This is a genomic window from uncultured Cellulomonas sp. (genome assembly GCF_963527515.1).
In the GTDB taxonomy this organism is placed as follows: Bacteria; Actinomycetota; Actinomycetes; order Actinomycetales; family Cellulomonadaceae; genus Cellulomonas.
The window spans coordinates 1-54,816 of the sequence record NZ_CAURTV010000014.1; the positions used below are offsets into that span (position 1 = coordinate 1).

Below are 54,816 nucleotides of genomic sequence, written 5' to 3' on the forward strand. Positions count from 1 at the left end.
GACCCCAACGCCCCCCGCAGCACCACGGTGGGGTCGCACGTCCTCGGCGTCCTGGTCGGCCTGGTCCTGGGACCGATCGGCGTGGCCGTGCTGCTGCTCGGCCAGTCCCGCATCCTGCAGGCCCAGGTGGGCGGCTGGGACGCGTCGACCGAGGTGCTCGGCATCACGCTGGTCTCGCTCGGGCTGCTCCTGCTCGGCTGCGTGCTGCTCCTCGCGCTCTGGACCCCCGCGGTGCCCCTCACGGCTGGCACGCTGCTCACCCTGGCCGGGATCCTGTACCTGTTCGTCCCGTCGGTCGTCCGCGAGCAGACGCTCAACGTGCTGTCGTCGTCGGGCTGGCGGCTCACCGTCACGCAGGTGACCGTCGCGGGCACCTCCGGCACCGTGCTCTCCGTCGGCTTCCTGATCCTGCTCGCCGGCGTGGTGGCCGCCATGGCCCGCCGCCGCGGCGTGCACCTGGGCGAGTTCCGCGAGCGGCACCGCGCCTGAACCGCGGCACGAGGGGGTGGATGTCCGGATAGAGTGCCTTTCCGGACCCCGGTCCACCTGCATCGACGCCGCTGCACAGGAGGTCGTCCCTCGTGACCGATACCACCCCCGGGACGCCCGGGCTCGAGAACCTGCTCACCGAGGACCGCCGGTTCCCGCCGAGTGCCGAGTTCGCCGCCCAGGCCAACGCCCAGCGGGACCTGTACGCGTGGGCGAACGCCGACCGGCCCACGTTCTGGGCGGAGCAGGCGCGGGAGCTGCTCAGCTGGGAGAAGCCGTTCGAGGAGGTCCTCGACTGGTCGAAGGCCCCGTTCGCGCGCTGGTTCGCCGACGGCACCCTGAACGCCGCCTACAACGCGGTGGACCGGCACGTAGAGGCGGGCAACGGCGACCGCGTGGCGCTGCACTTCGAGGGCGAGGCCGGCGACAGCCGCACGGTCACGTACGCCGACCTGCAGCGGGAGGTGTCGAAGGCCGCGAACGCGTTCACCGCGCTGGGCGTCGGCACGGGCGACCGCGTCGCCATCTACCTGCCGCTGATCCCCGAGGCCGTCGTCACCATGCTGGCGTGCGCCCGGATCGGCGCCCCGCACTCCGTGGTGTTCGGGGGGTTCTCGGCCGAGGCGCTGAGCACCCGCATCAACGACGCCGAGGCCAAGCTCGTGGTCACCGCCGACGGCGGCTACCGGCGCGGCTCGGCCAGCGCGCTCAAGCCGGCCGTCGACGACGCCATCGCCAAGGGCACCCCGTCGGTCGAGCACGTGCTCGTCGTGAAGCGGACCGGTCAGGACGTGGCGTGGGACGACGGCCGGGACGTCTGGTGGTCCGACGTCGTCGACACCGCGTCCGACCAGCACACCCCGGTCGCCGTGGAGGCCGAGCACCCGCTGTTCATCCTCTACACGTCGGGCACCACCGGGAAGCCGAAGGGCATCTTCCACACCACCGGCGGGTACCTGACCCAGTGCGCGTTCACGCACCGCAACGTGTTCGACCTCAAGCCGGAGACGGACGTCTACTGGTGCACCGCCGACATCGGCTGGATCACCGGGCACTCCTACGTCGTGTACGGCCCGCTCATCAACGGCGCCACGCAGGTCATCTACGAGGGCACGCCGGACACCCCGCACCGGGGCCGCTGGTGGGAGATCATCGAGAAGTACAAGGTGACCATCCTCTACACGGCCCCGACGGCCATCCGGACCTGCATGAAGTGGGGCGAGGAGATCCCCGGCACGTTCGACCTGTCGAGCCTGCGCGTGCTGGGGTCGGTGGGCGAGCCCATCAACCCCGAGGCCTGGATGTGGTACCGCCGGGTCATCGGTGGCGACTCCGCGCCGATCGTCGACACGTGGTGGCAGACCGAGACCGGCGCCATCATGATCAGCCCGCTGCCGGGCGTCACGACGACGAAGCCGGGGTCCGCGCAGGTGGCGCTGCCGGGCATCGCGGCCGACGTGGTGGACGACGACGCGCAGTCGGTGCCGAACGGCTCCGGCGGCTACCTGGTGCTCACCGAGCCGTGGCCCTCGATGCTGCGCGGGATCTGGGGCGACCCCGACCGGTACGTCGACACCTACTGGTCCCGGTTCCGGAACCTGTACTTCGCGGGCGACGGCGCCAAGAAGGACGACGACGGCGACATCTGGCTGCTCGGCCGCGTCGACGACGTGATGAACGTGTCCGGCCACCGGCTGTCCACCACGGAGATCGAGTCGGCGCTGGTGTCCCACCCGTGGGTCGCCGAGGCCGCGGTCGTCGGTGCCGCCGACGAGACCACCGGGCAGGCGGTCGTCGCGTTCGTCATCCTGCGGGGCGACGCCGGCGGCCAGGACCAGGAGGCCGACGCGGTGCAGACCGAGCTGCGCAACCACGTGGCCAAGGAGATCGGGCCGATCGCCAAGCCGCGGCAGATCCTCGTGGTCGCCGAGCTGCCCAAGACGCGGTCCGGCAAGATCATGCGCCGCCTGCTGCGGGACGTCGCCGAGCACCGCCAGGTGGGCGACGCGACGACGCTCGCGGACTCCTCGGTGATGGCGCTGATCGCGCAGGGCCTGTCCGCGCCAGGCGCGAAGCAAGAGGACTGAGCCGGAGCGCAAGCGTCAGCAGGAGCCGGTCCCGTCCGCGGGGCCGGCTCCTGTTGTGTCCGCGAGTCGTGAGGTCAGCGCGACTGTGAAGCGTTTCGGCGCGTGGAGAGCGCCTCCCCCACCTGGTTGTGTGACCACGCACCCGCCCGTCGGCCGGCCGGCGGAACGGCGGGTGGGTGCATCCACGCTCGACGGCCGCCGGTGCGCGGCGCCGTCCTCATGCCCACGGAACGAGGAAGTCCCATGAGGTCTCGCAGATCCCTGCTGTCCGGCGCCGTCCTGGCAGCCGCCGTCGTCGCGCTCGGTGCGACGTCGCTGATCTCCACGGCGGCCCAGGCCGCGACGCCCCCCGGCCTGCACGTCTCCGGCACCCAGCTGGTGGAGAAGGACGGCACGCCGTTCATCGCCCGCGGCGTCAGCCACGCGCACACCTGGTACGTCTCGCAGACGCCGACCGCGATCCCGGCCATCCGCGCGGCAGGCGCCAACGCGCTGCGCGTGGTCCTGTCCGGCGGCGACCGCTGGACCAAGAACGACGCCGCCGACGTCGCGAGCGTCATCAGCCAGTGCAAGGCCAACAAGCTCATCTGCATGCTCGAGAACCACGACACCACCGGCTACGGCGAGCAGAGCGGCGCGGTCACGCTCGACACGGCGGCCAGCTACTGGATCAGCATCGCCTCCGCGCTGCAGGGCCAGGAGGACTACATCCAGATCAACATCGGCAACGAGCCCTTCGGCAACAACGCGACCACCAACGCCACCTGGGCGTCCGCCAGCTCCGCCGCCATCGCCAAGCTGCGCGCCGCCGGTCTGCACCACAACATCGTGATCGACGCCCCCTCGTGGGGCCAGGACTGGGCCGGGATCATGCGCGACAACGCCGCCACGGTGGCCGCGTCCGACCCCGACAAGAACGTGCTGTTCTCGGTGCACATGTACGGCGTCTACAACAACGCGTCGACCATCACCGCCTACCTCGACGCGTTCAAGGCCAAGGGCCTCCCGCTGGTCATCGGCGAGTTCGGCAACGACCACTCCGACGGCAACCCCGACGAGGACACGATCATGTCCGAGGCCGTCAAGCGCGGGATCGGCTACTACGGCTGGTCCTGGTCCGGCAACGGCGGCGGGGTGGAGTACCTCGACATGGTGACCGGCTTCAACCCCGCGCAGCTGTCCACGTGGGGCACGCGGATCTTCAACGGCGCCAACGGCATCAAGTCCACCGCCGTGACGGCCAAGGTCTACGGCGGCGTCCAGCCGACGACGCCCGCACCGACCACCCCTGCACCCACGACGCCGGCACCCACGACGCCTGCTCCGACCACCCCGGCACCGACCACCCCCGCGCCCACGACCCCGGCACCGACCGGTGCGTGCTCCGCGACCCTCGTGGTCAGCAACACCTGGCCCGGCGGCTACCAGGCGGCCGTGACCGTCAAGGCCGGCGGTGCCATGATCAGCGGCTGGAAGACCGTGTTCACCCTGCCCGCCGGCGGCTCCGTGCAGAGCGGCTGGTCGGGCACGTACTCGCAGTCCGGCACCGCGGTGACCGTGTCGAACGCTCCCTGGAACGGGCTGCTCGGCTCCGGGGCCAGCACCACCTACGGCTTCGTGGGGGCCGGCACCGCGCCGAGCTCCTCGACCGCGGTGAGCTGCTCGGTCAGCTGAGTACCCCGCACTGACGGAAGGGCCGGGTCGCCACCTGCGACCCGGCCCTCACGTCTGCCACAACCGCTGCAGGTTCTTCGCTGCCTCGCGGCCGGCGCGGTTGGCGCCGACCGTCGAGGCGCTCGGCCCGTAGCCGACCAGCTGGATCCGGGGGTCGGCCACCACCTGGGTGCCGTCCATGACGATCCCACCGCCGGCCGCGCGCAGGCCGAGCGGAGACAGGTGGTCGAGCGAGGGCCGGAAGCCGGTGCACCACAGCAGCGTGCGCGCCTCGACATGACCCGGACCGCCCACCCAGCCGTCGCCCGGCTGGTCGGGGGCGTCCCACTCGACGCCGTCGGGGGTGATCCGGTCGAACATCGGCCGGGCCCGCAGCACACCGGCGGCGATGCCCACCCGGTAGGCGGGAGTCAGCGGCAGACCGGTCACGCTCACGACGCTCTGCGGCGGCAGGCCGGCGCGGGTCCGCTGGTCCACCTGGGCGACGGCGTCGCGCCCGAGCTCCGGGGTGAACGCCTCGTCGCGCCACTGCGGCGGTCGGCGCGTGACCCAGGTCGTGGACGTGACGCGGGCGATCGCGAGGGTGAGCTGGACGGCGGACGTGCCCCCCCCGACGACCACGACGTGCCCGTCGGCCAGGTCCTCCGCGAGCCGGAAGTCGCGCGAGTGCAGCTGCCGACCACGGAACCCGCCGCGCCCGGGGTAAGCCGGCCAGAACGGCTTCTGCCAGGTGCCCGACGCGTTGATCAGGCCGCGGGCCCGCCAGTCGATCGTCTCGCTGGGCCGCTCGACGCTGCGGGACCGGACCAGGAGGAGGTCGCCGGACGGCTCGACGCGCTCGACCCGCACCGGCCGCTGCACGTGGAGCTCGAACGCCTCCTCGTACTGCGCGAAGTAGTACGGGACGGCGAACGCCGCCGGCTCGGAGAGGTCGGACACCGCCAGCGGCATGCCGGGCAGGTCGTGCACGCCGTGGGCGTCGGCCATGGTCAGGCCGGGCCACCGGTGCTGCCACGCGCCGCCGGCCTGCGGGGCGTCGTCCAGCACGACGAAGGTCGCCGCGGCGTCCTCCCAGCCCCGCTCCCCCACGGCGACCAGGCCGGCGCGGCGCAGGTGGTACGCGGCCGAGAGGCCGGCCTGGCCCGCGCCGATCACCACGACGGTCACGTCGACCGGGCTCGCACCGGCCGACGACCGGCTCCTTCGCCGCGACCGGCGGGTGTCCGGGGTCCCGTCGGAGACCGTCGAGGTCGTCCCAGAGGCATCCATCGCCCGCCAACGTACCCGCTCACCCGCCGGTCACCACCGTCGCCGGGGGTCCCCGTGGTGGGATGGGCCCATGTCCGACGACGCGTCCGCGCAGGTCATCCTCACTGCCACGGCCGGTCCGCTCTCCGCACCTGCGGCCGACGCGGTCCGTGCCCTGGCCGACCGCGCCGCGGCGGCCGACGGCGTGGCGCCGCTGTCCGAGCAGCCGCTGCTCTGGCTCAGCGAGCCGGAGGCCTCGGTCATCCACCTGCAGGCCCACGGACCCAGCGATCTGCTCGGCTACGCCCAGCTCGACGTCGGCACGCAGTCGAGCGCCCGGGCCGAGCTGGTGGTCGACCCGGAGCACCGCCGCGCCGGCATCGGCCGGGCGCTGCTGGCCCGGGCGGTGGCGGAGACCGCCGTCGTCCCCGGCCGCGAGCTGCGGATCTGGGCGCACGGTGACCTGCCGGCCGCCCGGGCGTTCGCCGACGAGACCGGTATGCCGGTGGTGCGCGAGCTGCTGCAGATGCGCGTGGACCTGACCGCCCGCGCGGCCGGGACCGCGAGCCTCCCGGCGGGGGTCACCGTGCGGGCGTTCGAGCCGGGGCGCGACGAGGACGCGTGGCGCCGCGTCAACTCGCGCGCGTTCGCCCACCATCCCGAGCAGGGGCGGATGACGTCGGCGGACCTGCGGGCCCGTGAGCAGGAGCCGTGGTTCGACCCGGCGGGCTTCCTGCTGGCGGAGCGCGACGGGATCCTGCTCGGCTCGGTGTGGACCAAGGTGCACCCCGCGGGCGAGCACGGCCCCGACCCGGTGGGCGAGATCTACGTCGTCGGCGTCGACCCGGACGCACAGGGGCTGGGCCTCGGGCGGGCGCTGACGGCGCTCGGGCTCGACCACCTCGCGGCACGCGGGCTGGGCGCCGCGATCCTCTACACGGACGCCGACAACACGGTCGCGGTGCACACGTACGAGCGCGCGGGCTTCGTGCGGTCCGCGGTCGACGTCATGTTCGGTTCCGATACCCCGAGCTCGCCTCCGGATGTCACGATGGGCGCATGACCGACGCCCCTCCTATCGACCCGGCCCTGGCTGCCCACATCGCCGAGCACGTGCACCCCGCCGTCGAGCGCGAGCTCGACGAGGCCGCCGTCGGGCTCGAGCCTCTGCCCACCGGCCGGTTCCTGGACCGGGAGCTGTCCTGGCTCGCGTTCAACCAGCGGGTGCTGGAGCTGGCGGAGGACCAGGACATCCCGCTGCTCGAGCGCGTGCGGTTCCTGGCGATCTTCGCGTCGAACCTGGACGAGTTCTTCATGGTCCGCGTGGCCGGGCTCAAGCGCCGCATCGCCACCGGGATCGCGGTCACCGCGGCGTCCGGGGCGTCGCCGCGGCAGGTCCTGGAGGCCATCAGCGAGGAGGCGCACCGCCTCATGGCCCGCCACGCGGCGGTGTTCGCGGACCAGGTGCAGCCGGCGCTCGCCCACGAGGGGATCACCCTGGTCCGCTGGGACGAGCTGGGCGAGAGCGAGCAGGACCGGCTCCGCAAGTTCTTCCGACGCCAGATCTTCCCGGTGCTCACCCCGCTGGCGGTGGACCCGGCCCACCCGTTCCCGTACATCTCCGGGCTGTCGCTCAACCTCGCCGTCGTGGTGACCAACCCCACGACCGGCAAGGAGCACTTCGCCCGAGTCAAGGTGCCGCCGCTGCTGCCGCGGTTCATCGCGGTCGACGCCTCCGGCCGGCCCAGCGCCCCCGACGTGCAGGCGGCCTCCCCGGAGAAGGGCCCGATGTCCTTCGTCCCGGTCGAGGACGTCATCTCGGAGCACCTCGAGCAGCTGTTCCCCGGCATGGTCGTCCAGGAGCACCACACGTTCCGGGTCACCCGCAACGAGGACGTCGAGGTCGAGGAGGACGACGCGGAGAACCTGCTCCAGGCCATGGAGAAGGAGCTGCTGCGCCGCCGCTTCGGGCCGCCGGTGCGCCTGGAGATCGCGGACGGCATCAGCCCGCGCATCCGCAACCTGCTGATCCGCGAGCTGGACGTGGTGGAGGAGGAGGTCTACCAGCTGCCCGCCCCGCTGGACGCCACCGGCCTCAACCTCATCGCGGACCTGGACCGGGCCGCCCTCCAGTTCCCCCGGTTCATCGCGTCCACCCCGCGGCAGCTGGCCGAGGTGGAGAGCGCGACGCCGGCGGACATGTTCGCCAAGATCCGCGAGCGCGACATCCTCCTGCACCACCCGTACGACTCGTTCTCCACCTCGGTGCAGACGTTCCTGCAGCAGGCGGCGGCCGACCCGCAGGTGCTCGCCATCAAGCAGACCCTCTACCGGACGTCGGGCGACTCCCCCATCGTCGACGCCCTCATCGACGCCGCCGAGGCCGGCAAGCAGGTGCTGGCCCTCGTCGAGATCAAGGCGCGGTTCGACGAGCAGAACAACATCTCCTGGGCCCGCAAGCTCGAGCAGGCCGGGGTGCACGTGGTCTACGGCATCGTCGGCCTGAAGACGCACTGCAAGCTGTCGCTGGTGGTGCGCCAGGAGTCGGACGGGCTGCGCCGCTACTGCCACATCGGCACGGGCAACTACAACCCGAAGACGGCGCGGCTGTACACGGACCACGGACTGCTCACCAGCGACCCGGAGGTCGGCCAGGACCTCACGCGCCTGTTCAACCAGCTGTCGGGCTACGCCCCGAAGTCGCGGTTCCACCGGCTGCTCGTCGCCCCCCGCTCGGTGCGCGCGGGCCTGGTCGAGCGGATCGACCGGGAGGCCGCCGCGGCACGCGCGGGCCAGCCGGCGTGGATCAAGATCAAGGTCAACTCGATGGTCGACGAGGCGACGATCGACGCCCTGTACCGGGCGTCGCAGGCCGGCGTCCCGGTCGACATGGTGGTCCGTGGCATCTGTGCGCTGCGGCCCGGCGTGCCGGGCCTCTCCGAGACGATCCGGGTGCGCTCGATCCTCGGCCGGTTCCTGGAGCACTCGCGCATCTTCGCGTTCGCGCACTCGACGCCGCAGGACGACGGCACGTTCGAGGGCCCCGAGGTCTACATCGGCTCCGCCGACCTCATGCACCGCAACCTGGACCGGCGCGTCGAGGCGCTCGTCCGCATCGCCGACCCCGACCAGGTCAACGAGCTCATCGAGCTCCTCGACGACTCGACGGACGACGGCACCTCGTCGTGGCACCTGGACGCCGACGGGACGTGGGCCCGGCACCACCTCGGTCCCGACGGGCCGCTGGTCGACCTGCAGGCCGCCCTCATCCACCGGCAGCGCCGCCGGCCGGGCAACGGCCGGTGAGCCCCACCCGAGCGCCGGTCGTCGTCGAGGCGGCCGGGGCGCTCGTGTGGCGCGTGCGCCTGAGCCGGCTCCAGGTCGCCCTCGTGCACCGTCCCCGCTACGACGACTGGTCCTGGCCGAAGGGCAAGGTGGACCCCGGGGAGACGATCCTCGCCGCGGCGACCCGCGAGGTGGCCGAGGAGACCGGGCACGACGTGGTGCTCGGCATCCCCCTGCCCGGCCTCGAGTACCCGCTCTCCGACGGCCGCCGCAAGCGCGTGCACTACTGGGCCGCGCAGGTGGCGGGCCGTCCGGACGCCGCCGCGCTGCGCGCCCGCCCGCCGGTGCCGCCGGCGTCGACCAAGGAGATCGACCAGCTCCGCTGGTTCGACGTGGGGACCGCCGCCAGGCGGCTCACCCGCGACGACGACCGCGCACCGCTGGACGACCTGGTGGAGGCCCACGAGAAGGGCCGGCTCGACACGCGCGCGCTCGTCGTCGCCCGGCACGGCAGCGCCCGGCGCCGCGCGGACTGGGACGGCACGGAGCTGGACCGCCCCCTCACCACCGACGGCCACCGCCAGGCCCGCGCGCTGATCCCGGTGCTGTCCACCTTCGGCGTCGGTCGGGTGGTCACCTCCGCATGGGTGCGCTGCGTGAGCACGATCGCGCCCTATGCCGCTGCCGCCCAGGTCACGCCGGAGGTCTCAGCGATCCTCACGGAGGCCCAGCACTCCACCTCACCGGCGCGCGTCGCCGCGGAGGTGCGTGCCCTCCTGGAGTCGGGCGGCGACGCGGTCCTGTGCACGCACCGGCCCGTCCTGCCCACCGTGGTGGACGTCCTGGCCCAGCACGCCCGGCGCCCGGTTGCGGACGCCCTGCCGGCCAGCGACCCGTTCCTGCACCCGGCTCAGGTGCTCGTCGCGCACGTCGCCCAGACGCCCAAGGGCCCCCGCGTCGTGGCCACGGAGACGCACCGCCCCGGCGAGGCCTGACGGGGTCAGGTGAGGATCGGGTTGAGGACCCAGTAGACGCAGGCCGCCACCAGGGCGGCCATGGGGATGGTCAGCACCCACGCGAGGCCGATGTTCTTGGCGACGCCCCAGCGGACCGCGGAGAGGCGCTTGGTGGCGCCGACGCCCATGATCGCCGACGTGATGGTGTGGGTGGTCGAGATGGGCGCGTGCAGCCAGTAGGCGCTGGCGTACAGGACGGTCGCGGCCACCGACTCGGCGACGAAGCCGCGTGCGGGGTCGAGCTCGATGATCTTGCGGCCGAGCGTGCGCATGATGCGCCAGCCGCCCGAGTAGGTGCCCGCCGAGATCGCGGCCGCCGCGGAGAGCTTGACCCACAGCGGGATGCCGTCGCCTGCCGTGTAGAAGCCGCCGGCCACCAGGGCCAGCATGATGACGCCCATGGTCTTCTGCGCGTCCTGGAGGCCGTGCCCGAGGGCCATGGCGGCCGCGGACGCCGTCTGCGCCAGCCGGAAGCGGCGCATGGTCCGAGCGGGCGCGGAGTTCCGCACCAGCCACAGGACGCCGACCATGATCATGAACGCCACGGAGAACCCGACCAGCGGCGAGAAGATCATCGGGATGACGACCTTGTCCACGATGGCGTCCCAGTGCACCGTGACCCCGGACGCGATGCCGACGCCGGTCAGCCCGCCGATCAGCGCGTGCGTGGAGGACGACGGCAGGCCGAGCCACCAGGTGATGAGGTTCCAGGTGATCGCGCCGACCAGACCGGAGAGCACGATGATCAGCGCCTCGTGCGAGCCGGCGCCGTTGATGCTGATGATGTCCTCGGCGATGGTGGTGGCCACCTGGGTGCCCAGCAGGGCGCCGACGAGGTTGAACACGGCCGCCATGATGAGCGCGGCGCGGGGGGTCAGTGCACGGGTGGACACCGAGGTCGCGATGGCGTTGGCCGCGTCGTGGAACCCGTTGGTGTAGTCGAAGCCGAGCGCGAACGCGACGACGATGATGACGAGCGCGACCTCCACCTGCTCAGGACTCCTTGAGCGCGATGGTCTCGACGGTGTTCGCCACCTTCTCGAAGGCGTCGGCGGCGTCCTCGAGCTTCTCGACGATCTCCTTGACCTTCATCAGCTGGATCGGGTCGGTGACCTCGTCGAACAGCTGGGCGAGCAGCTTGCGGTGGATCTTGTCGGCCTGGTTCTCGAGGCGGTTGACCTCGACCCAGTACTCGGACAGCGACTCCATGGAGCGCAGCCGCGGCATGGCCTCGGCGGTGAGCTCGGCGGCGCGCTGGAGCACCTGGACCTGGTCGGACACCCGCGGCGGCAGCGCATCGACCTTGTACAGGACGATGAGGTCCGCGGCCTCCTCCATGAAGTCCATGCAGTCGTCGAGGCTCGAGGCCAGCGTGTAGATGTCGTCGCGGTCGAACGGCGTGACGAACGTCTGGTTGAGCCGCCGCATGATCGAGTGCGTCGCGTCGTCCGCCTCGTGCTCGGCGTCGGCGATGCGCTTGCCGATCTCCTTGCGCGTCGGGCGGTCGGCCCCGAGCATCTCGCCGAGCAGGTTCGCTCCGGTGACGAGATGGACCGCCTGTGCGGCGAAGAGGTCGAAGAACGTGGTGTCGCGCGGGGTGAGGCGCAGGCGCACAGCGGGCTCCGGAAGGCAGGGTGGGAGGGGGGAAAGCCAGTGAGGAGGGGCGGGATCAGGCTAGGACACGGGGGATCGATTGCCTAACGCACGCCGTCGTGCGCCTGAACACATGGTGACAGCCCGGGGGCGCCCGTGGTGACAGTCCGGAGCTGAGCGACGCCGGACCGCGGAGCGCCTCTCGGCGCGGGGCCGCTCGAAGCGGCTTGAGATGGAGCCCGGGGCTACCGCGGCCCGACGTCGCCGCTCATCGTACGCCCGCAGCGGGGTGGTGACACGGGACCTGCGGCGGCGCGGGCGGGCGTCCGGTGTGCCACCTGCGGGTTCACCTTGACGCGAACCAGGGGCGTGGTCGACGTCACTCCAGCCGGCCCGCCCGCCACAGCGACGCGGCGTGCTCGAGCTCCTCCGCCGTGCGGACCAGGGACGCGGCCCCGCGGGTGAGCCGGACGGCCCCGGTGGGGTCGACGTCGTCGAGGTGGTCGGCGTCGAAGGCCGCCCCGGTGGCGAGCACCCGGCAGAACGCGGCGGCCCGCTCGAGCGCGACGTCGAGCTCGCCCGTGTAGACCCCCGACAGCACCGCGTCGGCCACGACCCGGACGTCGGCGGGCCCGGGGGCGTCCGCGACACCGGCCACCACGTCGTGCACGGGCGCGGCGGCGACGCCGAGCCGGTAGCGGTCGGCCACCGTCGCGGGATCGCGCCGGACCCACTCGCGCAGCACGTACAGCCGCCACAGGGCCCCGGGGAGGCTGTCGGCCTGGCTCTCCGACCAGAGCGCGGCCACCACGTCCAGGCCCTCGCGCTCCACCAGTGACACCAGCCGGGCGACCACCTCGGGGTCCGTGTTGGCTCGACCCTGGTGCACCAGGGCGGCCGCGGTGGTGTGCGCGGCCTCGTTGCGCAGCGCCGGGTCGTAGCCGCCGGGGAGCTCGTCGGCCTGCGCAGGGTCGAGCATCGCGGGTCGACGAGGTCGCGCCCTGCCCCCTCCGGTGCCGTCCATCGGACGATCTTGCACCGGTCGCCCGACGTGCGCACCCCTGCTCGCGGGGCCAAGGTGGGGAGAGATCTCCCGAGAGCGGCTCGGGGGCCACGGGAGGTGCGCACATGTCCCACGCGTCAGAGTCGCCGCAGGGGGCGACCGGAGGGCCGGCGGTACCGCCGCACCCGTACAAGAACAAGGCCATCGGTCTCGCGGTCGCTGCGGCCGTGGGCGGGTTCCTCTTCGGTTTCGACAGCTCGGTCATCAACGGAGCGGTCGAGGGCTTCTCCGAGGACTTCCAGATCCTCGACATGTCGGCCGGGTCCTTCATCAAGGCCTTCGTAGTCGCGGTCGCCCTGCTCGGCTGCGCCCTAGGCGCCTGGGTGGGCGGCAAGCTCGCCGACCTGTGGGGTCGCACCCGAGTCATGTTCCTCGGCGCGGTCCTCTTCTTCCTCTCGTCGATCCTGTCGGCAATCGCGTTCGGCGTCTGGGACCTGGCGTTGTGGCGCTTCATGGCTGGCATTGGCATCGGCGTCGCGTCGGTCATCGCGCCCGCATACATCGCGGAGATCGCCCCCGCCGCCATCCGCGGCCGCCTGGGCTCACTGCAGCAGCTCGCCATCGTCCTCGGCATCTTCGCGGCCCTGCTCTCGGACCAGCTGCTGGCCATAGCGACCGGCGTGGAGGAGAACCCCTCATCTGCCGAGCTGTGGTTCGGCCTCGAGGCCTGGCGCTGGATGTTCCTCGTCGCCGTCATCCCTGCCGTGGTCTACGGCATCCTCGCGCTCCGGATCCCGGAGTCGCCCCGCTACCTGGTCTCGATCCGGAAGGAGGACGAGGCACGCAAGGTGCTGGCCGACGTGCTGCCCCCCGACGAGGACCCGCAGGAGCGCATCGATCAGATCAAGAAGACGATCGCCGAGGACAAGGAGCATGCCCAGCACGCGTCCTTGCGCGGCCCCGGCGGGAAGCTGCTCCCCGTCGTCTGGGTCGGGATCCTGCTGTCGGTGTTCCAGCAGTTCGTCGGGATCAATGTGATCTTCTACTACTCGAACACGCTGTGGCAGGCCGTCGGCTTCGACGCGAGCGACTCGTTCACCTACTCGACGATCACCTCGGTAACCAACGTCGTCGTGACGTTCATCGCGATCGCACTCATCGACAAGGTCGGCCGACGCCCGCTGCTGCTCGTCGGCTCGGTCGGCATGGCCCTGACTCTCGGCATCATGGCCCTCGCGTTCACGCAGTCGTTCGAGGTCCCCGACCCGGCGAACGCGGGCGAGATGCTCACCCAGCTCCCCGACACCTGGGGCGTCGCCGCGCTGGTCTCGGCCAACCTGTTCGTCGTGTTCTTCGGGGCGACGTGGGGTCCGCTCGTGTGGGTGCTGCTGGGCGAGATCTTCCCCAACCGCATCCGTGCCGCAGCGCTCGGCCTGGCCGCCGCCGCGCAGTGGATCGCAAACTTCGTCATCACGATCACGTTCCCGCCGCTGCTCGACACGTTCGGCGCGACCATCCCGTACCTGCTGTACGCGATCTTCGCCGCACTGTCCTTCTTCTTCGTGCTCTGGAAGGTCCCGGAGACGAAGGGGATCCAGCTCGAGGACATGGAGGGCGTCAAGGTCGAGCGCGGCCGGCGCGGAACCCCCACCACCACCGCCTGACCCTTCCCGCAGCGGCCGGGGCCTGCCTACCCCGGCCGCTGCGGGAATAAGTCGGTTGATCAGTTGCTTGAAGCAATCATCAGCCGTATGGTTGCGTTGAGCAACAAAAGGAGTCGCATGCCGTCCACCGTCCCGGACACCCCGCCGCAGGCCCTGCTGCGCGCGATCGAGGTCTTCAGCCGCACCCTGCGCGAGTCGTCCTTCGGGGTGGCCCGTGACCTCGGCTGCTCGAAGGGCACCCTGTCGATCGTCCGCATCCTGCAACGCCGAGGCGCCCTGCAGGTCAACGACATCGCCCACGCGCTGCGCGTCGACATCTCCGTGGCCAGCCGCCAGGTCAGCCAGCTCGTCGAGGACGGGCTGGTCGAGCGCGCGGTCGACGACGACGACCGCCGGGCCCGCACCATCCGCCTCTCGCCGGCCGGCCGGTCGCTGGCCGTCGAGATCGGCGCCGCGCTAGACGTGCGCGTCCACGAGCTGTTCGCCGACTGGTCGGTCCACGACCTGTCGGCCGCGACCGCGACCCTGAGCCGCCTGTCCGACGCCGTCACCCGGGCCACCGCCCCGGCGCTCGCGTCCGCCTCCGCCTGACCCTCACCACCCCCGACCTGCCGCCGACGCCGGGTCTCCCTGCCAGCACCACGAGAGCGAGACCATGTCCTCACCCACCCCTGTGCCCACCAGCACCGCCGAGCCGGCACCGAAGATGACCCACCGCGAGGTCCTCGAGGCCCTCTCGGGCATCCTGCTCGGGATGTTCGTCTCGATCCTCGCGACGAGCGTCGTCTCCTCCTCGCTGCCCCGGATCATCTCCGACCTGGACGGCACGCAGTCCGCGTTCACCTGGGTGGTCACCGCCACCCTGCTCACCACCACGATCTCCACGCCGATCTGGGGCAAGCTCGCCGACCTGGTCGACCGCAAGCTGCTCATCCAGCTGGCGCTGACGATCTCGGTGCTCTCCTCGGCGCTGGCCGGGTTCTCCCACGACACCGGCATGCTCATCGGCATGCGCGCCCTGCAGGGCATCGGCGCCGGCGGTCTGACCGCCCTGGGCACCGTCCTGATCGCCGACATCATCAGCCCCCGCGAGCGTGGCCGGTACATGGGCCTCATGGGCGCCGTGATGGGCATCGGCATGGTCGGCGGCCCGCTGCTCGGCGGCGTCATCACCGACGGCCCGGGCTGGCGCTGGAACTTCTTCATCGGCCTCCCGTTCGCGGTCGCCGCGATCATCGTGCTCCAGCGCACGCTCCGCCTGCCGGTGCGCAAGACCCGCACGGTGAAGATCGACTACGCCGGCGCCACGCTCCTGTCGATCGGCATCTCGCTGCTGCTCCTGTGGATCACGTTCGCGGGCACCTCGTTCGACTGGGCCTCGTGGCAGACCGCCGCCATGGTCGGCGGCTCGCTGCTGGCTCTCGCCCTCGCCGTGTGGGTCGAGTCCCGCGCGAGCGAGCCGATCATCCCGCTGCACCTGTTCAGGAACCGCACCTTGGTCCTCGCGGTGGTCGCGAGCATCGCGGTCGGTGTCGCCATGTTCGGCACCACCGTGTTCCTCAGCCAGTACATGCAGCTGGCCCGCGGCAAGACGCCGACCGAGTCGGGGCTGCTCACCATCCCGATGATCGTCGGCCTGCTGGTCTCCTCGACCGTCTCCGGCCAGATCATCAGCCGCACCGGCCGGTACAAGAAGTTCATGATCGCCGGCGCCGTCCTGCTCACGGTCGGCACCGGGCTCATGGGCACCATCCACTTCGATACGAGCTTCACGCTGGTCAGCCTCTACCTGGTGATCATCGGCGCAGGCGTCGGCATGCTCATGCAGAACCTCGTGCTCGCCGTGCAGAACACCCTGGACGTCCGGGAGGTCGGCTCCGGCACCTCGACGGTCGCGTTCTTCCGCACCCTCGGCGGCGCGCTCGGCGTCTCAGCGCTCGGCGTGGTGCTCACCCACCGGGTCACCGACCTCATGGCCCGGGGACTCGTCGCGATCGGCATCGACCCCGCCGCGATGGGCGCGAGCGGCTCCATCCCGGACCTGTCGACCCTGCCGGAGAACGTGCGGATGGTCGTCGAGCAGTCGTTCGGCAACGCGGTCGCGGACCTGTTCCTCGTGGCCACGCCGGTCGCCCTGATCTCGTTGGTCGCCGTCCTGTTCCTCCAGGAGGTGCCGCTGGGCAACCGCTCGGGCATCGAGCAGCTGCTCGACCAGGAGGCGTCGGACGGCTCCGAGGCAGCCGAGCTCGAGCAGCTGACCGCCGAGCAGCGGGTCAGCGCCCGCGACTGAGCGCACCGCAGACGCGCCGCCCCGCACCCGCAGGGTGGCGCGTCCGGCGTCTCAGTGCGGGCGGCGCGCCGCTGCGAGGTCGGCGTTCAGCCGCTCGAGCCGCGTGGCCAGCCCCACGACGTCGTCCTCGCTCCACGCGGTCATCGCCTGCCGCAGGAACGCGCGGCGCGCCTGCTGGGCGACCTCGAACCGGCGGCTGCCCTCGTCGGTGAGCTCCAGCAGCTGGCCCCGGTAGTCGTCGGGGTCCGGCCTGCGGGACACCAGCCCGAGGGTGCCGAGCCGGGCCAGCTGGCGGGACATCGTGCCGCGGCCGACGCCGATGGTCATCGCCAGGTCGCTGGCGCGGACGCCGGGGGTGGCCGCGATGAGGGCCAGCAGCGCGTAGGCGGCTGGTTCCAGGTCGGGGTGGACGTCCCGCGCGATGGACGCCGAGGCGGCCTGCGCGCGACGCAGGAAGAGGCCGAGCTCTCGCTCGAGCTGCCGGAACTGTTCGTCGACCACGGTGACATCCTGACGGGACCGGCACGGAAAACGCGGCATCGCCACCCGAGCTGGGGGGAGCGTTGCAGCAGATCACCGCAGCAACAGGGGTGTCAACACCCCGCCGCAGGTCCGAGGGGTCAGTGCGACCAGGTGCTGCTCTGCCGCGCCACGTGCGCGATGGCCGCGATGCGCGCCGGGTCGAGCCGGACAGGCAGGGCGCGGAAGACCGTCTGCAGGTCCTGGCGGGAGATGGCGAAGGCGTCGTGCCCCGGTTGCACGGTGCGCATCTCGAGCTCGCCCTGCACCACGACGACGCCGCGGACGTTGACCGCCGCGCACGCCGCAGCGAGCAGCGCGTCCCGCACCCGGGCCGCCTCGAGCCGCGCGTCGCGCAGGTAGGACGTCGAGCACCCGTCGACCCGCAGGGTGCGCCCCTCGACCACCACGTGCTGGCCGGCGTGCCGGCGCTCGGCCACGGTGAAGATGCCGCCCGGCCCGACCACGAGGTGCTCGACCAGGCTCCCCTGCCGCCCGAGCGGGACGTCGTGGACCACCTGCCAGCCCTCGTCGGCCATCCGCTCGAGACGCGTGCGCACGGAGCTGCCGCGCTCCCCCCGGATGGCCGCGAGGTCGATCGTGTCCCAGTCGTCCCCGCCGAGCCAGGCCTGCAGCGCGGACTCGTCGACGGGGTCGAGGGCGCCGACGCCCGGCGCGGGCACGGTCATGGCCAGCTCGGTGACGTCGGCACGCAGGTAGGCCTGGGCTGCCCGCCGCAGCCGGCCCTCCAGGAGCGGGTCGTCGACCACGACCTCGCCCGACTGCAGGTCGACCGACCCGACCCGCGCCCCGGTCCCCCGGGTCACGTAGAGACGGTCGGCGCCGTAGCGCCTCCATCTCCGCACGGTCAGGACGTCTTCCACGCGTGCATTATCGGCAGTCGGAGCCACAGACTTCACCTGTGTCGACCATCTGGACGTCACCCGTCCGGGGTGTCGTGCCCCGGCGCGCCGGGAGCCACCCGGACGGGTGCGGATCAGGCGCCCGCGCGGGGGTCCGGCTCGAAGGTCAGGCTCACCGAGTTCATGCAGAACCGGTCCCCGGTCGGGGTCTGCGGGGCGTCGTCGAACACGTGCCCGAGGTGTGAGCCGCACCGGGCGCAGCGCACCTCCGTGCGGACCATGCCGAGGCTGCGGTCGGTGATCAGCTCCACCCGGTCGCCGGCCAGCGGGGAGAAGAAGCTGGGCCAGCCGCAGTGCGAGTCGAACTTGGTGTCGGACCGGAACAGCTCGTTCGAGCACGCGCGGCAGCGGTAGACGCCCTGGCGCGACTCGTCGAGCAGCTCCCCGGTCCAGGGCCGCTCGGTGCCCGCGCGGCGCAGCACGGCGAACTCCTGGGGCTCGAGCTCCAGGGCCCACTGCTCGTCGGTCTTGGTCACCTCGTACGTCATCGGATCCTCCTGGGATGAGTTGGCGTCCGGTGCAACCCTGCCGGACGCGGGGACGTTCCCGACGCGCCCGGGCGGTCGTGTGACCTGGGATGTCGCAGGTGACCGGGTGCACCGCATACTCTCGGCTCAGCGCGGACCCCTTCCGACCCGCGCTCGCCCAGCTCGTGAGGTCTGCACGTGCCCAGAGCCACCCGCCGTCGCTGGCCGCTGACGCGATCGTTCGCCGTCATCAGCAGTGCCGCCATGGTCGTGGTCGGGTGCGCGCTCGTCCTGGGCACCTGGCGGGTGATGACGCAGCAGTCCGTGCGCGACGGCATCGCGACGGCGTCGACGGTCACGGCGTACGCGACGGCGCAGGTGCCGACGAGCTCCTTCGTGGGGCCGGACGTGCTCACCGCGCCGCAGCGGGACGCGGTGGCGGGCGCGATCGGCGGGTTCACGGACCGCGTGGTGGAGCTGCGGCTCTGGGCGCTCGACGGCTCGCTCATCTACAGCTCGGCCGAGCGCACCTCGACCGGCTTCCCCGACGGCAGCCGGCTCGACCGCGTGACGACCGGCGGGGAGCCCAGCGCGCGGGTGATCACCGACGTGCGCGGTGCCGACCTCGGCGGCGAGGGCGGCACGGAGACGAGCGTCCTCGACGTCTACGTGCCGGTGCTGGCCGGCGACACCGCCGACCCGGACCCCGAGCGCGGGGACGGCGAGATCATCGGCGCGGCCGAGGTGATGCTCGAGAACACCGCCGCGAGCGCCGCTCTGGCCGACGCCGGCCGGACCGTCTCGCTGGTGGTGGCGGCCGGCCTGGTGACCCTGTGGCTGGTCCTGTTCCGCACCGTCTGGACCGCGTCCCGCCGGCTGCACGCCACCGCGCTGGAGAACGCGCGGCTCGCGCTGCTCGACTCGCTCACCGGCCTGCCCAACCGGCGCATGCTCGCGGAGCGGATGCGCCGCACGATCCTCGAGGCGCAGGAGACCGGCTCCCGCGTCGGCCTCATGCTCCTGGACATCGACCGGTTCAAGGACATCAACGACTCGCTCGGCCACGACCGCGGGGACGAGCTGCTCGAGCAGGTCGCGGAGCGTCTGCGCGGCGCCCTGCGCGACGACGACGTGGTCGCGCGGCTGGGCGGCGACGAGTTCGCGATCCTGCTGCCGGACGTGCGCTCGGTGGCGAACGCCGAACGGCTGGCCCGCCGGGTGCGGGGGCTGTTCGTCCCGCCGTTCATGCTGGGCGAGCTGCCGCTGCACGTCGACACCTCGGTCGGGGTCGCGTGCCTGCCCGACCACGCCACCGACCCGTCGTCCCTCATGCGCACCGCCGACGTGGCGATGTACGCGGCCAAGCACCACCGCACCGGCGTCTCGGTCTACTCCGCCGACGAGGACGACTCGTCGCCCGCCCGGCTGGTGCTCCTGGGCGACCTGCACCGCGCGCTGACTCCCGCCCCGGACGCCCCGCGCGAGCTGCGCATGCACTACCAGCCCAAGATCGAGCTGGCCACGGGGCAGACCGTGGGGCTCGAGGCCCTCATGCGCTGGGAGCACCCCACGCGCGGGATCCTGCCGCCCACCACGTTCATCCCGCTCGCCGAGCAGTCCGGCCTCATCCACGACATCACGCGGTACGCCCTGACCGAGTGCGTGACCCAGCTGGCCGCGTGGCGGGTGGCCGGCCGCGCCACCCCGGTGGCGGTGAACCTCTCCGCGCACGACGTGACGACCCTGGCCGTGGTCGACCTCATCGAGTCGCTGCTCGCGGAGCACGCCGTGCCCGCCGAGCTGCTGGAGGTGGAGATCACGGAGACCGCGCTCGTGGCCGACCCCTCGCGCGTGGTGCCCGTGCTGGAGCGCCTCGGTGCGCTCGGGATCCGGGTGGCCATCGACGACTTCGGAATCGGCAACACGTCGATCTCGCAGCTGCGGGACCTGCCGGTGGACGACCTGAAGATCGACCGGCTGTTCGTGTCCGACCTCGGTGCCGACGACCGCGAGGGCTCCGAGGTGGTGGTGCAGGCGATGGTCGACCTCGCCCACTCCTTCGACCTGCGGGTGGTCGCCGAGGGCGTCGAGGACGAGACCACCGCCGCCATCCTGCGCCGGCTCGGCGTCGACCAGGCGCAGGGGTTCCTGTACTCGCGCGCCGTGCCCGCCGCCGACCTGCCGCCGACGCACTCGGTGCCGCGCCCGCTGCGGGGACGCGAGGGCCGCAGCAGCCTGGCGGTCGCCCCACCCCGGTCCACCCGGCACACCCGGCCCCCCCGTGCGCCTGGCGCCGAGAACGTGAACGGGTGAGTATCGTACGTTCGGCTCAAGTCGGACTCAGGGGTGCCGATAGAACTGTGCTGGCTCTTTGCCCAAGGAGGGTGCCCTGATGATGGACGACCTGCTCCAGGAGATGATCAACCCCGCTCCGGTGCATCACGACGGCCCCCGGCGACGGCGCCTGTGGACCACCGTCGCGATCGTCGGCCTCGCCGCGGTCGGTGCCACGACGCTGACCACCTCGGCCATCTTCACGGACAACGACTCCGCGTCGGCCGCCATCGAGACCGGGACCGTGGACCTCGAGATCGGCCAGGACGTGCCGTTCGCGTTCTCGCCGCAGAACCTGGCCCCCGGCGACTCCACGTACTTCCCGCTGCAGGTGCAGAGCAACGGCTCGCTCGCGCTGCGCTACTCCGTGTCGTACCTGGCCACCGTGACGACGAACGACACCACCGACCCGGTCCTCGAGCCCGCACCGGTGGTCGGCGACCTCCGGGACGTCCTGCAGCTCAACGTGTACCCCGTGGACGCGGCCGCCAGCTGCGTCGCCGGCGGCCTGGGCGCGGCCGCGCCGATCAACCACCCCACGACCGTGACCGCGTGGCCGGGGACGCTCACGGAGCTCGTGGGCAGGACCGCCCAGGGCCAGCAGCCCGGTGACCGGACGCTGACCGCCATCCCGGGCAACGAGTGGCTCTGCTTCAAGGTGGACCTGCCCCTGCTGGCGGACAACAGCTACCAGGACACCGCCGTCACGCTCGACCTCACGTTCAACGCCGAGCAGGTCGTCAACAACTGATCCGATGGCCCCCTGGTCGGACGGGCACCGAGACGCCCCAGCGGTCGACCGGCGCGCACCGCGCGTCGTCGGTCGGAGGCGTCCCCGCACCCCGAAGCCCGTCTGGCGTCGGCTGCTGGGGGCCGGCCTCTGGGTGGTGATCGCCGTCTGCGGAACCGCCTACGCCACCTCGCTGGCCGTCCCGCTCTGGTACCAGGTGCACCAGCAGCGCCTCCTCATCGTGACCTCGGGCTCCATGGCACCCAAGTTCGACGCCGGCGACGCCGTGGTGCTCCGCGCGATCGCCAGCGAGTCCGACCTCAAGGTGGGGCAGATCATCTCGTTCTGGCCCACCGGGGAGACCACGCAGCTGGTGACGCACCGGATCGTCGCACTGCGGGAGCTGCCGGACCTCGAACAGGACGCCGAGGGGCGGATGGTGCCGGAGCTGGAGGCCGACGGCACCCGGAAGACGAAGTTCTACGTCGTCACCAAGGGTGACGCCAACGACGAGGCGGACATCAACGCGACCCCGATCGGCCGCATCCGCGGGGTGCAGCTGGGCGTCCACAAGGGGTGGGGCTGGGTCCTGCAGTGGGCCGGGTCCGCCCAGGGGCGCGCCACCATGCTGGTCCCGCCGCTCCTCGCGCTGGCGACGCTCGAGCTGCTGGCGCTCGGTGACAACCGCCGCGCACGCCGCGAGCGGCCGGCCCCCCACAGCCCCGACAGGAGGGTCGATGAGCTCCTCCTCGACTGAGCCCGCCGGTCGCCGCGGCTTCCTGTCGGTCGACCGCGGGGGCCTGGTGCGCCTCGCCGTCGCGGTCGCGTTCGCCGTCGCGGCCATGGCCAGCCCGCACGTGGGGTCGACGTCCGCGCAGTTCACCGACAGCACGGACGTCTCGCTCACGTTCACCGTGACACCGACCCCCGAGCCCCCCGCCCCGGAGCCCCCGGCCCCCGAGCCGCCGACCCCCTGACCGACCGGGTCAGGACCGCACGCCGCGGGCCGCGAGCAGCACGGCGTCGGGGTCGTAGACGAGCGACAGGGCCTGCAGGCGGCGCGCCACCCCGGGCGTGAACACCTTCTCGGCCCACTCGGGGCCCGCCGTGTCGGTGAAGTTGGGCAGGCCACCGGCACGGGTCCAGGGTGCGAGCCCCTCGTGCACGCGCGCGGTGTCGGCGGTCACCACCTGCGCGATCTCCGGGATCATCAGGGCGATCGTCAGGACCGAGAACGCGGCGTCCCGGTGCGCGAAGGCGCTCGGCGTCCCCCGGTCGTCGCGCACCCTCCCGCCCAGCTGCCGCACCTCGACCATCGCCTGGGCGGACGGGACGTCCGGACCGACCAGCTCGAGCAGCCGGTCGGCGGTGTCGGGCCCGAACGAGTCGAGCAGGAGGTGGTGCTCGTGCACGGGCATCGGGTCGGTCGGGTCGCTGTGCACCTCACCGAGGGCCGCGTACGGCAGCACGCGGACGGTGTCGATGACGGGCGTGGCGACCGAGCGGAGGGCGCGGATCATCTCCTCGCCCACGGCCGGGTCGCCCGTCCACGCGAAGCGGACCGAGACGGTGGTCGTCCCGCGCAGCGGCTCGGGGAAGACCGGCATGTCGGGCAGCCGCATGACGGCGATCGACGTGGTGCCCTCCTCCGGGAGCAGCGCGCACCACGCCCCCCAGGTGCGGACCACGGCCGCGGCGTCCTGCGCCGCGAACCACAGGGCGCCGCCGTACAGCTCGGCCTGCTCGATCAGGTCGATCTCGACCGCGGTGACGATGCCGAGCGTGCCCTTGCCGCCACGCAGCCCCCAGAACAGGTCGGGGTGGCTGGCGGCCGTGACCCGGCGCACGACGCCGTCCCCGGTCACGACCTCGAAGGCCCGGACCGTGTCCGACGCGAGCCCGTGGGTGCGGGCGACGGGGCCCAGCCCGCCACCGGTCAGGTAGCCGACCACCCCGACGTCGGGCGAGGAGCCGGCCAGTGCGGCGAGCCCGTGCGGGGCGCAGGCCCCGAGAACCGCGGCCCACCGCACGCCCGCGCCGATGCGCGCGCGCCGCTCGTCGGCGTGGACGGTCAGCTCGTCGAGTGCTGCGGTGCTGACCAGGACGGCACCCTCCATGGTCTCGGTGGCGCCGTGGCCGGTGCCCTGGACGGCGACGCGCAGGCCCGCCGAGGCGGCGATCCGCAGCGTGTGGGAGATGTCGTCGGCCCCCCGCGCCGCCACGACCGCCACGGGGCGGATCGCGCGCGTGAGGTTGCTGGTGCGCGTGAGGGCCGAGTACGCCTCGCTGCCCGGCAGGTGCACCGGGACTGCCGCGTCGGCGAGCGCCTGGACAGCGGCCGCGACGGCGGGCCGGTACTCGGCACCGATCAGGGAGCTCAGGATGGTCATGGGTCGTTCCTTCGTCGTCCGGCGCGGGGTCCCCGCGCTCTGCCTGCCGCGCCGTCGTCGGCGCACGGGCAGAAGGGACGCCGTCGCGGGCGCCTGATACATCCGAGATGTCCTGACTCAGGCTCGTCGGGCGCGCCCTCAGCCCGGCGGGGTGGCCGGCAGGGTGATCGTGAACGTGGTGCCCTCGCCGAGCGTGCTGGTGATCTCCAGCTGGCCGCCGTGCGCGTCGACGACGGCCTTGGTGATCGACAGGCCCAGTCCGACGCCCGGGATCGCGCGGCGGGTGGCCGTGGAGGCCCGGAAGAACCGGGTGGTGAGCTGGGAGAGCTCGTCGGGCGGGATGCCGATGCCGGAGTCCGCGACGGAGATGACGGCTCCCCCGCGCGCGCCCGGTGACACGGCCAGCTCGACGGTGCCGCCGGCCGGCGTGAACTTCAGGGCGTTCGAGACCAGGTTGTCCACGGCCTGCGCGAGGCGCACCGGGTCGCCGTCGATCACGGTCGGCGTCACCGACGGGACGAGCGTGACCTTCGCGGCCTCGGCCACCGGGACGGCCGCCTCCGCCGAGGCGCGCACGACGTCGGCCACGTCGATGTGCTGCGGGGCGATCGAGAAGCGGCCGGCGTCCACCTGGGCGCTGAGCAGCAGGTCACCGACCAGCCGCAGCTGGCGCCGGGCGTTGCGCTCGATCACGGTCAGGTACTCCCGCTGCTCGTCGGTGAGCGGGTCGGTGCCGTCGGTGAGCAGCTCGAGGTACCCCAGCACCGACGTCAGCGGCGTGCGCAGCTCGTGGCTGACCAGGCTGACGAACTCGTCCTGGAGCCGCGCGGCCTCGCGCTCGGAGGTGACGTCCGTGGCGACCACCACGTAGCCGCTCGTGGTCCCGTCCGCCTCGGCGCGGCGCGTGACGGCGAGCCTGACCGTCGTCCGGGCGCCGTCGCGTGCCACATAGGTCCAGTCCCGCGCCTCGGGGCGCCCCGCGAGCGCCGGTGCGACCAGCGCGTCCAGGAGCGCCCGGGGGCTGTCGACGGGGGTGCGCGTGTCGAACAGCAGCGCGCGCCGCGCCTCGAGCTCGTCGTGGTCGTGGAAGTCCGTGAGCCGCATGCGGCCGACCACCTCGCCCTGCCCGTACTTGAGCAGCCGCTCCGCGCCGGCGTTGAAGACCTCGATCGTGCCCGCGGCGTCCGTGGCGATGATCGCCTGCTCGGTGGCGGAGTCGATCACCGACACCAGCTGGTCCCGGGCCGCGCGACGCTGGTTGGCGACGTGCGCGAGCTGGACGGCGTCCGCCCGGGCGCGGTCCAGCAGGACCGCCTGGTCCATCTGCGAGGCCAGCAGGGCGGCGCTGCGGGCGGAGAGGCGCGCCGTGATCTCGTGCACCGTCACGGCGACGACGAACGCGACGAGGGTGACGAACACGGTGCGGATCACGGTGTCGGTGGTGAGGAACACGGTGTTCGACAGCACCGGCGAGAACACCACCACGGCCACCCCGGCCGTCGCCAGGAGGACCCCGCGCCGCCCGCGCTGGGACGCGAGCGTGATCACCGGGAAGAACACCAGCGTCGTGTAGGGCGAGCCGGGGCCGCCAGTCCCCGTCCGCAGGAAGGCCACCGCGAGCAGCTGCACCACGGGCAGGACGTCCTGCCACCCCACCGACCACCGGCTCCAGGGCAGCACGCGGGCCGCGACGATCTGGCCCACGGCGAGCACCGAGGCGATCACCACCTCGGGCCAGCTGGAGCTGCGCGCGCCGGGGATCGACAACGACGCCACCGCCACCAGGAACACCCCGACGAAGGGCAGCTGGCGCTCGACCACGCTGCCGTCGGGTCCCAGGTGGCGGGCCAGGCGGCGCAGGGAGCGGGAGCTGCGGGTGATCAGGTCGGCGGGCGCGTTCGACCACAGCTCGGTCATGCCCGCCTCACGACCTGCCCTCGAGCGCGCGGGCCACCGCGTCCCGCACCGCGTCGCCGGTGAACGGCTTGGGCAGCCACGCCTCCACCGGCGGGTAGTCGTCGGGGTCGAGGACCGACGTGACGATCACCGGCAGGCCCGGGCGGCGCGCGTGCAGCACGTCCACCAGCTCCCAGCCGCCCATGCCGGGCAGCCGGAGGTCGACGATCGCGACGTCCACGCCGAGGTTGTCCTCGTCGCCCAGTGCGTCCTCGGCACTCTTCATGGTCACGACCTCGTAGCCGAGCCGGCGCAGGTGTCGGGCGAGCAGCGCCAGCTCGTCGGGCTCGTCGTCCACGACGAGCACCCGGGGCGTCACGCCGCACCTCCGTGCAGGAGCAGGACGGCGACGGTCACGGCCGCTGCGATCAGGGTGACGACCACCAGCAGCCGGCGCTCCGAGCGCGCGTTGGAGCGGATCTCGTCCTGGAGGGCGTCGGGCGTCGACGTCGCCCACCAGCGGGCGTCGTCCCCCGGGGCCGCCCGGTGGGAGCCGTTCATCCCATCACCCGTCCTGTCTTCTCCGTCTTGTCCCACACGGCCGCGGCGCCCCGCCACTGCTTCACGTACGCGTCCAGCGTGATGGCGCACAGCACCGGACCGAAGCCCACCACGTACAGCAGGGGCAGCGCGAGCCACCGCACCGCACGGGCACGCTCCAACTGCTTGACCACCCAGGCCAGGAGCATCGCGAGGACGGACCACGAGTACAGCGTGAGCGTCCAGACCTCGCGGCCACCCTCCGTCATGCGCTGGCCGAGGAGCTCCGGGACCCGCTCCTCCCACAGCCCCGGGAACCAGGCCGCGGTCATCACCACGAGCGCGCCGAGCCCCGGGAACGCGATCCCCTGGAACCACGAGCGGCGGGCGGTGTCGCGGTCGAGCAGCAGCGTCATGACCGTGATGAGCACGTAGGCGGTGACCGCCACCCACCAGAACCGCTCGAACACCTGCGCGGCGGTGACGTCGTCCACGAAGTGCAGGCCGACCAGGCCGACCGCGGCGAGCGTCATCGCCACCGGGAGCAGGTAGATGGCGAACCAGATGATCCCGAAGTCCGGCCTGCCCAGGTGGTGGGTCCGCGACGGGCGGAACCAGACCCGCCGGAACTCGTGCGTGATCTGCACGTTCCCGCGCGCCCAGCGCACCCGCTGCTTCCACAGGGCCGTGATCGTGTCAGGCTCCTCCGCCAGCACCACCGCCGCCGGCTCGAACACCACGCGCCGGCCGGCCAGCTGCGTGAGGAAGGTGGTGTACGTGTCCTCGGCCAGCGTGGACGTGTCCACCTGCCCACCCACGGCCAGGAGGTTCTCGCGGGAGTGCAGCTGCGCGCCCCCGGCGAGGCAGGCCATGGCCCCCATGACGTTCTGCGCGCGACGGGCGGCGGCCTGCGCGGTCACGTACTCGTAGCCGATGAACCGCGCGACCGTGCCCGGCCTGCCGCTGCCCTCACGGATGAAGGCGGTGACGGCACCGACCTGCGGGTCGGCCAGGTGGCGGGTCATCCGGCGCAGGGAGTCGGTCCGGTAGATGACGTCGGCGTCCATGATGAGCAGCGCCTGCATCCAGTCGTCGGCGAGCGCGTACCGGATCCCGTGGTTGAGCGTGTGCGCCTTGCCCTGACCGCCCTGCTCGCGGCGCAGGTGCACGATCCGGTCGTCGTACTGGGCGGCCTTGGCGCGCACGACGTCGGGGGTGTCGTCCGTGCTGGCGTCATCGACGACGAACACCTTGAGCCGGTCCGGCGGGTACTCCAGGCTCATGAGCCGGTCCAGCGACGCCGCCAGCACCGCTCCCTCGTTCCAGGCGGGGACGATCACGACCACGCGGGGCAGGTGCGGGGCCGCCGCGCGCAGGTGGTTGCGGAACCCGTGCACAGGGACCAGGACGTACTGGTAGAGCCCGGCCAGGACGGGGATCGCGCCGATCCCCACGAAGGCCACGAACACCGCGACGAGCGCGTCGTGCCCCACGCCGGTCATCTGCCCACCCAGGAGTAGACGCCCACGTCCGTGGCCACGTGGGCGTCGGTCGACGCGACGAGCAGCACGCCCGCGTCCCGCCACCGCGCGACGACCCGCGGCCCGGGGCAGCGCCACTTCTCGTTGACCTCGACCGGCGTGCCGGTGTCCACCGCGGCCTGCGCGAGCGCGTCGAGGAGCTGGTCGGGGACGTCGTCCTCGTGCATACCGATCTTCGGCAGGATCGAGAAGGGGTGGGCCAGCTGCGCGCGGCCCACGGCGTGCATGGCGCGGATCGTCGCGGTCACCACCAGCTCCACCACGTCGGCGGGGTCGAGGCCGGCGTCGATCCGCTCGCGCGTGGCCCGAGGGCTCCACGGGCCGTCCGGGCCGGGGACCTGGTGGTCGGCGAGCAGCACCCGGTCCGCGCCGTGCGGGGTGCCCAGCGCGGCGAGCACCTCGGGCGGGGCGTCGACCGCACCGGACGCGTCGAGGATCTTGGCCTCGACCCCCGTGAGCACCGTCAGACCGTCCACCGGCGGCAGGGCGCGGACCACCGCGAGGAACTCGGGGACGTACGTGGTCGAGACGCGGACGTGGTCGACCATCCGCACCTCGCGCAACCGGGCGCGCTGCGCTGCCGCGAGGTTGTCCGCCGGGGTGCTGACCGCGTCGTCCGAGAACGTGGAGTGGACGTGGTGGTCCCCGTCGACGGACGGTCCTGCACTCATCGGGCCGGCAGGACGTCGGCGATCGGCAGGAAGACGTCCTCGAGGTAGCGCACGTTCGCGATCTCCTGGAAGTCCACGTGCTCCGGCACGGGGCGGCCGAGAACGGCGTCGAGCGTGAGCGACGGCATGTCGACGCCGGCCGCGATGGTCAGCGGCATGGCACCGGGGAAGCGTGGGTTGACCTCCAGGAGCGCGGGGCGTCCGTCGGCGTCGCGCTTGAGCTGGACGTTGGCCACGGTGGTCAGGCCGACCGCGCGGGCCACGGCCGACGCGGTCTCGATCAGCTCGTCGTCGTGCACGGTGACCCCGGCGACCGCGACGCCCGAGTCCACCCGCAGGCGGGCCCGCGGCACCGCGGCGATGACCCGACCGTCGAGCCCCGCCAGCACGTCGACCGAGTACTCGTCGCCGGGCAGGAGCTCCTGGACCAGCAGGTCCTCCTCGGCGTCGTGCACGGCGTCGAGCTCGGCCTGCGTGCCGATCAGCCGGACGCCGCGAGAGCCGGCGCCGCGGCGGGGCTTGACGATGACCGGGAAGTCCCAGCCGGAGACGGCCTGCGGCGTGCCGACGAGCTCGGTGCGCGGCACCCGCACGGTCCGCGCGCACGCGGCGGCCAGGGCGAGCTTGTCCAGGCACGTCTCGAGGGTGGTCAGCGACGGCGACGCGAGGATCGTGCCGTCGGCCAGCAGCTCCTCGCGCGCGGCGGCGAGCTTGGGCAGCTCCACGTCCACGGTCGGGAACAGCACGTCCACGCGCTCGTCGCGGCAGATCGTGCGCACCACGTCGACGAAGTCCTCGGCCCGGCCGGCCGGCACCAGGTACCGCGACCCCGCCGGCACCAGGTAGAGCGCGCTGGCCCAGCGGTCCATGTCCGCCGCGATGACCTCGACGTCCCCCCGGCGCAGCAGCGAGCGGATGACGGCGACCCCCGCGGGTCCGCCGGCGCCGGTGACCAGGACCCTCATGCGTGACCTCCCTGCTCGTCGATCTCCTGCGCGGCCGGGGCCGAGGCCGCCGAGGTGCTGCGCAGCATCGCCGCCGCACGGACGGTCTCCAGCGGCTCGGCGTACTGTCCGCCGCCGAAGCGCGACCAGTAGCGGGCCGTGGCACGCACGAGGTCGGGGTCCATGTAGTCGCGGTGGGACTGCGACTCGAACGCCGCGAGCATCGCGAGCTTGGTGTCGAGGAAGCCGTCCACCGGCACGAACCGGCTGGGCCGGAAGTCGATGGTGGACGACGGGCTCTGGAAGCACGCGAACGACGGCACCTGGCGGGCCGCGACGTCGACGGCCTGCCGGACCGCGCGGTGGTCCTGGTGCCGGTCGTGCTCGCTGTGCGTGTACACGACGGTGGGGCTGACCTCGCGGACCAGGGCCTCGATGGTCGAGATGAGGCCGGTGGCGGGGTCGAGCCGGGTGTCCTCGAAGTCGTGCAGGTACAGGCGCGCGCCGATGATGCCCGCGGAGGCGAGCGCCTCGTGCCGGCGGAGCTGCACCTCTCCCCCGATCGCGCCGCTGGACAGGGTGAGGATGACCACCGTGTCCCCGGCCGCCCGGTGCGAGGCGAGCGTGGCCCCGACGCCGATCTCCACGTCGTCCGGGTGGGCCCCGACCGCGAGGACCACCTCGTTGCTCCAGGCGGCCGCGCGCTTGGCCCGGCCCTCGAGGGCCAGCGCCGAGACCCGCTCGAGCAGCGTGGCGGCGGCCACCGGCTTGACCAGGAACTCGTCGGCGTCCCGGCGCAGCGCCTCGACCGCGTAGTCGACGCTGGCGAACGCGGTCATCACGGCGACGGGCGTGCCGGCCGCGCGGGCACGCAGCTCGACCAGGAGCTCGAGCCCGCTCATGCCGGGCATCTGGATGTCGGTGAGCACCACGTCGAACTCGTGCGCCGCCACCTCGGCGAGCGCCGACATCGGCTCGTGCACCACGGTCACGTCCATGCCCCCGCGGCGCTCCAGCACCGTGCGGACGTACTGTGCCGTGTCCGCGTCGTCCTCGACGACCAGGACCTTGATCTGCTCGTTCGTCACTCGGTGTAGCCCTCCGCCGCCGGCCGGTGCACCCCCACGCTATAGGGGGTTGCGCGCTCCGGCTCACCTGGCTTGACCTGGCTTTACCTGGACAACTGTCTAGGTGCGGATGCGGGGAATAGGACCGGGGACCACCCTGTTGAGCGGCAAGTACATGCAAACGCATGGAACTCTTCACCAGAGCGAGGCGCGAGATGCAGTTCGGGATCTTCACGGTCGGCGACGTCACCACCGACCCGACCACCGGCCGGACGCCGGACGACACGGAGCGGGTGCGCAACATGCTCACCATCGCCCAGCACGCCGACCAGGCGGGCTGGACGTCTTCGCGACGGGCGAGCACCACAACCCGCCGTTCGTCCCCTCGTCGCCGACCACCATGCTCGGCTACCTGGCGGGCACGACGAAGAACATCATCCTGTCCACCGCCACGACGCTGATCACCACCAACGACCCGGTCCGGCTGGCCGAGGAGTACGCGATGCTCCAGGTCATCTCCGAGGGCCGGATGGACCTCATGATGGGCCGCGGCAACACCGGCCCCGTCTACCCGTGGTTCGGCCAGGACATCCGCCAGGGCATCCCGCTGGCCATCGAGAACTACGCGCTCCTGCGCCGCCTCTGGGAGGAGGAGGTCGTGGACTGGGAGGGCAAGTTCCGCACCCCGCTGCAGGGCTTCACGTCGACCCCCCGCCCGCTCGACGGCGTCCCGCCGTTCGTGTGGCACGGCTCGATCCGCAGCCCCGAGATCGCCGAGCAGGCGGCCTACTACGGGGACGGGTTCCTGCACAACGCGATCTTCTGGCCGCTGGAGCACGCCGCGCAGATGGTGAAGTTCTACCGGCAGCGCTTCGAGCACTACGGGCACGGGCAGGCCGACCAGGCGATCGTCGGGCTCGGCGGGCAGGTGTTCATGAACAAGAACTCGCAGGACGCCGTGCGGCAGTTCCGGCCGTACTTCGACAACGCGCCGGTCTACGGGCACGGTCCCGCGATGGAGGACTTCATGCGCGACACCCCGCTGACCGTCGGGAGCCCGCAGCAGGTCATCGACCGCTACGGGAAGTTCCGTGACCAGGTGGGCCACTACCAGCGCCAGATGTTCCTCATGGACCACGCGGGGCTGCCGCTGAAGACCGTGCTGGAGCAGATCGACATCCTGGCCACGGAGGTCGTCCCGGTGCTGCGCGCCGAGGCCGAGTCCGCCCGTCCCGCGCACGTGCCGGCCAACCCGCCCATGCACGCCGACCGGGTGGCGGCCGCGCGGGCCGCGGGTACCGTCCATGACCAGGTCGTCGCGCAGGACACCTTCACCGGCCTGCGGGCCGAAGACTCGCTCTCCTCTTGATGTTCGGGAAAGGGACCACGATGAGCGACCGCTCGATCGTCGTCATCTCGGCCGGGCTGTCCCAGCCCTCGTCGACGCGCCTGCTGGCCGACCGGCTGGCCGACGCGACCACCACCGAGCTCGCCGCCCGCGGCATCACCGCGCACGTCGAGACCGTGGAGCTGCGCGACGTCGCCCACGAGATCGTCAACATGACGCTCTCCGGCTTCGCCTCCGGCGCCCTCAAGGACGTGCTCGAGAAGGTCACCGCGGCCGACGGCGTCATCGCCGTCACGCCGATCTTCTCCGCGTCCTACTCGGGCCTGTTCAAGTCGTTCGTGGACATCCTCGACAAGGACGCCCTCGTCGGGCGGCCGGTGCTCGTGGGCGCGACCGGCGGCACCGGACGGCACTCGCTGGCGCTGGAGTACGCCCTGCGGCCGCTGTTCGCCTACCTGCGGGCCGACGTCGCCGGGACGGCCGTGTTCGCGGCCACCGACGACTGGGCCGACGGAGGTGGCGACGACGTCAACCCGCTGCCGAACCGCATCCGCCGCGCCGGCCGCGAGCTGGCCGAGATGGTGGCCGACCGGGAGCCATCCGCCCCCGTCGGGCTGTACGACGCGGTCCCGTCGTTCGAGCAGCTGCTCGGCGGCGCCTGACACAGTGCCACGCACGACGACGGCGAGGACCTCCTGGGGTCCTCGCCGTCTTCGTTCCCCTTCCTGAGCCGGTCGTGCCCCGGCTCCCGCTCGGAGGACTACTGGGGGATGAGCGTGAAGGCGCTGCCCGTGCCGGCCGGCTCCACGTCGAGGCGCTGGTCGGCCAGGGTCACGGACGCCTCGGGGTCGACGTACACGCGGGTCGAGCCGTCCGTGACGACGTCGTCGCCCGGGAGCGGCTCCGGGACGAGCGCGAGCTCGAAGCCGCCCGCCTCCTGCTGGGCGATCCGCAGACCACCGGTCTCGTCGGGCAGACCGGCCTTCTCGGTGAGCGTGTGGACGGCGGTGCGGGCGCTGTCGGTCAGGGTGAGCACGTCGGCTCTCCTCTCGTTGCCGGGGCGCCACCCCGTGCGGGGCGGCTCGTCGGACGTCTCCACGGTGGTCACGGCAGGACGCGGGACGCAACTCGGGGTCCGCTGGGCGAGATCCGCTCGCCAAGGCTCCACGACGCCCCTACGCTCCGCCGCCGACGCCCGCTACCGTCGGACCATGCCCATCCCGCTGCGGGTCGCGCGGTTCAACCGGCGGGTGACCAACCCCGTGCTGGGAACCCTCTCCGACCGGCTGCCTCCGCTGGCGACGCTCCACCACGTGGGGCACCGGACGGGTCGTCGGTTCCGCACGCCGATCTTCGCCTTCCCGACGCCGCGGGGCGTCATCGTCGCGCTGACCTACGGCACCGAGGTGCAGTGGCTGCGCAACCTCGAGGCCGGTGGGCCTGCGCGGCTGGTCCGGCGCGGCCGCGTCCTCGTGCTGAGCGACCCCGTCCGCCTGCACGGGGCGGCCGGCGCCCGGCTGGTGCCCGGCGTGATCCGGGCGGGACTGGCGCTCATGCAGGTCGACGACTTCGTCGAGCTCGCCGCCCGTCCTGCGGCTGGAGGAGTCCATGGTTCGTGAGGGATATCCCGCGACCACCGTCGAGGAGTACCTCGACGCCGTGCCGCCGGCGCAGGGGGCCGCGCTGCGCGTCGTGCGCGACCGCCTGCTGGAGGTCGTGCCAGGCGCCGAGCAGGTGATCTCCTACCAGGTGCCGACCATCCGGTACCGCGGGAAAGGACTGGTCGCCCTGTCGGTGGCGCGGGCGCACTGCAGCCTGCACCTCATGAGCCCGCCGCTGGCCCGGTCGCTCGACGGGCTGCTGTCCGAGGGGACGCTCTCCGGGGCCACCCTGCAGTTCGACGCAGGGTCTCCGCTGAGCGCCGAGACCGTGCGGCTGATCGCGGAGCGGCGCATGGCGGAGGTCGACGCGCGGCTTGCGTGACGGCTTCCCGTCCGCCGTCGCTCATCGGCCCGTCGCCGAGAAGTGCTGGTAGTCCACCGGCGAGGCCCAGTCCCCACCCCACAGCCACCCGACGGCGGCGAAGGCGCGGACCACCTCGTCGTCGTCGTGGATGACGCCCGGCGCGTCCGGGCGACCCGCGAACGCCCGTCCCGCCCGCGGCGCCACCGACGAGCCCAGCACGTACGGGTTCTCCACCGGGTTGACGTCGATCGCCCGGCCGTACGCGTGCTCCGACCAGCCCGTGCCGCCCGTGATGGCCCGGCAGTTGAACGCCGAGGTGTTGTCCGCGTCCATGGAGTCGTCGTCGCTGGCGCCGAAGTCGTCCACCAGCCGCAGGGACCGGATCGGATAGCCGGCGTCGAACAGGGCGCGGAAGACCGTGACCATGTCCTGCGCGGCATCGGCGTGCACCACCAGCTCGCCCTGCCGGTCCGCGCCGTCGAAGTCACGGTGGGTGACCGACACGTAGCGCAGGTCCTCGAGCGGGACCGGGCAGCCGGGTCGCCAGGAGAGCTCCATGCGGGTCGCCAGCTCCGGCGTGATCTCGGTGACCGAGGACGTGAACGCGGGGGGCTGTGCGACCACCGGCGGCGCGGGCGGCTCCGGCGCCAGCTCCGTGGGGGCCACCACCGGCGGCGCGGTCGTCGGGGAGCGGGTGGGGGTGGGTGAGCCGGTCGCGCAGCCCGTCAGGACCAGCACCACCGCCGCCGCCCGCGCCCACACCCGCATGCGCCCACTATCCCGCGGCCAGGCCCTGTCAGACCGCCCCCCGTCGGCTGCCGACGACTCCCGACGAGACCGTCGTCCCCGCCCACAGCTCCGGGTCCGCGCACCCCTCGGCGCAGTGCATGCCGCACGTCGGGCACACCCAGAGGGTGTGGTGCCGGTCGACGGTGCACCCGCACGTGACGAACCGCTCGGAGGGGCGACCCGGCCCGCTGGTCGTCCACCGGTGCCCCGCGGGGCAGCCCGACGGCGGCACCCGCACCCAGCCGCGTGGCGTGCGCTGCCACTTCGACCAGTCGACCTCGCGGACCATCGAACAAGTGTACGAGTGCCCGTGTCGGTGGTCCCCGCCAGGATGACGTCATGGACACGGACGACGCGCGGCGGGCCGCGCTCGCGCTGCCCGAGGTCACGGAACGCGAGAGCTGGGGCCAGCCGGCGTGGTTCCACCGGAACCTGGTCGCGCGGATGTGGGACGCGGACCGGCTGACCGTCCGCGTCGAGGACGACGGCGAGCGGCTCGCGCTGGTCGAGCAGGAGCCGTCCCTGTACTCGACCACCGACCACCACGCGGGGACCAACCTGGTGCTCATCGCGCTCGACACGGTCGACGCCGAGACGCTCCAGGCCCACGTCGCGGAGTCGTGGTGGTGGGCGGCCCCGCCGGTGCTGCGTCGTCGGTACCCCCACCTCGGCCCGCCGCCGGCGGGCTGAGCCGGTCCCCCACGGCCTAGGCTCGGCGCAGGCACCGACCGGAGAGGCACCCCTCATGAACGAGCCCGACTGGGTCACGCACGCGATCTGGTGGCACGTCTACCCGCTGGGCGCGGTCGGCGCCTTCCCGGCCGACGGCACCCCGCCGGGCCCGGAGGAGCACCGCCTGCGCCGCCTGGTCGGATGGCTCGACCACGTCGTGGAGCTCGGGGCCTCCGGCATCCTGCTCGGCCCGGTCTTCGCCTCGATGACGCACGGCTACGACACGGTCGACCACGGGCACATCGACCCGCGCCTGGGCGACGACGCCGACTTCGACCTCCTCGTCGCCGAGGCGCACGCCCGGGGCCTGAAGGTGCTGCTCGACGGGGTCTTCAACCACGTCGGCCGCGACTCGGCGATCGCACGCCGCTCGGTGGACGCGATCGAGGGGCGCTCCGACGACGACGTCTGGCTGCTGCGCGACGCCGACGGCGGCTTCGTCGGCTTCGAGGGTCACGACGCCCTCCTCACGCTGGACCACAGCCACCCGAGCGTCGTCGACTACGTGGCGAGCGTGATGAGCCGCTGGCTGGATCGCGGCGCGGACGGCTGGCGGCTGGACGCGGCCTACGCGGTGCCGACGACGTTCTGGGCGCAGGTGCTCCGGCAGGTGCGCGCCGAGCACCCGGAGGCGTGGTTCGTCGCGGAGGTCATCCACGGGGACTACCCCGCGTTCGTGCAGGAGTCGACCGTCGACTCGGTGACGCAGTACGAGCTCTGGAAGGCGATCTGGAGCTCGATCACCGACGCCAACCTCTGGGAGCTCGCCTGGTCGCTGACCCGGCACAACGGCTTCCTCGACTCGTTCGCGCCCCAGACGTTCCTGGGCAACCACGACACCACCCGCATCGCGAGCACGATCCAGGACCCGCGCCACCGGGCGCACGCCGTGGTGGTGCTCTGCACGGTGGGCGGGACCCCGACCCTGTATGCGGGCGACGAGCTGGGGTCCACGGGCGTCAAGGAGGAGCGGGAGGGCGGCGACGACGCCGTCCGGCCCGAGCTCGCGGTGGAGGGACCGGGCACCGACGACAACCCCGTGCTGCGGCTGCACCAGGACCTCATCGGCCTGCGCCGTCGCCACCCGTGGCTGCACCGCGCACGGACGAGCCAGGTCGCCCTCACCAACACGACGTTCGTGTACGAGGTCCGCGACAGGGACGACGCCTTGCTCGTCGCCCTCAACCTCGACGAGGCGCCGCTGGCCCGGCCGGCCGGCGAGGTCCTGGCCTGCGACGACGCCAGCCGGCAGAGGGACGACGTCGCCCCGCACGGCTGGGCGGTCGTCGCGCCGTAGGCAGCCGGGAGGGCGGCGTGCACGCAGCCGCGCGCCGCCCTCCCGAGCTCACCAGGTGGTGGGCGCGGGCGGCGCCACCACCGGGGGCCGGTCGTCGCACGTGATCGTGTTCGGCAGCTGCCAGGACCCGAACCACGGACCGGTCGTCCCGCCGCCGTCGTTGCCGCCGAGGTCGATCGACGACCACTCGGACCCGGTGGGCGGGAAGCCGAACGCCCCGCAGTTGTTGATGCCGACCGCTCCCACGTTGCGCGCGTCGACGTTCTCGAACGTGGCCGACCCGGCGGCCCGGGCGCTGAGCACCGAGGTGCCCGTGCCGTCCACGCGGACGTCCCTGAAGTGCAGGTTGGTCACCGAGTAGAGGTCCTTCACCGGCCAGTCGGCGACGACCATCATCGCGTTGTAGGTGTTGTCGAGGAAGTGGTCGCCGACCACCTGGATGTCCGCGTCGATGCTGCGCTCGAGCGCGAAGAACCAGATGGCGCCGAGCCCGATGTTCCAGTTGAGCTCGTACGTGCCGGCCCGGACGGTCGTGTTGTCGGTGATCCACAGGTGCCCGGTGAACGGCTCGGCGCCGAACCGGGAGCCGACCTGGATCCCGGAGCCCTCGCGGATCGGGTCGGCGACGAGGTTGCCGACGAGCGTCGTGTCGTGGCCGCCGTAGATCGCGATCCCGTTGGCCAGGGTCGGCGTCTGCACGGTGTTGTGCGCGAACGTGTTGCCGGAGTTGGTGGTCTTCTCGGCCCACATGGCCAGGGCGTCGTCCCCGGTGTTGCGCACGACGTTGTTCGACGCGGTCGAGCCGGTGACCCCCGTGTGGAAGTTGAGCCCGTCGGCGATCTGGTCGACGATCATCGAGTTCTTGACCACCAGGTTCTGCAGAGGCCCGTCCACCCAGACGCCGACCTTGGTGTGCTGGATGTACAGCCCGTCGACGGTCGAGTCGCTCAGCGCGCCGCCGATGCCGTTGACCTGGTCGGTGTCGATGCGCTCGCGCACGTCGCCCTGGATGGCGAACCCGGACAGGTGCACGTTCGACGAGCCGCCGACCGACGCGTCCTTGCCGTAGAACCCCACACCCGTGTGCACCGAACCGTCCGGGGCGGGGGTGGACAGGGGGACCTCCCTGCCGCGGATGATCGTGTACCAGGACCCGGCCCCCTCGATCGTGACGTCGTCCACGACGATGTGCCGGTTCACCTGGTAGACCCCCGGCGGCACGTACACCGGCAGGTCCTTGCGCTGCGCGAACGCGATGGCCTTGTCGAACGCGTTCGCGGAGTCCTTGCGCCCGGACGGGTCGGCGCCGAAGAGCAGCACGTTCGCGGCCTTGAGCCGGACGTGCGGGAGCCCGACGACCTCAGAGTCCAGCAGGTCGATGACGGTCCACGCGGCGTCGGTGCCCTGCGGGGCGGTCAACCGGACCTTCGCACCCGCGGGGTACGTGCGACCGAGCAGCAGGCGCTGCTCGTCGTAGAAGTGCATGGGCCGGAACGGGGTGGTGACCGTGGGGGTCGGCGTGGTCGCCGCGGGCACGCAGCCGCACTCCGTGATCCACCAGTCCGGGTGCAGCAGGCCGGCGTTCGGGTCGTTGCTGAACGGGTACTGGTTGTAGAGCCAGGAGTACTGCGAGGTCAGGGTCATGGTCCGCCTGCCGGAGCCGTTCACGGTGACGTCGAGCGGCGCCGTGATGCCGCCGCCGGTGGCCGAGTCGGGGATCGCGTAGCGGACGGTGAGCGCGTTGGCGGCCTTGGGGAGCGTGAACTCGACGTGCTGCCCGGGCTGGAGCTGCACCGCCGAGCGGCCCGACGCCTCCGCGGGCAGCGTGTAGGCGGTGCGGTCGGGCCCGATGACGGTGCCGGTGGTGACGGCCTTCTCCGCCTCCTGCTCGAGGAACGGGACGGTCGCGCCGCGGCCGGTGACCAGGCCCGGGTCGAGCGCGGCCCGGGTGACCGGGGTGGGCACCGGCGCGGGGGGACGTCCGTGGGCCGACGCGGCCGTGCCGGTCGTGACGAGGACGGTGGCGGTCACGACGAGGGCGAGGACACCCGCTCGTCGGACCGGCCAGCTGACTGTGTTCCTCACGGAGCGCCTCCTTGCGCAGCCGGGACGGCTCCGTGGTGACAGGGGGCACGGCGCCGCGTGGACGGGACACACCGTACGGAATGGACAAACGGATAGACAAGAGTGAATAGAGGATTGCAAGAACTTGCGTTCCGTGTGCAATCGCGTCTGGACGGATCCCGGGCGAGACTGGGGGCCATGATCACTCCACCGATCCCCACCCTGACCCTGCCTGGCGGCGAGATCCCCGTGGTCGGGCTGGGCACCTGGCAGTCGGAGGGCGGCGAGGCCGAGCGCGCGGTCAGCGCGGCGCTGCAGCTGGGCTACCGGCACATCGACACGGCCACCGGGTACGGCAACGAGGCCGAGGTCGGCCGGGCCCTGTCCACCGTCGGCATCGACCGCGACGACGTGTTCGTCACCACCAAGCTGCCCCCGGACCACGCCGACCGCGCCCGCCGCACCCTCACGGAGTCGCTCACGGCGCTGGTCACCGACCACGTGGACCTGTGGCTCATCCACTGGCCGCCGAACCGCCAGGCCTCTCCGGAGACGTGGCAGGTGTTCCGCGAGGCGCGCGACGAGGGGCTGGTCCGCTCCATCGGCGTCTCCAACTACTCGATCGCCCAGCTCGACGAGCTGATCGCGGCGACGGGTGAGGCGCCGGCGGTCAACCAGATCCCGTACAGCCCCCGCGACCACGACCCCGACCTGCTGGCGGCCCACCGCGAGCGCGGCGTCGTCGTCGAGGGCTACAGCCCGCTCAAGCGCACCAGCCTGGACTCCCCCGCCCTGGTGTCCGCGGCGCAGGCGCACGGCGTCACCCCCGCGCAGGTCGTGCTGCGCTGGCACGTGCAGCACGACGTCGTGGTCATCCCGAAGTCGACCCGGCAGGAGCGCATCGCCACCAACCTGGACATCCTGGGGTTCGAGCTCACCGAGGAGCAGATGGCGGCGATCGACGCCCTGCGCTGAGCGCTCACTCCAGCAGGTAGGTGTCGTCCGAGGTGGGCGACCAGCCGATGATCATCTCGCCGTAGACCTGCACGTCGAACACGTCCTCGGGGTACGGGACGAAGCGGGTCTGGTCCCCGGTGGCCAGGTCGTAGCCGGTCATCCCCTTGCGGGTCGCGTCGGCGCCGAGCTGCTCGGCGCCGTCCTGGCCACCGTCGAACGCCGTCGAGAGCAGCAGGTCGCGCCCGTCGGTGGCCAGCGCGCCGATCGACGACGAGGGCAGGTCCTGCGTCCAGACGACCGCTCCCGTGCGCCCGTCGAGCGCGGCGATCCCGGTGCTGGTCGTGAGGTACACCCTTCCGCGCACGACCAGCGCGGACCCGGTGGACTGGAGCTCGGCCTCCCACCGGGGGTCCCCGGTCCGCCGGTCCCACGCGTGCAGCTGGTCGGACGAGGTCAGCACGAGGCCCGGCACGCTTCCGTCGTCGACGACGGAGCCGAGCAGCCCTCCCTCGAGCAGCACGTCGGCGTCGGGGTGCCCGTCCGCCGCGAGCAGCGTCGTGGACTGGACCCCCGTGGTGGCGTAGTCCTGGAGGACGAGGTTGCCCGTCACGGCGTCGGTCATGTACCCACCGCCGTACTCGTCGCCGGACGTCGACCACAGGTCCTCTCGGACGGACTCTCCCGACGCGGACAGCAGGCCGAGGCTGCTCCCGATGGAGTAGACGACGACATCCCCCGCACGCATGAAGCCCCAGTACTGCGAGCCCTGCGCGTCGCCGGTCTCGTCGAGGCGCGCGCGGGCGTCGTCGTACGTCCACCGCTCGTCGCCGGTGTCCAGGTCGTACGCGACGACCTCCAGGCGCTCCGCGTCCCGCGTGCCCACCAGCAGGAGCCCGTTCAGCACGGCCAGCTGCGCGTCGGGCTCGACGGCACGCTCGGACAGCACCCGCCCGTCCGCGGGGTCGAGCACCATCGCCCGGGTGGTCGTCGCCGGCACGCGCTCGTCGCCCCCGGCGCTGTCCTCGGCGGTCGCGTAGCGCGTGAAACCGTCGGTCACCAGGCACACCGCGACCGTCGCCACCTCCTCCGGACCGGCGTCCGACTGGCAGCCGCTGCCGAAGCTGTTCTCGAGCGACCCGGCACGCTCGGCATTCGGCCCCAGCAGGGGCGTGGACCAGAGCGTCTCGCCGGAGTCCTTGTCGACCCCGACGAACGCCTGTGACCCGTCGGCGGCGACGTCGAGGCTGGCGCTCACGCCGCCCGCGGCCGTGATCCCGCCCCAGAGCGCGTAGACGTCGGCCCGCGTGATCGTGCGCGCCACGGTCAGCTCGTCCCCGAACGCCGGCAGCACCCCCGGGACGGCGGCGAGCCGGGCGACGGCCGCCCTCTCGCGGGCGTCGACCACCCACTGCGTCGCGACGAGCGAGAGCGCGACCGCCGCGACGCCGACGACGATCCAGCGGCGACCGTGGCGGCGCCGCACGGGCGCCCCGACCTCGTCGATGGAGGGCTCGCCGCCGTCGAGCAGCTCGACCTCCTGCATCCCGCCACGCCGCGCCATGGCGGGACCCTACTCGTTCCTGCTGGTCAGCCGAGCACGGCCAGGCGCCCGTCGTCGCCCCAGCCCAGGAACAGGTGCCCGACCGCGACGCTCGACCGCAGCCCGTCCGGGAGCGGGACACGCCAGACGGTCCGCCCGTCGTCCAGGGCGTAGGCGACGAGCTCGCTGCGGGGTCCGCCGCCGACGGGCTGGTCGGCGGCGACCAGGAGCTCGCCGTCCGTGACCAGGAACCCCGGCACGTTCCCCTCGGCGGTGACCCCCCGCCAGACCACGTCCCCGGACCTGCCGTCGAGCGCGACGACCCCGGCCTGCGTGCTCAGGTACACCCGCCCCCGCAGGACCAGGGCGTTCACCGACGCGACGACGTCGGACTTCCAGCGTGCGTCACCGGTGGACCTGTCCCACCCGCGCACGTTCCCGCCGGAGGTGAGCACCAGGCCCGGCACGCTCCCGTCGTCGACCGTGAACGGCAGCACCTCACCGGGCAGCTCGACGTCCGCACGTCCCCGCTCGACCAGCGTGGACCACAGCCCGCCCGAGCCGCTGCTGTACAGCAGGACGGCGCGGCCGGCGACGGCGTCGACCACGTGGTCCGCGTTCCCGGGCCGGCTGACGCGGAGCACCTGCCCCGAGGGCGAGAGCACCGTGGCGGTCCACCCGGGGATCGTGACGCCGACCAGCCCGTCGACCGCGAACAGGCGCACCTCGCCGGCGAACGCCCTCCGGTCGGCGCCCGCCAGCGGCGGGTCGAACCGCCAGCGCACGTCACCGGTGCGGAGGTCCCGGCCGGTCACCTCGGTCCGGCCGTCCCGGCCGGGCACCCCCACGACTGCGAGCCCCGGCAGCGCGGCGAGCGTGGTCACGCCGGGTGCGGACAGGTCGGCGACCACGTGGCCGTCGGCGGTGTCGAGGAGCACCACGCGGGTGCTCGTCGCGGGCTTGCGGGTCTCGACTCCCTCGTCCCCGTACTGCACGAACCCGTCGCTCACCAGGCACGCCGCCTGCCGGGGTTCGCCCTCGTCCGCCGGGACGGGCACGCACGTGCCTGCCGCCGACCGGTCCAGCGACCGCGCCCGGGCCGGGTCGGCCCCGACCAGCAGCGTCGAGAACCGCCGCTCCCCAGTGCGCTGGTCGAGCGCGACGAAGGACTGGGACCCGTCGTCGTCGACGGACAGGCCGAGCACGGCGCCGCCGACCTCGATGCCCTGCATGAGCACGCTCGTCGCCGCGGGGTCCGGCCGCCACAGGACCGTGACGTCGGCGCCGATCGCCCGGACGACGCCCGGGGTGGCTGCCAGCCGGGCCGACGCCGCACGCTCCCGGACGTCGAGGACCACCTGCGTCCCAGCCAGCACCGCGACCCCCGCGACGACCGCCCCCGCGACCCACCGCCAGGCGCCCGTGCGCGCCGCGGGCGGCTCGGGGGCAGGCGCGGACGGCCCGGCCACCTCGTCGAGCTCGACGTCCTGCATCGCGCCGCGCGACATGGCCGGACCCTAACCCCGGCAGACGGGGACGGCGCGCGCAGGACCCGCGCTCAGGTCACCAGCGGTGGGCGACGTCCACCACCACCCGGGAGCTGGTGCCCGGCCCGTCGAGGACGAAGACGCGGAACGGCAGCCGCGCACGCACACCGAGCCCGATGCTCGTGTACCCCTCGTACGAGCCCGCGTACACGACCTGGCGGAACGTCCGGTAGCCCGCGACGTCCGTCAGCTCGAGCTCGTTCGCCGGGTAGTACGTCGGCACGTAGTTGTGCGTGTACGCCGGGTCGTTCACCGCGATCTGGAGCGCGGCGCCGCCACGCGTCGCGATGGGGAACCCGGAGCCGTCCTGGAGCACCTGCGGCACGTAGGCCACGGTGTACCCGCCCACGTCCCCGCGGACGTCGATGACGAGCCGGTCGTAGCAGGTGTGCCGGCCGGTGCGGACGTTCTCCACCGGCGCCTGGGACATGCCCGGCGCCGACTCCGCGAGCGAGCCCCACACCAGGCCGCAGTAGGGCGCGGCCGTGGCAGGCGACGCCGGGAGGACCAGGAACGTGCCCACCAGCAGCACGACCGACAGGAATGCACGCTTCATCGCACGACCCCCTACGTCGCCCGGGCTTCACCGATGAAGACCCGATCGTCCAGTTTACGGCCGCGCTCGCCTGACATAACGGGTGAAAGTGGTCACCAGCGGTGGGCGACGTCCACCACCAGCCGCGACGACGTGCCGGGCCCGTCCAGGGTGAGCACGCGGAACGGCAGCCGCGCGCGCACGCCGATGCCCAGGCTCGTGTAGCCCTCGAACGTCCCCGCGTAGACCACCTGCCGGAACGTCCGGTAGCCCGTCACTTCCGACATCTCGGCGGAGTCGTCGATGAAGAAGTACGGGTAGAGGACGTAGTCCAGGGTCGGGTTGTTCACCGTGACCTGCAGGGACGCGCCGCCCCGCGTCGGGATCACGTAGCCCGAGGCGTCCTGGGTCACCTCGTCGACGTAGCGCACCGTGTAGCCGCCGACGTCGCCGCCGATGTCGACGACGAACCGGTCGTAGCACGCGTGCCGGCCGGTCCGGACGCCGGCCACCCCCGCCTGCGCGAGGCCCGGTGCCGACTCCTGCAGCGACCCCCACACCAGGCCGCAGTAGGGCGCCGCCGTGGCAGGCGACGCCGGGACGATCAGGAACGTGCCCACCAGCAGCACGACCGACAGGAATGCTCGCCTCATCGCACGACCCCCTGAGCCGCGCGGGCCTTCACCGTTGAAGACCCGACCGTCAAGTTTACGACCGCGCGGCTGCGCCCTCACGGGTGAAAGAGCGGGCACGGCGACGCCCGGCCGCCAGGGGGAGGGGGTGGCGGCCGGGCGTCGCGGGTGCGGGGCTACCGCAGCCCGTTGGACAGCGCGCTGATCAGCTCGCCGTTGGACGTGTCACCGGACAGCTCCCAGAAGAAGGCGCCGCCGAGACCCTTGTTCTTGGCCCACGTCGTCTTGCCGGCCAGGGTGCCGGGCGTGTCGTAGCCCCACCACTCCGAGCCGCACTTGGCGTACGCGGTGCCACCGACCGTGCCCGTGGCCGGGCACCGGGTCTTGAGGACCTTGTAGTCCTCGATCCCCTGCTCGTAGGTGCCGGGTGCCGCACCCGACGCGGAGCCACCCGGGGCGGTCTGCGAGACCCCGGTCCAGCCGCGGCCGTAGAAGCCGACGCCGAGCAGGATCTTGCTCGCCGGGATCCCCTTGCCGATGAGCTTGTCGACGGCGGCCTCGGTGTTGAAGCCCGCCTGCGGGATGCCCGCGTAGGAGGTCAGGGGCGAGTGCGGCGCCGTCGGACCCGTCGGGTTGAACGCTCCGAAGTAGTCGTACGACATCGGCATGATCCAGTCGAGCTTCTGCGCCCCACCGGCGTAGTCGGCGGCGTCGATCTTGCCGCCGTTGCTGCCGTCGGCCGTGATGGCCGCGGTGATGAGCTTGCCGGTACCGAACTTGTTGCGCAGCGCGGTGATGACGTTGTTGAACGCCGCCGGCCCGCTCGAGTCGCACGACAGGCCACAGGCGTTCGGGTACTCCCAGTCGATGTCGATGCCGTCGAAGAGGCCGGCCCAGCGGGAGTCGTTGAGCAGGTTGTAGCAGGAGTTGGCGAACGCGGTCGGGTTGGCCGCCGCCTGCGTGAAGCCGGACGACCAGGTCCAGCCACCGAACGACCAGATGACCTTGAGGCCGGGGTGCATGGCCTTGAGCTTCTTCAGCTGGTTGAAGTTGCCGCGCAGCGGCTGGTCCCACGTGTCGGCGACGCCGTCGACCGAGTCGGCCGCGGTGTACGCCTTGTCGTAGGCCGCGTACGAGTCACCGATCGAGCACTGGCCGCCGGTCGTGTTGCCGAACGCGTAGAGGATGTGGGTCAGCTTGGACGCCGAGCCGCTCGTCTCGATGTTCTTCACGTGGTAGTTGCGGCCGTACACGCCCCACTCGGCGAAGTAGCCGACGAGCTTCTTGCCACCCGGGGGCGGCGGCGTGGTGGTGGTCGGCGTCGGGGTGGGCGTCGGGGTCGTGGTGGTCGTCGGGGTCGGTGTGCTGGTGGGTGTCCCACCGGTACAGGCCACGCCGTTGATGCTGCACGTCGTCGGGCTCTTGAACGGCCCCGTCGCCACGTAGCCCCACGTCAGGGAGGCGCCGGGCGCCAGCGTCGCCGCCCAGCTCTTGTTCTTGGCCGTGTAGTGGCTGCCGCTGCGCGTGACGTCGGCGTCCCACGAGCTGCTGATGGTGTCCCCGGCCGGGAGGTCGAACTCGATCGTCCAGCCGTTGACGACCGTCGTCCCGGCGTTGGTGACCTTGACGTTGACCTGGTGGCCGTTGCCCCAGTCGCCGGCGGAGGTGAACGTGGCGCTGATCGAGCCTGCGGCGAACGCCGGCTGGCTCGCGACCAGCGCGGCGATCAGCGTGATGACCGCGGCGAGGGCCGTGGCGATCAGGGCGGGACGTCGTCGTCCCGCCGGGGTCTGGCTGGAGTGTCTGGCGAAAGCCATCGTGCGGTCCCCTGTCCATCGTCGGAGCGTCGAATATGTAAGGAGTGTGTACTAATGGTTCACAAGGACGGTAACCGGGGTCACAGCCCGAAGTCAACGGTTGGCGGCACATCCACGGGAATCGTTCGGGTGACTGCGAGACGCGCATTGAGTGCCACGGGCGCAGACGGAATGCGCTGTCCCCGCGGCCCTGTCGCCCTGTCGGGAATGTCCGGAACGGGTCGCGTCGGCTCCGCATCGTGGCTGCTGGACACGTGTCAGCGTTCCCCGGCGCAGGCGACCCTGGCCGCTCGGAGCGGGAGCAGACGAGCGCATGGTGCCCCGAAGAATGACCGGTCGCCGACATTGTCCGAGCGCATTGTTCCCGCCGCCGACGAATAGGTACGACCGGCGCGAATTCTGGGCGCTGGCACCCCCGCGAACGCAATTGTCCGTCCGGCGCGTCTCGGCGCTCCTCCTCTGTGAAGGCTCGCGTGTCGCTGCCGGACGTGTCGGTGGTGGCGCGCACCATGGACGGGAGCGAGCACGAAGGAGTGGGGACATGACGCTCGTCGAGGAGCACCACCGGGTCGCACCCGAGGTCGAGGCAGGGGTGCGGCGTGAGCACGCGGGGGCCACCTGGTTCCAGCTCGCGTCGGCCACCAGCCGCGCGCACCACGAGCTGGACGACGCCCGCCGCGGTCACGACGACCACGCCCTCCGGTGCGCGCTCGACCGGCACACGGTGCTGGAGCAGCTGCTGGCCGAGGCGACCGAACAGCTGCACCCGCCGCACTGAGGACGGGCTAGCGACGGACCCTGTCGTCCGACGGGTCCCAGCCGGGCCGGACCGCACGGCTCCCCGCACGGTCGGAGCGGGTGCGGTAGACCACGTACGGCCGCCACAGGTAGAAGATCGGCACGCTCAGCACGTGCACCAGACGCGTGAACGGCCAGAGCGCGAACAGGAGCATCGCGACCATCGCGTGCGCCTGGAACCCGAACGGCGCGTCCGCCATGAGCTCCGGCTTCGGCTGGAACAGGAAGATGCCCCGGAACCACTCGGACACGCCCGTGCGGTAGTTGTAGTGCCCGTTGAGGTTGAGCACGGAGCCGGCGATCGTGTTCCAGACCCCGAGCACGATCACCAGGGCGAGGAAGAGGTACATGACCTTGTCCATCTTCGTCGTGGCGCTGAACACCGGCCCCACCGTGCGGCGGCGGTAGATCAGCAGGCTCAGCCCGACGAGCGTGCAGAACCCGGCCACGGCGCCGATCGACACGGCCATGACGTGGTACAGCTCCTCGGAGATCCCCACCGCCGACGTCCAGCTCTCCGGGATGCCGAGGCCCATGACGTGCCCCAGGAACACCGCGAGGATGCCGAAGTGGAACAGCGGGCTCCCCCAGCGCAGCAGCCTGCTCTCGTACAGCTGCGACGAGCGCGTGGTCCAGCCGAACTTGTCGTACCGGTACCGCCACACGTGCCCGCCGACGAAGAACGCGAGGCACACGTACGGGATGACGACCCAGAGGAGGACGGCGCTCATCGCGGCATCCCCGCCATCGCGCCGTAGGGCTCGAGCCCGACCTGCTCTCCCGGGGGACCCTCGGCGGCCAGGCGTGCCACCGCCTCCCGCTCGTCACCCTTCAGCGGCGGCAGCGTCGCGCAGACCGCCGCCAGCGCGGCCGCCCACGGGGAGCCGCGGTCGACCAGCGCGAGCCGGAGCAGCTCCAGGCCGGCCCGGTGCTCGAGCAGCAGGCGGGTGCCGGCGTCGACGTCGGCGGTGGCGCTGAACTCCAGGACGACGCACAGGTGGTCGGGCAGCTCGTCGGCGCTGATCTCGAGGCCGGACGCCCGGAACGCGCGCTTGAACGCGAGCAGCGCCATGCCGCGCTCCCGGGTGTCGCCGTAGGCGTAGTACGTCAGGTACAGGCAGATCTTGCGGCGCAGGTCGAAGGTGTCGACGTACTCCGCGGTCAATGCGGTGAGCGGCGTGGCCTCCAGGTGGTCGAACAGGGGCTCGAAGGCCCGCGTCGGCGCGACCGCGCGCAGGTCCGGGACCTGCGCGACCAGCTCGGCCGTCGGGTACTCCAGCAGCAGTGCCGCGATCCGGTGGATCAGCGCCCGGGTGCGGGCGTCGTCGCGCGTCACGAGGGGTCCTTCCGCTGGGGGAACAGTCCGGGGGGCGGGGAGCCCTTGCCGTCCCAGTTCAGCAGGTTCACGCGGCCGCCCTGCCCTCCGGTGGGGGTGACCTCGTCGGCCGTCTGCCGATCCTTGAGCGCCCGGAAGTTCTCCACGGCCAGCGGGGTGCCGGCTCCCGAGCCCTCGCCGAAGGGGCCCGATCCGCCCATGCCGGGCCCGCCGTCGTAGTCGAGGCTGCACTCGGTGGCGATCTCCTCCAGACCGTGCGCGGCCTCCGCGTGCGCGGCCGGGATGACGTACCGCTCGTCGTACTTGGCGATGGCCAGCAGGCGGTACATGTCGAGCATCTCCCGCTCGGTCATGCCGACGGCCGCGGGGATCGACGGGTCGGCGTCGCGACCCATCGAGATGTCCCGCATGTAGGAGCGCATCGCGGCGAGCTTCTTCAGCACCCCCGTCACCGGCACCGTGTCCCCCGCGGTGAACAGCTCGGCCAGGTACTCCACCGGGATGCGCAGCTGGTCGATGGCCGCGAACAGGTTGCCCGTGGCCTCGGCGTCCTCACCGGTCTCCGCGACCGCGTCCACGACGGGCGACAGCGGCGGGATGTACCAGACCATCGGCATCGTCCGGTACTCGGGGTGCAGGGGCAGGGCCACCTTGAACGTGCTGATCAGCGCCCAGATCGGGGAGCGCTGGGCCGCCTCGATCCAGTCGTGCGGGATGCCCGCGCGCTCGGCCTCCCGGACCACCGCGGGGTCGTTGGGGTCGCAGAACACCCCGCGCTGCGCCTCCAGCAGGTCGTGCTCGTCGGTGACGGATGCGGCCTCGAGCACCTTGTCGGCGTCGTACAGGACCAGGCCGAGGTAGCGCAGGCGGCCGACGCACGTCTCCGAGCAGACGGTCGGCAGGCCCACCTCGATGCGCGGGAAGCAGAACGTGCACTTCTCGGCCTTGCCGGTGCGGTGGTTGAAGTAGATCTTCTTGTACGGGCACCCGGTCACGCACTTGCGCCAGCCCTTGCACTGGTCCTGGTCGACCAGCACGATCCCGTCCTCGGCGCGCTTGTAGATGGCGCCCGAGGGGCACGACGCCGCGCAGGACGGGTTGAGGCAGTGCTCGCAGATGCGTGGCAGGTAGAACATGAACGTCTGCTCGAACTCGAACTTGATCTTGGTGGAGACCCTGGCCAGGATCGGGTCGCCCGCGAGGGTCGCCGCGCTGCCGCCCAGGTCGTCGTCCCAGTTGGCGCTCCACCCGATCTGCATCGGCTCGCCGCTGATGAGGGAGCGGGGCCGGGCCACCGGCGTGTGCTCCTGCAGCGGCGCGGTGGTCAGGGTCTCGTAGTCGTACGTCCACGGCTCGTAGTAGTCGTCGAGCGACGGCATCTTGGGGCTGACGAAGATCGTCGCCAGGTTCTTCAGCCGACCGCCGGCCCGCAGCTTGAGCCGGCCGCGCTTGTTGAGCTTCCAGCCGCCCTGCCAGCGCTCCTGGTCCTGGTACGTCCTGGGGTAGCCCTGTCCCGGACGCGTCTCCACGTTGTTGAACCACACATACTCGGTGCCGGCTCGGTTGGTCCACGCCTGCTTGCAGGTCACCGAGCACGTGTGGCAGCCGATGCACTTGTCGAGGTTCATCACCATCGACATCTGCGCCATGATCCGCATCAGTACTGCACCTCCTGCGAGCGCCGGCGGATGACTGTCACTTCGTCGCGCTGGTTGCCCGTCGGGCCGAGGTAGTTGAACGCGAAGGTCAGCTGGGCGTAGCCGCCGATGAGGTGGCTGGGTTTCATGAGGATGCGGGTCAGCGAGTTGTGGATGCCACCGCGCTTGCCGGACGTCTGCGACCGCGGGACGTCGATGAGCCGGTCCTGCGCGTGGTGCATGTAGACCGTGCCCTCGGGCATCCGGTGGGAGACGATCGCGCGGGCGACGACGACGCCGTTGCGGTTGACCGCCTCGATCCAGTCGTTGTCGGCGACGCCGATCTTGTCGGCGTCCTTCTGGCTCATCCAGATGCCCGGCCCGCCGCGCGACAGGCTGAGCATCAGCAGGTTGTCCTGGTACTCGGAGTGGATGGACCACTTGTTGTGCGGGGTCAGGTACCGCACCGCGATGCCGAGCTCCCCGTTGGTCCCGATCTGCGGCTCCCCGAACAGGGCAGCCATGTTCAGGGGCGGGCGGAAGACCGGCAGGTTCTCCCCGAGCTCGGTCATCCAGTCGTGGTCGAGGAAGAAGTGCTGGCGCCCCGTGAGGGTGTGCCAGGGCTTGAGCCGTTCGACGTTGATGGTGAACGGCGAGTAGCGCCGGCCGCCCGACTCGGAGCCGGACCACTCGGGGGACGTGATGACCGGCGTCGGGGCGGCCTGCGTGTCCGCGAACGTCACCTGCTTGCCCTCGTGCTCGGCCGCCAGGTCCGCGAGCCTGCGGCCGGTGCGCTTCTCGAGCGTGTGGAACCCCTCGGTGGCCAGGTGCCCGTTGGTGGTGCCGGACATCGCCAGGATCGCCTCGCACACGTGCACGTCCCGCTGCAGCGACGGCCGTCCGTCGCCCGCTCCCCCGCGCACCAGCCCGTTCTTCTTGCCCAGGTACTCGATGGGCTTGGTCAGGTCGAACGTGATGCCCTTGGTGGTCGCGCCGAGCGACGACGCCAGCGGACCGAGCGCCCCCAGCTTGTCGGCCACGGCCGGGTAGTCCCGCTCGACCACCACCAGCTTGGGCATCGTCACGCCGGGCACCGGGTCGCACTCCCCCGTCTTCCAGTCGCGCACGATGCCGGACGGGGTCGCCATGGCATCCGGGGTGTCGTGCGTCAGGGGTACCGCGACGACGTCCTGCCGGACTCCGAGGTGGGTTCTTGCCAGGGCGCTGAACGCCTTGGCGATCTCGTGGAACGCGTCGAAGTCGGTGCGGGTCTGCCACGGCGGCGAGATGGCCGGGTTGAACGAGTGCACGAACGGGTGCATGTCGGTGCTGCTCAGGTCGTACTTCTCGTACCAGGTGGCCGCCGGCAGGACGACGTCGGAGAACACCGTGGTCGACGTCATCCGGAAGTCGAGGGTGAGCAGGAGGTCGAGCTTGCCGCGGGGTGCCTCGTCCCGCCAGACCACGTCCCGGGGCCGGTGCTCGGGCGGCGCCTCCTCGGCGCGCAGGGACGAGTCGGTGCCCAGCAGGTGCTCGAGGAAGTACTCGTTGCCCTTGGCGGAGCTGCCCAGCAGGTTGGACCGCCAGATGGTCAGCACGCGCGGGAAGTTCTCGGGCGCGTCGGGGTCCTCGCCGGCGAACCGCAGCGAGCCGTCCTGGAGCGCAGCGGGGATGTACTCCGTGGCCGGGGTCCCGGAGGCGGCCACGTCGTCCGCGAGCGTCAGCGGGTTGCGGTCGAAGGTCGGGTACGACGGCATCCACCCCAGCCGCGCCGACTGCGCGAGCACGTCCGCCGTGGTCATCCCCGCCCAGAGCCCGCCGGACTTGCTCGCCGCCAGCGCGTCCGCGCCGAACTGGTCGTACCGGAACTGGTCGGTGTGCAGGTACCAGTACGCGGTCTGGATCATGTTCCGCGGCGGCCGCGACCAGTCGAGGGCGTTGGCGTACAGGCCGTACCCGGTGATCGGGCGCACCTTCTCCTGACCGACGTAGTGCGCCCACCCGCCGCCGTTCACGCCCTGGGTGCCGCACAGGGCGGTGAGCGTGAGGAACGCGCGGTAGATCGTGTCGGCGTGGAACCAGTGGTTGGTGCCGGCGCCCATGAGGATCATGGACCGGCCCTTGGACTCCTCCGCGTTCGCTGCGAACTCGCGGCCGATCTTCTCCGCCTTGGCGGCCGGCACCCCGGTGATCGCCTCCTGCCACGCAGGGGTGCAGGGCGAGTCGGCGTCGTCGTACCCGGCGGCCCACGTCCCGGGCAGTCCCGGACGCCCGACGCCGTACTGCGCGAGCATCAGGTCGAACACCGTGGTGACCGTCCGGCCGGCCACCTGCCGCGTCGGGACGCCCCGCAGGATCGCCCCGGCGGAGCCGTCGACCGCATCGAACCGCGGGAGGGTGACCGCAGCGGTCCCCGAACCCGGTCCCTCTGCCGAGAGCTGCGGCTGCACGTCAGCCAGGTCCAGGTTCCAGCGACCCTCCCCCTCGGCGCCGAATCGGAACCCGAGCGACCCGTTCGGTACGACGGGCTGCCCGGTCGCCTCGTCGAGCAGGACCGTCTTGAACTGCGCGTTCTCGGAGACCTCGCCCAGGTCCGCAGCCGTGAGGAACTTGCCGGGCACGAACCCGGCTCCGTCGGGGTCAGGGTCCAGCGTGATCAGGAACGGCAGGTCGGTGAACTGCTTCACGTAGCTGTCGAAGTACGCCGTGGTCCGCGCGACGAAGAACTCGCGCAGGATCACGTGCCCCATCGCCATCGCCAGCGCGCCGTCGGTGCCGGGCGCCGGGGCGAGCCACTCGTCGGCGAACTTCACGTTGTCCGCGTAGTCGGGCGACACCGCGACGACCTTCTGGCCCCGGTACCGCGCCTCGACCATCCAGTGCGCGTCGGGTGTCCGGGTCACGGGCACGTTCGAGCCCCACATGATCAGGTACCCGGCGTCCCACCAGTCCCCCGACTCGGGCACGTCGGTCTGGTCACCGAACACCTGCGGGGAGGCCACCGGCAGGTCCGCGTACCAGTCGTAGAAGGAGAGCATCGGGGCACCCAGCAGCGCGTAGAACCGGGCGCCGACCCCGTGCGACACCATCGACATCGCCGGGATCGGTGAGAACCCCGCGATCCGGTCGGGGCCGTGCTCCTTGATCGTGTGCACGTGCGCGGCGGCCACCATCTCGACCGCCTCGGCCCACGACGCCCGCACCAGCCCGCCCTTGCCGCGTGCCGCCTTGTACCGCGCGGACCGGACGGGATCGCCGACGACGTCCGCCCACGCCAGCACGGGATCGCCGAGCCGTGCCCGGGCCTCGCGGTACATCTCCAGCAGCAGGCCGCGGACGTACGGGTACCGCACTCGCGTGGGCGAGTACGTGTACCAGGAGAACGCGGCGCCACGCGGGCAGCCCCGCGGCTCGTACTCGGGGCGGTCCGGGCCGGTCGACGGGTAGTCCGTCTGCTGGGCCTCCCACGTGATGATGCCGTCCTTGACGAACACCTTCCACGAGCACGACCCCGTGCAGTTCACGCCGTGCGTCGAGCGGACCACCTTGTCGTGGCTCCAACGGTCCCGGTAGAACGTGTCCGCGTCGCGCCCGCCGATCTGGTGCAGCGTGCGCAGGTCCGCCGACACCTCGTTCTTGCGCAGGAACCGGCGCGTCTTGAGCAGCGCCTCGACGACGCCCTCGTCCAGTCCGGCCATGGCTGCTCCCTAGCTGATGGTCGTGGCGGCCGCACGTGCGCGGGCGGCCCGGCGGACCGGACCCCGGGTGAACCAGGCGACGGCGAACGCGCTGACGGCCAGCAGCACGTAGCCCAGGCTGTAGTCGCCGACCAGGTCGAAGACGGCTCCCATCACGAGCGGCGGGAAGAAACCGCCGAGGCCGCCCGCGGCGCCGACGATGCCCGTCACCGCGCCGACCTTGTCCTGCGGCGCCACCTGCGCGACCAGGGCGAACACTGCGCCGGAGGAGGCACCGAGCGCCGCGGCCAGGCCGAGGAACGCGACCGTGGCCAGCGGGACCAGCGGCAGCTCGAGGGCCGCGACGAGCGCCAGGGCGCCGGTGACGACGAAGGCCGCGAGCAGCACCGGCACGGGGCCCACCCGGTCGGAGAGCGTGCCGCCGACCGGGCGCATGGCCACCGCGAGCACGACGAACCCCGCAGTCCGGGCGGCGGCGTCGGCGGCGGTGAGGTCGTACGCGTTCACCAGGTAGGTGGGCAGGTAGACGCTGAACGCGACGAAGCCGCCGAACCCCAGCGCGTACAGCAGGGACAGCTGCCCGGTCGCCGGGATGCGGGCGGTCGCCCAGGTGCGGGAGAGGAACGAGCCCTGCGGGACCGGTCGGTCGGGCTTGTCCCGCAGCAGCAGCCCCGAGGCGACGGCGTAGACCGCGAGCACGCACGCGACGAGCACGAACGGCGCCTCGCGTCCGTACGCGTCCGCGATCCGCACCGTGGTGAACGCCGAGATCGCGGTGCCGCCCATGCCCAGCCCGAACAGCCCCAGCGCGGTCCCCCGACGCGCGGGCGCGAACCACTGGTTGACCGCCGGCACCCCGATCGCGAACGCGGTGCCGCCGAGCCCGAGGAAGAACCCGCCGACGAGCATCGCCACGTACGTCTCCGCGACGAACCCGATGAAGAGCACCGGCAGGATCGTCAGGACCGTGACCGTCGGGAACATCCGCCGCGAGCCGAACCGGTCGGTCAGCGCGCCGACCGGGATGCGGCCGAGGGACCCCACGATGACCGGGACCGCGACCAGCACCGACTGCTGGACCCCCGTGAGGCCCAGCTCCTTGCCGTACGAGTTGGCGAGAGGGCTGATCAGCGCCCACGCCCAGAAGTTGACCAGGAATCCGAGCATCGCGATGACGAGCACCCGCACCGCGATGCGTCCGTCGGACCGGTCGGCCATCACACCCCCCGAAGCTCGGCCGGGGCGTCATTGCCCGAACCTGGCGTGCTTCGGAAGTTAGCACTGGAGGGCCCGGGCGCGGGCCTAAACCTCCCCGGGAAGGGCCGTCCGGATCACGATGCGGGTCCATGCCCCGAGGTACAGGCGGTCGCCGTCCTCGATCTCGCGGCGCTGGCCCGCGGGGATCGGGGTGGTCGGCAGCGGGTCGCCCGCGCGCGCCACGTAGGTGCCGTTGGCGGACTGCAGGTCCTCCACCCACCAGCGCTGGCCGTCGGTGTTGAGCTGGCAGTGCCGGCGCGACACCCCGGAGTCCGTCCCGCAGTCGACCGCGGGGTGGATGTTGCGGGACGCGGACGGGCGGCCGACGAGCAGGCTGCGCTCGCGCAGGGGCACCAAGCCGGGAAGACCGGCCGACGGCATGGGGTCCTCGGGCTTCTGCGCGGCGTACCAGTCGGGGTCCACCCAGACCTCGGCCACCCAGGACTCCTCGCCGTCCGGGGCGGGGGTCGGGAGCGCCGCGGCCACGGGGTCGGGA

At 72.4% G+C, this 54,816-nt stretch carries 50 protein-coding genes and 1 pseudogene; 21 read left to right on the forward strand and 30 right to left on the reverse strand.

Features of this window, described 5'->3' with window-relative positions:
* The 3 genes from RYN42_RS05980 to RYN42_RS05990 form a co-directional block, all read left to right on the forward strand.
* Positions 1 to 489 (forward strand): hypothetical protein (locus RYN42_RS05980; protein ID WP_315094590.1); only part of this gene is annotated, 489 nt, incomplete at its 5' end.
* A 92-nt stretch (positions 490 to 581) separates the two neighbouring features.
* Entirely contained in the window at positions 582 to 2,576 is a 1,995-nt protein-coding gene (acs, locus tag RYN42_RS05985; protein ID WP_315094592.1) for an acetate--CoA ligase, read from the forward strand.
* Positions 2,577 to 2,819: 243 nt separating this feature from the next.
* Entirely contained in the window at positions 2,820 to 4,250 is a 1,431-nt protein-coding gene (locus tag RYN42_RS05990) for a cellulase family glycosylhydrolase (RefSeq protein ID WP_315094593.1), read from the forward strand.
* Between the two features lie 48 nt (positions 4,251 to 4,298).
* Here RYN42_RS05990 and RYN42_RS05995 read toward each other — a convergent pair whose 3' ends face one another.
* Positions 4,299 to 5,519 (reverse strand): FAD-dependent oxidoreductase, encoded by a 1,221-nt coding sequence (locus RYN42_RS05995; RefSeq protein WP_315094595.1) that lies wholly within the window; start codon positions 5,517 to 5,519, stop codon positions 4,299 to 4,301.
* Between the two features lie 70 nt (positions 5,520 to 5,589).
* On the opposite strand from RYN42_RS05995, the gene mshD reads away from it, so the two are divergent.
* Genes mshD through RYN42_RS06010 form a run of 3 tightly spaced genes read left to right on the forward strand, consistent with a single transcriptional unit; the run spans position 5,590 to position 9,778 of the window.
* The gene (gene mshD, locus RYN42_RS06000; RefSeq protein ID WP_315094596.1) at positions 5,590 to 6,561 is read left to right on the forward strand and encodes a mycothiol synthase; all 972 of its coding nucleotides are present in this window, start codon (positions 5,590 to 5,592) and stop codon (positions 6,559 to 6,561) included.
* The gene (locus RYN42_RS06005; protein ID WP_315094598.1) at positions 6,558 to 8,804 is read left to right on the forward strand and encodes an RNA degradosome polyphosphate kinase; all 2,247 of its coding nucleotides are present in this window, start codon (positions 6,558 to 6,560) and stop codon (positions 8,802 to 8,804) included. Before mshD ends, RYN42_RS06005 begins: the two co-directional genes overlap by 4 nt.
* Positions 8,801 to 9,778: an NUDIX hydrolase gene (locus tag RYN42_RS06010; RefSeq protein WP_315094599.1), complete on the forward strand. Its 978-nt coding sequence runs from the start codon at positions 8,801 to 8,803 to the stop codon at positions 9,776 to 9,778. Before RYN42_RS06005 ends, RYN42_RS06010 begins: the two co-directional genes overlap by 4 nt.
* 5 nt (positions 9,779 to 9,783) lie before the next feature.
* On the opposite strand, the gene RYN42_RS06015 is transcribed toward RYN42_RS06010, so the two are convergent.
* From RYN42_RS06015 to RYN42_RS06025, 3 genes are all read right to left on the reverse strand, one after another.
* Complete coding sequence (locus tag RYN42_RS06015) at positions 9,784 to 10,788, reverse strand: inorganic phosphate transporter (RefSeq protein ID WP_315094601.1); 1,005 nt, start codon at positions 10,786 to 10,788, stop codon at positions 9,784 to 9,786.
* 4 nt (positions 10,789 to 10,792) lie between these two features.
* Entirely contained in the window at positions 10,793 to 11,413 is a 621-nt protein-coding gene (locus RYN42_RS06020) for a DUF47 family protein (RefSeq protein WP_315094602.1), read from the reverse strand.
* Positions 11,414 to 11,771: 358 nt separating this feature from the next.
* Positions 11,772 to 12,371 carry a hypothetical protein gene (locus tag RYN42_RS06025; protein ID WP_315094603.1) on the reverse strand — a complete coding sequence of 200 codons (600 nt, stop codon included), beginning with the start codon at positions 12,369 to 12,371 and terminating at the stop codon, positions 11,772 to 11,774.
* A 149-nt stretch (positions 12,372 to 12,520) separates the two neighbouring features.
* Here RYN42_RS06025 and RYN42_RS06030 point away from each other — a divergent pair, with 149 nt between their 5' ends.
* The 3 genes from RYN42_RS06030 (at position 12,521) to RYN42_RS06040 (ending at position 16,349) form a co-directional block, all read left to right on the forward strand.
* Positions 12,521 to 14,059, forward strand: coding sequence for a sugar porter family MFS transporter (locus RYN42_RS06030; RefSeq protein ID WP_315094605.1), 1,539 nt, complete (start codon positions 12,521 to 12,523; stop codon positions 14,057 to 14,059).
* 117 nt (positions 14,060 to 14,176) lie between these two features.
* On the forward strand, positions 14,177 to 14,650 hold the full coding sequence (locus RYN42_RS06035; protein WP_315094608.1) for a MarR family winged helix-turn-helix transcriptional regulator: 474 nt from the start codon (positions 14,177 to 14,179) through the stop codon (positions 14,648 to 14,650).
* Positions 14,651 to 14,714: 64 nt separating this feature from the next.
* Entirely contained in the window at positions 14,715 to 16,349 is a 1,635-nt protein-coding gene (locus tag RYN42_RS06040) for an MDR family MFS transporter (RefSeq protein ID WP_315094609.1), read from the forward strand.
* A 51-nt stretch (positions 16,350 to 16,400) separates the two neighbouring features.
* Here RYN42_RS06040 and RYN42_RS06045 read toward each other — a convergent pair whose 3' ends face one another.
* From RYN42_RS06045 to msrB, 3 genes are all read right to left on the reverse strand, one after another.
* A complete protein-coding gene (locus RYN42_RS06045) occupies positions 16,401 to 16,850 on the reverse strand; it encodes a MarR family transcriptional regulator (protein ID WP_315094611.1) in 450 nt (149 codons plus the stop codon).
* 119 nt (positions 16,851 to 16,969) lie between these two features.
* The gene (locus RYN42_RS06050) at positions 16,970 to 17,752 is read right to left on the reverse strand and encodes a nuclease-related domain-containing protein (RefSeq protein ID WP_315094613.1); all 783 of its coding nucleotides are present in this window, start codon (positions 17,750 to 17,752) and stop codon (positions 16,970 to 16,972) included.
* 113 nt (positions 17,753 to 17,865) lie between these two features.
* Positions 17,866 to 18,279 (reverse strand): peptide-methionine (R)-S-oxide reductase MsrB, encoded by a 414-nt coding sequence (gene msrB, locus RYN42_RS06055; protein WP_315094615.1) that lies wholly within the window; start codon positions 18,277 to 18,279, stop codon positions 17,866 to 17,868.
* Positions 18,280 to 18,456: 177 nt separating this feature from the next.
* Between msrB and RYN42_RS06060 the strand changes: the two genes are divergently transcribed.
* From RYN42_RS06060 to RYN42_RS06075, 4 genes are all read left to right on the forward strand, one after another.
* Positions 18,457 to 20,571, forward strand: coding sequence for an EAL domain-containing protein (locus RYN42_RS06060; protein WP_315094617.1), 2,115 nt, complete (start codon positions 18,457 to 18,459; stop codon positions 20,569 to 20,571).
* 79 nt (positions 20,572 to 20,650) lie between these two features.
* Positions 20,651 to 21,343 carry a hypothetical protein gene (locus tag RYN42_RS06065; RefSeq protein ID WP_315094619.1) on the forward strand — a complete coding sequence of 231 codons (693 nt, stop codon included), beginning with the start codon at positions 20,651 to 20,653 and terminating at the stop codon, positions 21,341 to 21,343.
* Positions 21,344 to 21,347: 4 nt separating this feature from the next.
* The gene (locus RYN42_RS06070) at positions 21,348 to 22,079 is read left to right on the forward strand and encodes a signal peptidase I (RefSeq protein ID WP_315094621.1); all 732 of its coding nucleotides are present in this window, start codon (positions 21,348 to 21,350) and stop codon (positions 22,077 to 22,079) included.
* Complete coding sequence (locus RYN42_RS06075) at positions 22,060 to 22,299, forward strand: hypothetical protein (protein WP_315094623.1); 240 nt, start codon at positions 22,060 to 22,062, stop codon at positions 22,297 to 22,299. Before RYN42_RS06070 ends, RYN42_RS06075 begins: the two co-directional genes overlap by 20 nt.
* Positions 22,300 to 22,308: 9 nt before the next feature.
* Here RYN42_RS06075 and RYN42_RS06080 read toward each other — a convergent pair whose 3' ends face one another.
* The 8 genes from RYN42_RS06080 to RYN42_RS06115 all read right to left on the reverse strand — a co-directional run bounded on the left by RYN42_RS06080 (position 22,309) and on the right by RYN42_RS06115 (position 30,392).
* Complete coding sequence (locus RYN42_RS06080) at positions 22,309 to 23,712, reverse strand: FAD-binding oxidoreductase (RefSeq protein WP_315094625.1); 1,404 nt, start codon at positions 23,710 to 23,712, stop codon at positions 22,309 to 22,311.
* A gap of 138 nt (positions 23,713 to 23,850) precedes the next feature.
* On the reverse strand, positions 23,851 to 25,629 hold the full coding sequence (locus RYN42_RS06085; RefSeq protein ID WP_315094626.1) for an ATP-binding protein: 1,779 nt from the start codon (positions 25,627 to 25,629) through the stop codon (positions 23,851 to 23,853).
* 7 nt (positions 25,630 to 25,636) lie between these two features.
* Positions 25,637 to 25,987 carry a response regulator gene (locus RYN42_RS06090; RefSeq protein ID WP_315094628.1) on the reverse strand — a complete coding sequence of 117 codons (351 nt, stop codon included), beginning with the start codon at positions 25,985 to 25,987 and terminating at the stop codon, positions 25,637 to 25,639.
* Positions 25,984 to 26,169, reverse strand: coding sequence for a hypothetical protein (locus RYN42_RS06095; protein WP_315094630.1), 186 nt, complete (start codon positions 26,167 to 26,169; stop codon positions 25,984 to 25,986). Before RYN42_RS06095 ends, RYN42_RS06090 begins: the two co-directional genes overlap by 4 nt.
* Positions 26,166 to 27,650, reverse strand: coding sequence for a glycosyltransferase (locus RYN42_RS06100; RefSeq protein WP_315094632.1), 1,485 nt, complete (start codon positions 27,648 to 27,650; stop codon positions 26,166 to 26,168). The genes RYN42_RS06095 and RYN42_RS06100 overlap by 4 nt, the downstream gene beginning before the upstream one ends.
* Entirely contained in the window at positions 27,647 to 28,360 is a 714-nt protein-coding gene (locus RYN42_RS06105) for a PHP domain-containing protein (RefSeq protein WP_315094634.1), read from the reverse strand. The genes RYN42_RS06100 and RYN42_RS06105 overlap by 4 nt, the downstream gene beginning before the upstream one ends.
* Positions 28,357 to 29,325 (reverse strand): ATP-grasp domain-containing protein, encoded by a 969-nt coding sequence (locus tag RYN42_RS06110; protein ID WP_315094636.1) that lies wholly within the window; start codon positions 29,323 to 29,325, stop codon positions 28,357 to 28,359. Before RYN42_RS06110 ends, RYN42_RS06105 begins: the two co-directional genes overlap by 4 nt.
* Positions 29,322 to 30,392, reverse strand: a complete 1,071-nt coding sequence (locus RYN42_RS06115; RefSeq protein WP_315094638.1) for a response regulator — start codon at positions 30,390 to 30,392, stop codon at positions 29,322 to 29,324. The genes RYN42_RS06110 and RYN42_RS06115 overlap by 4 nt, the downstream gene beginning before the upstream one ends.
* A 194-nt stretch (positions 30,393 to 30,586) precedes the next feature.
* Between RYN42_RS06115 and RYN42_RS06120 the strand changes: the two are divergent.
* Both RYN42_RS06120 and RYN42_RS06125 read left to right on the forward strand, forming a co-directional pair.
* Positions 30,587 to 31,740, forward strand: a pseudogene (locus RYN42_RS06120) (LLM class flavin-dependent oxidoreductase).
* Positions 31,741 to 31,760: 20 nt separating this feature from the next.
* Entirely contained in the window at positions 31,761 to 32,381 is a 621-nt protein-coding gene (locus RYN42_RS06125; RefSeq protein WP_315094640.1) for an FMN reductase, read from the forward strand.
* A gap of 98 nt (positions 32,382 to 32,479) precedes the next feature.
* On the opposite strand, the gene RYN42_RS06130 is transcribed toward RYN42_RS06125, so the two are convergent.
* Complete coding sequence (locus RYN42_RS06130; protein WP_315094642.1) at positions 32,480 to 32,827, reverse strand: adhesin; 348 nt, start codon at positions 32,825 to 32,827, stop codon at positions 32,480 to 32,482.
* A gap of 103 nt (positions 32,828 to 32,930) precedes the next feature.
* Between RYN42_RS06130 and RYN42_RS06135 the strand changes: the two genes are divergently transcribed.
* Together RYN42_RS06135 and RYN42_RS06140 are read left to right on the forward strand one after the other, a co-directional pair.
* Entirely contained in the window at positions 32,931 to 33,338 is a 408-nt protein-coding gene (locus tag RYN42_RS06135; protein ID WP_315094644.1) for a nitroreductase family deazaflavin-dependent oxidoreductase, read from the forward strand.
* A complete protein-coding gene (locus RYN42_RS06140; RefSeq protein ID WP_315094645.1) occupies positions 33,328 to 33,702 on the forward strand; it encodes a DUF1801 domain-containing protein in 375 nt (124 codons plus the stop codon). Before RYN42_RS06135 ends, RYN42_RS06140 begins: the two co-directional genes overlap by 11 nt.
* A gap of 21 nt (positions 33,703 to 33,723) precedes the next feature.
* Here RYN42_RS06140 and RYN42_RS06145 read toward each other — a convergent pair whose 3' ends face one another.
* Together RYN42_RS06145 and RYN42_RS06150 are read right to left on the reverse strand one after the other, a co-directional pair.
* Positions 33,724 to 34,452: a M15 family metallopeptidase gene (locus RYN42_RS06145; protein ID WP_315094646.1), complete on the reverse strand. Its 729-nt coding sequence runs from the start codon at positions 34,450 to 34,452 to the stop codon at positions 33,724 to 33,726.
* A gap of 28 nt (positions 34,453 to 34,480) precedes the next feature.
* Positions 34,481 to 34,762 (reverse strand): hypothetical protein, encoded by a 282-nt coding sequence (locus tag RYN42_RS06150; protein WP_315094647.1) that lies wholly within the window; start codon positions 34,760 to 34,762, stop codon positions 34,481 to 34,483.
* A gap of 50 nt (positions 34,763 to 34,812) precedes the next feature.
* Between RYN42_RS06150 and RYN42_RS06155 the strand changes: the two genes are divergently transcribed.
* Together RYN42_RS06155 and RYN42_RS06160 are read left to right on the forward strand one after the other, a co-directional pair.
* Positions 34,813 to 35,163, forward strand: a complete 351-nt coding sequence (locus RYN42_RS06155) for an MmcQ/YjbR family DNA-binding protein (RefSeq protein ID WP_315094648.1) — start codon at positions 34,813 to 34,815, stop codon at positions 35,161 to 35,163.
* A gap of 55 nt (positions 35,164 to 35,218) precedes the next feature.
* On the forward strand, positions 35,219 to 36,502 hold the full coding sequence (locus tag RYN42_RS06160; RefSeq protein ID WP_315094649.1) for an alpha-amylase family glycosyl hydrolase: 1,284 nt from the start codon (positions 35,219 to 35,221) through the stop codon (positions 36,500 to 36,502).
* A 48-nt stretch (positions 36,503 to 36,550) separates the two neighbouring features.
* Here RYN42_RS06160 and RYN42_RS06165 read toward each other — a convergent pair whose 3' ends face one another.
* A complete protein-coding gene (locus RYN42_RS06165; protein WP_315094650.1) occupies positions 36,551 to 38,587 on the reverse strand; it encodes a glycosyl hydrolase family 28-related protein in 2,037 nt (678 codons plus the stop codon).
* 177 nt (positions 38,588 to 38,764) lie between these two features.
* Between RYN42_RS06165 and RYN42_RS06170 the strand changes: the two genes are divergently transcribed.
* Positions 38,765 to 39,541: an aldo/keto reductase gene (locus RYN42_RS06170; protein WP_315094651.1), complete on the forward strand. Its 777-nt coding sequence runs from the start codon at positions 38,765 to 38,767 to the stop codon at positions 39,539 to 39,541.
* A 4-nt stretch (positions 39,542 to 39,545) separates the two neighbouring features.
* Here RYN42_RS06170 and RYN42_RS06175 read toward each other — a convergent pair whose 3' ends face one another.
* From RYN42_RS06175 to RYN42_RS06195, 5 genes are all read right to left on the reverse strand, one after another.
* Entirely contained in the window at positions 39,546 to 41,084 is a 1,539-nt protein-coding gene (locus tag RYN42_RS06175; protein WP_315094653.1) for a PQQ-binding-like beta-propeller repeat protein, read from the reverse strand.
* 26 nt (positions 41,085 to 41,110) lie between these two features.
* Entirely contained in the window at positions 41,111 to 42,571 is a 1,461-nt protein-coding gene (locus RYN42_RS06180) for a PQQ-binding-like beta-propeller repeat protein (protein WP_315094654.1), read from the reverse strand.
* Positions 42,572 to 42,626: 55 nt separating this feature from the next.
* Positions 42,627 to 43,166: a hypothetical protein gene (locus RYN42_RS06185; protein ID WP_315094656.1), complete on the reverse strand. Its 540-nt coding sequence runs from the start codon at positions 43,164 to 43,166 to the stop codon at positions 42,627 to 42,629.
* Between the two features lie 92 nt (positions 43,167 to 43,258).
* Complete coding sequence (locus tag RYN42_RS06190) at positions 43,259 to 43,798, reverse strand: hypothetical protein (protein WP_315094657.1); 540 nt, start codon at positions 43,796 to 43,798, stop codon at positions 43,259 to 43,261.
* 155 nt (positions 43,799 to 43,953) lie between these two features.
* The gene (locus RYN42_RS06195) at positions 43,954 to 45,594 is read right to left on the reverse strand and encodes a glycosyl hydrolase family 18 protein (RefSeq protein ID WP_315094660.1); all 1,641 of its coding nucleotides are present in this window, start codon (positions 45,592 to 45,594) and stop codon (positions 43,954 to 43,956) included.
* 541 nt (positions 45,595 to 46,135) lie between these two features.
* Here RYN42_RS06195 and RYN42_RS06200 point away from each other — a divergent pair.
* Entirely contained in the window at positions 46,136 to 46,372 is a 237-nt protein-coding gene (locus RYN42_RS06200) for a hypothetical protein (RefSeq protein ID WP_315094662.1), read from the forward strand.
* 7 nt (positions 46,373 to 46,379) lie between these two features.
* On the opposite strand, the gene narI is transcribed toward RYN42_RS06200, so the two are convergent.
* From narI to RYN42_RS06230, 6 genes are all read right to left on the reverse strand, one after another.
* A complete protein-coding gene (gene narI / locus RYN42_RS06205) occupies positions 46,380 to 47,123 on the reverse strand; it encodes a respiratory nitrate reductase subunit gamma (protein ID WP_315094664.1) in 744 nt (247 codons plus the stop codon).
* The gene (narJ, locus tag RYN42_RS06210; protein WP_315094665.1) at positions 47,120 to 47,728 is read right to left on the reverse strand and encodes a nitrate reductase molybdenum cofactor assembly chaperone; all 609 of its coding nucleotides are present in this window, start codon (positions 47,726 to 47,728) and stop codon (positions 47,120 to 47,122) included. The genes narI and narJ overlap by 4 nt, the downstream gene beginning before the upstream one ends.
* A complete protein-coding gene (gene narH / locus RYN42_RS06215) occupies positions 47,725 to 49,386 on the reverse strand; it encodes a nitrate reductase subunit beta (RefSeq protein WP_315094666.1) in 1,662 nt (553 codons plus the stop codon). Before narH ends, narJ begins: the two co-directional genes overlap by 4 nt.
* On the reverse strand, positions 49,386 to 53,063 hold the full coding sequence (locus RYN42_RS06220; RefSeq protein WP_315094667.1) for a nitrate reductase subunit alpha: 3,678 nt from the start codon (positions 53,061 to 53,063) through the stop codon (positions 49,386 to 49,388). The genes narH and RYN42_RS06220 overlap by 1 nt, the downstream gene beginning before the upstream one ends.
* A 9-nt stretch (positions 53,064 to 53,072) precedes the next feature.
* Positions 53,073 to 54,281 (reverse strand): MFS transporter, encoded by a 1,209-nt coding sequence (locus tag RYN42_RS06225; protein WP_315094669.1) that lies wholly within the window; start codon positions 54,279 to 54,281, stop codon positions 53,073 to 53,075.
* 84 nt (positions 54,282 to 54,365) lie between these two features.
* Positions 54,366 to 54,816 (reverse strand): FHA domain-containing protein (locus RYN42_RS06230; protein ID WP_315094670.1); only part of this gene is annotated, 451 nt, incomplete at its 5' end.

Coding starts and splice junctions, on each gene's coding strand:
- narH (WP_315094666.1), bottom strand. CDS start 49,386: ATGCGGATCATGGCGCAGATGTCGATGGTGATGAACCTCGACAAGTGC.
- RYN42_RS06175 (WP_315094653.1), bottom strand. CDS start 41,084: ATGGCGCGGCGTGGCGGGATGCAGGAGGTCGAGCTGCTCGACGGCGGC.
- RYN42_RS06075 (WP_315094623.1), top strand. CDS start 22,060: ATGAGCTCCTCCTCGACTGAGCCCGCCGGTCGCCGCGGCTTCCTGTCG.
- mshD (WP_315094596.1), top strand. CDS start 5,590: ATGTCCGACGACGCGTCCGCGCAGGTCATCCTCACTGCCACGGCCGGT.
- RYN42_RS06025 (WP_315094603.1), bottom strand. CDS start 12,371: ATGCTCGACCCTGCGCAGGCCGACGAGCTCCCCGGCGGCTACGACCCG.
- msrB (WP_315094615.1), bottom strand. CDS start 18,279: ATGACGTACGAGGTGACCAAGACCGACGAGCAGTGGGCCCTGGAGCTC.
- RYN42_RS06190 (WP_315094657.1), bottom strand. CDS start 43,798: ATGAGGCGAGCATTCCTGTCGGTCGTGCTGCTGGTGGGCACGTTCCTG.
- RYN42_RS06195 (WP_315094660.1), bottom strand. CDS start 45,594: ATGGCTTTCGCCAGACACTCCAGCCAGACCCCGGCGGGACGACGACGT.
- RYN42_RS06155 (WP_315094648.1), top strand. CDS start 34,813: ATGGACACGGACGACGCGCGGCGGGCCGCGCTCGCGCTGCCCGAGGTC.
- RYN42_RS06005 (WP_315094598.1), top strand. CDS start 6,558: ATGACCGACGCCCCTCCTATCGACCCGGCCCTGGCTGCCCACATCGCC.
- RYN42_RS06160 (WP_315094649.1), top strand. CDS start 35,219: ATGAACGAGCCCGACTGGGTCACGCACGCGATCTGGTGGCACGTCTAC.
- RYN42_RS06085 (WP_315094626.1), bottom strand. CDS start 25,629: ATGACCGAGCTGTGGTCGAACGCGCCCGCCGACCTGATCACCCGCAGC.
- RYN42_RS05995 (WP_315094595.1), bottom strand. CDS start 5,519: ATGGATGCCTCTGGGACGACCTCGACGGTCTCCGACGGGACCCCGGAC.
- RYN42_RS05990 (WP_315094593.1), top strand. CDS start 2,820: ATGAGGTCTCGCAGATCCCTGCTGTCCGGCGCCGTCCTGGCAGCCGCC.
- RYN42_RS06200 (WP_315094662.1), top strand. CDS start 46,136: ATGACGCTCGTCGAGGAGCACCACCGGGTCGCACCCGAGGTCGAGGCA.
- RYN42_RS06110 (WP_315094636.1), bottom strand. CDS start 29,325: ATGAGGGTCCTGGTCACCGGCGCCGGCGGACCCGCGGGGGTCGCCGTC.
- RYN42_RS06070 (WP_315094621.1), top strand. CDS start 21,348: ATGGCCCCCTGGTCGGACGGGCACCGAGACGCCCCAGCGGTCGACCGG.
- narI (WP_315094664.1), bottom strand. CDS start 47,123: ATGAGCGCCGTCCTCCTCTGGGTCGTCATCCCGTACGTGTGCCTCGCG.
- RYN42_RS06170 (WP_315094651.1), top strand. CDS start 38,765: ATGATCACTCCACCGATCCCCACCCTGACCCTGCCTGGCGGCGAGATC.
- RYN42_RS06100 (WP_315094632.1), bottom strand. CDS start 27,650: ATGACCGGCGTGGGGCACGACGCGCTCGTCGCGGTGTTCGTGGCCTTC.
- RYN42_RS06135 (WP_315094644.1), top strand. CDS start 32,931: ATGCCCATCCCGCTGCGGGTCGCGCGGTTCAACCGGCGGGTGACCAAC.
- RYN42_RS06185 (WP_315094656.1), bottom strand. CDS start 43,166: ATGAAGCGTGCATTCCTGTCGGTCGTGCTGCTGGTGGGCACGTTCCTG.
- RYN42_RS06125 (WP_315094640.1), top strand. CDS start 31,761: ATGAGCGACCGCTCGATCGTCGTCATCTCGGCCGGGCTGTCCCAGCCC.
- RYN42_RS06140 (WP_315094645.1), top strand. CDS start 33,328: ATGGTTCGTGAGGGATATCCCGCGACCACCGTCGAGGAGTACCTCGAC.
- RYN42_RS06030 (WP_315094605.1), top strand. CDS start 12,521: ATGTCCCACGCGTCAGAGTCGCCGCAGGGGGCGACCGGAGGGCCGGCG.
- RYN42_RS06040 (WP_315094609.1), top strand. CDS start 14,715: ATGTCCTCACCCACCCCTGTGCCCACCAGCACCGCCGAGCCGGCACCG.
- RYN42_RS06080 (WP_315094625.1), bottom strand. CDS start 23,712: ATGACCATCCTGAGCTCCCTGATCGGTGCCGAGTACCGGCCCGCCGTC.
- RYN42_RS06220 (WP_315094667.1), bottom strand. CDS start 53,063: ATGGCCGGACTGGACGAGGGCGTCGTCGAGGCGCTGCTCAAGACGCGC.
- RYN42_RS06065 (WP_315094619.1), top strand. CDS start 20,651: ATGATGGACGACCTGCTCCAGGAGATGATCAACCCCGCTCCGGTGCAT.
- RYN42_RS06145 (WP_315094646.1), bottom strand. CDS start 34,452: ATGCGGGTGTGGGCGCGGGCGGCGGCGGTGGTGCTGGTCCTGACGGGC.
- RYN42_RS06180 (WP_315094654.1), bottom strand. CDS start 42,571: ATGTCGCGCGGCGCGATGCAGGACGTCGAGCTCGACGAGGTGGCCGGG.
- RYN42_RS06095 (WP_315094630.1), bottom strand. CDS start 26,169: ATGAACGGCTCCCACCGGGCGGCCCCGGGGGACGACGCCCGCTGGTGG.
- RYN42_RS06105 (WP_315094634.1), bottom strand. CDS start 28,360: ATGAGTGCAGGACCGTCCGTCGACGGGGACCACCACGTCCACTCCACG.
- RYN42_RS06225 (WP_315094669.1), bottom strand. CDS start 54,281: ATGGCCGACCGGTCCGACGGACGCATCGCGGTGCGGGTGCTCGTCATC.
- RYN42_RS06035 (WP_315094608.1), top strand. CDS start 14,177: ATGCCGTCCACCGTCCCGGACACCCCGCCGCAGGCCCTGCTGCGCGCG.
- RYN42_RS06150 (WP_315094647.1), bottom strand. CDS start 34,762: ATGGTCCGCGAGGTCGACTGGTCGAAGTGGCAGCGCACGCCACGCGGC.